The organism is Bradyrhizobium sp. CCGUVB23, from assembly GCF_024199885.1.
GTDB lineage: Bacteria > Pseudomonadota > Alphaproteobacteria > Rhizobiales > Xanthobacteraceae > Bradyrhizobium.
Window position 1 is genome coordinate 2,916,194 of sequence record NZ_JANADQ010000001.1, and the last position, 56,988, is coordinate 2,973,181.

The 56,988-nt window shown below is 63.9% G+C and carries 51 protein-coding genes and 1 pseudogene (2 of these 52 only partly in view); 29 read left to right on the forward strand and 23 right to left on the reverse strand.

The genetic code is table 11. The features are described from left to right. Positions 1-365, reverse strand: the 5' portion of a protein-coding gene (locus tag NLN62_RS13315; protein ID WP_027521843.1) for a cell division protein ZapA. The gene continues 19 nt to the left of window position 1, outside the view; the window shows 365 of its 384 coding nt (coding positions 1-365); its start codon is at positions 363-365; the stop codon falls past the left edge of the window. Next, positions 362-682 (reverse strand): DUF4164 domain-containing protein, encoded by a 321-nt coding sequence (locus tag NLN62_RS13320; RefSeq protein WP_027521842.1) that lies wholly within the window; start codon positions 680-682, stop codon positions 362-364. Before NLN62_RS13320 ends, NLN62_RS13315 begins: the two co-directional genes overlap by 4 nt. Positions 683-1,053: 371 nt before the next feature. Between NLN62_RS13320 and tkt the strand changes: the two genes are divergently transcribed. The 9 genes from tkt (at position 1,054) to NLN62_RS13360 (ending at position 10,741) form a co-directional block, all read left to right on the forward strand. Beyond that, positions 1,054-3,036 (forward strand): transketolase, encoded by a 1,983-nt coding sequence (tkt, locus tag NLN62_RS13325; protein ID WP_027521841.1) that lies wholly within the window; start codon positions 1,054-1,056, stop codon positions 3,034-3,036. A gap of 147 nt (positions 3,037-3,183) precedes the next feature. Next, positions 3,184-4,191, forward strand: coding sequence for a type I glyceraldehyde-3-phosphate dehydrogenase (gap, locus tag NLN62_RS13330; protein ID WP_027521840.1), 1,008 nt, complete (start codon positions 3,184-3,186; stop codon positions 4,189-4,191). A 9-nt stretch (positions 4,192-4,200) separates the two neighbouring features. Next, positions 4,201-4,329 (forward strand): hypothetical protein, encoded by a 129-nt coding sequence (locus tag NLN62_RS52970; protein ID WP_256575917.1) that lies wholly within the window; start codon positions 4,201-4,203, stop codon positions 4,327-4,329. A gap of 28 nt (positions 4,330-4,357) precedes the next feature. Continuing rightward, positions 4,358-5,551, forward strand: a complete 1,194-nt coding sequence (pgk, locus tag NLN62_RS13335; RefSeq protein ID WP_254109087.1) for a phosphoglycerate kinase — start codon at positions 4,358-4,360, stop codon at positions 5,549-5,551. Between the two features lie 39 nt (positions 5,552-5,590). Continuing rightward, positions 5,591-6,658, forward strand: a complete 1,068-nt coding sequence (gene fba / locus NLN62_RS13340; RefSeq protein WP_027521838.1) for a class II fructose-bisphosphate aldolase — start codon at positions 5,591-5,593, stop codon at positions 6,656-6,658. Positions 6,659-6,950: 292 nt separating this feature from the next. Continuing rightward, positions 6,951-7,976 carry a class I fructose-bisphosphate aldolase gene (locus tag NLN62_RS13345; protein WP_254109088.1) on the forward strand — a complete coding sequence of 342 codons (1,026 nt, stop codon included), beginning with the start codon at positions 6,951-6,953 and terminating at the stop codon, positions 7,974-7,976. Positions 7,977-7,978: 2 nt separating this feature from the next. Next, positions 7,979-8,653 carry a thiamine phosphate synthase gene (locus NLN62_RS13350; protein WP_027521836.1) on the forward strand — a complete coding sequence of 225 codons (675 nt, stop codon included), beginning with the start codon at positions 7,979-7,981 and terminating at the stop codon, positions 8,651-8,653. 9 nt (positions 8,654-8,662) lie between these two features. Beyond that, the gene (locus NLN62_RS13355; protein WP_254109089.1) at positions 8,663-9,766 is read left to right on the forward strand and encodes a tetratricopeptide repeat protein; all 1,104 of its coding nucleotides are present in this window, start codon (positions 8,663-8,665) and stop codon (positions 9,764-9,766) included. A 183-nt stretch (positions 9,767-9,949) separates the two neighbouring features. Then, on the forward strand, positions 9,950-10,741 hold the full coding sequence (locus NLN62_RS13360) for an inositol monophosphatase family protein (RefSeq protein WP_027521834.1): 792 nt from the start codon (positions 9,950-9,952) through the stop codon (positions 10,739-10,741). A gap of 436 nt (positions 10,742-11,177) precedes the next feature. On the opposite strand, the gene NLN62_RS13365 is transcribed toward NLN62_RS13360, so the two are convergent. The 6 genes from NLN62_RS13365 to NLN62_RS13390 all read right to left on the reverse strand — a co-directional run bounded on the left by NLN62_RS13365 (position 11,178) and on the right by NLN62_RS13390 (position 19,019). Further along, a complete protein-coding gene (locus NLN62_RS13365; protein WP_254109090.1) occupies positions 11,178-12,305 on the reverse strand; it encodes an AAA family ATPase in 1,128 nt (375 codons plus the stop codon). A gap of 175 nt (positions 12,306-12,480) precedes the next feature. Then, positions 12,481-12,732: a hypothetical protein gene (locus NLN62_RS13370; RefSeq protein WP_254109091.1), complete on the reverse strand. Its 252-nt coding sequence runs from the start codon at positions 12,730-12,732 to the stop codon at positions 12,481-12,483. A gap of 103 nt (positions 12,733-12,835) precedes the next feature. Next, the gene (locus NLN62_RS13375; RefSeq protein ID WP_027521832.1) at positions 12,836-15,988 is read right to left on the reverse strand and encodes a multidrug efflux RND transporter permease subunit; all 3,153 of its coding nucleotides are present in this window, start codon (positions 15,986-15,988) and stop codon (positions 12,836-12,838) included. A 6-nt stretch (positions 15,989-15,994) separates the two neighbouring features. Continuing rightward, positions 15,995-17,185 carry an efflux RND transporter periplasmic adaptor subunit gene (locus NLN62_RS13380; RefSeq protein WP_254109092.1) on the reverse strand — a complete coding sequence of 397 codons (1,191 nt, stop codon included), beginning with the start codon at positions 17,183-17,185 and terminating at the stop codon, positions 15,995-15,997. A 394-nt stretch (positions 17,186-17,579) separates the two neighbouring features. After that, a complete protein-coding gene (locus NLN62_RS13385; protein WP_254109093.1) occupies positions 17,580-17,741 on the reverse strand; it encodes a hypothetical protein in 162 nt (53 codons plus the stop codon). A 396-nt stretch (positions 17,742-18,137) separates the two neighbouring features. Next, entirely contained in the window at positions 18,138-19,019 is an 882-nt protein-coding gene (locus NLN62_RS13390; protein ID WP_254109094.1) for a hypothetical protein, read from the reverse strand. Positions 19,020-19,390: 371 nt separating this feature from the next. On the opposite strand from NLN62_RS13390, the gene NLN62_RS13395 reads away from it, so the two are divergent. From NLN62_RS13395 to NLN62_RS13405, 3 genes are all read left to right on the forward strand, one after another. Further along, positions 19,391-19,759: a hypothetical protein gene (locus NLN62_RS13395; protein ID WP_254109095.1), complete on the forward strand. Its 369-nt coding sequence runs from the start codon at positions 19,391-19,393 to the stop codon at positions 19,757-19,759. Between the two features lie 52 nt (positions 19,760-19,811). After that, complete coding sequence (ftsZ, locus tag NLN62_RS13400) at positions 19,812-21,080, forward strand: cell division protein FtsZ (RefSeq protein ID WP_254109096.1); 1,269 nt, start codon at positions 19,812-19,814, stop codon at positions 21,078-21,080. Between the two features lie 747 nt (positions 21,081-21,827). Beyond that, complete coding sequence (locus NLN62_RS13405) at positions 21,828-22,586, forward strand: class I SAM-dependent methyltransferase (RefSeq protein WP_254109097.1); 759 nt, start codon at positions 21,828-21,830, stop codon at positions 22,584-22,586. A 35-nt stretch (positions 22,587-22,621) separates the two neighbouring features. On the opposite strand, the gene NLN62_RS13410 is transcribed toward NLN62_RS13405, so the two are convergent. Together NLN62_RS13410 and NLN62_RS13415 are read right to left on the reverse strand one after the other, a co-directional pair. After that, on the reverse strand, positions 22,622-23,134 hold the full coding sequence (locus NLN62_RS13410; RefSeq protein WP_254109098.1) for a hypothetical protein: 513 nt from the start codon (positions 23,132-23,134) through the stop codon (positions 22,622-22,624). 314 nt (positions 23,135-23,448) lie between these two features. Continuing rightward, positions 23,449-23,685 carry a hypothetical protein gene (locus tag NLN62_RS13415; protein ID WP_156944151.1) on the reverse strand — a complete coding sequence of 79 codons (237 nt, stop codon included), beginning with the start codon at positions 23,683-23,685 and terminating at the stop codon, positions 23,449-23,451. 127 nt (positions 23,686-23,812) lie between these two features. On the opposite strand from NLN62_RS13415, the gene NLN62_RS13420 reads away from it, so the two are divergent. From NLN62_RS13420 to NLN62_RS13430, 3 genes are all read left to right on the forward strand, one after another. Next, on the forward strand, positions 23,813-24,274 hold the full coding sequence (locus tag NLN62_RS13420; protein WP_035661467.1) for a VOC family protein: 462 nt from the start codon (positions 23,813-23,815) through the stop codon (positions 24,272-24,274). 302 nt (positions 24,275-24,576) lie between these two features. Continuing rightward, a complete protein-coding gene (locus NLN62_RS13425) occupies positions 24,577-24,759 on the forward strand; it encodes a hypothetical protein (protein ID WP_254109099.1) in 183 nt (60 codons plus the stop codon). Between the two features lie 244 nt (positions 24,760-25,003). Next, positions 25,004-25,906, forward strand: a complete 903-nt coding sequence (locus NLN62_RS13430) for a polyphosphate kinase 2 family protein (RefSeq protein WP_027521823.1) — start codon at positions 25,004-25,006, stop codon at positions 25,904-25,906. Positions 25,907-25,916: 10 nt separating this feature from the next. Here NLN62_RS13430 and NLN62_RS13435 read toward each other — a convergent pair whose 3' ends face one another. The 3 genes from NLN62_RS13435 to NLN62_RS13445 all read right to left on the reverse strand — a co-directional run bounded on the left by NLN62_RS13435 (position 25,917) and on the right by NLN62_RS13445 (position 30,892). Next, the gene (locus tag NLN62_RS13435; RefSeq protein ID WP_254109100.1) at positions 25,917-28,682 is read right to left on the reverse strand and encodes an HAD-IC family P-type ATPase; all 2,766 of its coding nucleotides are present in this window, start codon (positions 28,680-28,682) and stop codon (positions 25,917-25,919) included. A 336-nt stretch (positions 28,683-29,018) separates the two neighbouring features. After that, positions 29,019-30,077 carry a cyclopropane-fatty-acyl-phospholipid synthase family protein gene (locus NLN62_RS13440; RefSeq protein WP_254109101.1) on the reverse strand — a complete coding sequence of 353 codons (1,059 nt, stop codon included), beginning with the start codon at positions 30,075-30,077 and terminating at the stop codon, positions 29,019-29,021. Continuing rightward, positions 30,074-30,892, reverse strand: a complete 819-nt coding sequence (locus NLN62_RS13445; RefSeq protein WP_254109102.1) for a DUF1295 domain-containing protein — start codon at positions 30,890-30,892, stop codon at positions 30,074-30,076. The genes NLN62_RS13440 and NLN62_RS13445 overlap by 4 nt, the downstream gene beginning before the upstream one ends. A 185-nt stretch (positions 30,893-31,077) precedes the next feature. On the opposite strand from NLN62_RS13445, the gene NLN62_RS13450 reads away from it, so the two are divergent. From NLN62_RS13450 to NLN62_RS13460, 3 genes are all read left to right on the forward strand, one after another. After that, positions 31,078-32,097, forward strand: a complete 1,020-nt coding sequence (locus tag NLN62_RS13450) for a hypothetical protein (protein ID WP_027521820.1) — start codon at positions 31,078-31,080, stop codon at positions 32,095-32,097. Positions 32,098-32,252: 155 nt separating this feature from the next. Continuing rightward, positions 32,253-33,281: a peptidoglycan -binding protein gene (locus NLN62_RS13455; protein WP_254109103.1), complete on the forward strand. Its 1,029-nt coding sequence runs from the start codon at positions 32,253-32,255 to the stop codon at positions 33,279-33,281. Next, entirely contained in the window at positions 33,281-33,727 is a 447-nt protein-coding gene (locus tag NLN62_RS13460; RefSeq protein ID WP_027521818.1) for a GNAT family N-acetyltransferase, read from the forward strand. The genes NLN62_RS13455 and NLN62_RS13460 overlap by 1 nt, the downstream gene beginning before the upstream one ends. 304 nt (positions 33,728-34,031) lie before the next feature. Here NLN62_RS13460 and NLN62_RS13465 read toward each other — a convergent pair whose 3' ends face one another. Then, entirely contained in the window at positions 34,032-35,882 is a 1,851-nt protein-coding gene (locus NLN62_RS13465) for an ABC transporter ATP-binding protein/permease (RefSeq protein ID WP_254109104.1), read from the reverse strand. A gap of 196 nt (positions 35,883-36,078) precedes the next feature. Here NLN62_RS13465 and rpmE point away from each other — a divergent pair, with 196 nt between their 5' ends. Further along, positions 36,079-36,306 carry a 50S ribosomal protein L31 gene (gene rpmE, locus NLN62_RS13470; RefSeq protein ID WP_254109105.1) on the forward strand — a complete coding sequence of 76 codons (228 nt, stop codon included), beginning with the start codon at positions 36,079-36,081 and terminating at the stop codon, positions 36,304-36,306. Between the two features lie 135 nt (positions 36,307-36,441). Here the strand turns inward: rpmE and NLN62_RS13475 are convergent, their stop codons facing one another. Next, the gene (locus NLN62_RS13475; protein ID WP_254109106.1) at positions 36,442-36,951 is read right to left on the reverse strand and encodes a DUF1465 family protein; all 510 of its coding nucleotides are present in this window, start codon (positions 36,949-36,951) and stop codon (positions 36,442-36,444) included. A gap of 560 nt (positions 36,952-37,511) precedes the next feature. Beyond that, positions 37,512-37,703 (reverse strand): DUF1192 domain-containing protein, encoded by a 192-nt coding sequence (locus NLN62_RS13480; protein WP_027521814.1) that lies wholly within the window; start codon positions 37,701-37,703, stop codon positions 37,512-37,514. Positions 37,704-37,821: 118 nt separating this feature from the next. Between NLN62_RS13480 and NLN62_RS13485 the strand changes: the two genes are divergently transcribed. Continuing rightward, positions 37,822-38,820 (forward strand): NAD(P)H-quinone oxidoreductase, encoded by a 999-nt coding sequence (locus NLN62_RS13485; RefSeq protein WP_254109107.1) that lies wholly within the window; start codon positions 37,822-37,824, stop codon positions 38,818-38,820. 141 nt (positions 38,821-38,961) lie between these two features. Continuing rightward, positions 38,962-41,838, forward strand: a complete 2,877-nt coding sequence (locus tag NLN62_RS13490; protein ID WP_254109108.1) for an EAL domain-containing protein — start codon at positions 38,962-38,964, stop codon at positions 41,836-41,838. Here NLN62_RS13490 and NLN62_RS13495 read toward each other — a convergent pair. Beyond that, entirely contained in the window at positions 41,835-42,101 is a 267-nt protein-coding gene (locus NLN62_RS13495; protein WP_027521811.1) for a hypothetical protein, read from the reverse strand. The genes NLN62_RS13490 and NLN62_RS13495 overlap by 4 nt on opposite strands. Positions 42,102-42,246: 145 nt before the next feature. Here NLN62_RS13495 and NLN62_RS13500 point away from each other — a divergent pair, with 145 nt between their 5' ends. Next, entirely contained in the window at positions 42,247-43,746 is a 1,500-nt protein-coding gene (locus NLN62_RS13500) for a sensor domain-containing diguanylate cyclase (RefSeq protein ID WP_254109109.1), read from the forward strand. A 135-nt stretch (positions 43,747-43,881) separates the two neighbouring features. On the opposite strand, the gene NLN62_RS13505 is transcribed toward NLN62_RS13500, so the two are convergent. Beyond that, the gene (locus tag NLN62_RS13505; RefSeq protein ID WP_254109110.1) at positions 43,882-44,757 is read right to left on the reverse strand and encodes a UTP--glucose-1-phosphate uridylyltransferase; all 876 of its coding nucleotides are present in this window, start codon (positions 44,755-44,757) and stop codon (positions 43,882-43,884) included. Positions 44,758-44,962: 205 nt separating this feature from the next. Here NLN62_RS13505 and NLN62_RS13510 point away from each other — a divergent pair, with 205 nt between their 5' ends. Together NLN62_RS13510 and NLN62_RS13515 are read left to right on the forward strand one after the other, a co-directional pair. Then, complete coding sequence (locus NLN62_RS13510) at positions 44,963-46,348, forward strand: lytic murein transglycosylase (RefSeq protein ID WP_254109111.1); 1,386 nt, start codon at positions 44,963-44,965, stop codon at positions 46,346-46,348. Positions 46,349-46,508: 160 nt separating this feature from the next. Beyond that, positions 46,509-48,224 carry an SGNH family hydrolase gene (locus NLN62_RS13515; RefSeq protein ID WP_254109112.1) on the forward strand — a complete coding sequence of 572 codons (1,716 nt, stop codon included), beginning with the start codon at positions 46,509-46,511 and terminating at the stop codon, positions 48,222-48,224. Positions 48,225-48,238: 14 nt separating this feature from the next. Here the strand turns inward: NLN62_RS13515 and NLN62_RS13520 are convergent, their stop codons facing one another. Further along, a complete protein-coding gene (locus NLN62_RS13520; RefSeq protein WP_027521806.1) occupies positions 48,239-48,613 on the reverse strand; it encodes a CsbD family protein in 375 nt (124 codons plus the stop codon). Positions 48,614-48,676: 63 nt separating this feature from the next. Further along, a complete protein-coding gene (locus tag NLN62_RS13525) occupies positions 48,677-49,411 on the reverse strand; it encodes an SDR family NAD(P)-dependent oxidoreductase (RefSeq protein WP_254109113.1) in 735 nt (244 codons plus the stop codon). A 99-nt stretch (positions 49,412-49,510) separates the two neighbouring features. Here NLN62_RS13525 and NLN62_RS13530 point away from each other — a divergent pair. Both NLN62_RS13530 and NLN62_RS13535 read left to right on the forward strand, forming a co-directional pair. Next, a pseudogene (locus NLN62_RS13530) lies at positions 49,511-50,288 on the forward strand (SDR family NAD(P)-dependent oxidoreductase). A 107-nt stretch (positions 50,289-50,395) separates the two neighbouring features. Continuing rightward, positions 50,396-51,283 (forward strand): TauD/TfdA family dioxygenase, encoded by an 888-nt coding sequence (locus NLN62_RS13535; RefSeq protein ID WP_027521803.1) that lies wholly within the window; start codon positions 50,396-50,398, stop codon positions 51,281-51,283. 168 nt (positions 51,284-51,451) lie between these two features. On the opposite strand, the gene NLN62_RS13540 is transcribed toward NLN62_RS13535, so the two are convergent. Then, the gene (locus NLN62_RS13540; protein WP_027521802.1) at positions 51,452-52,096 is read right to left on the reverse strand and encodes a YqgE/AlgH family protein; all 645 of its coding nucleotides are present in this window, start codon (positions 52,094-52,096) and stop codon (positions 51,452-51,454) included. Positions 52,097-52,277: 181 nt separating this feature from the next. On the opposite strand from NLN62_RS13540, the gene NLN62_RS13545 reads away from it, so the two are divergent. From NLN62_RS13545 to NLN62_RS13555, 3 genes are all read left to right on the forward strand, one after another. Continuing rightward, on the forward strand, positions 52,278-53,111 hold the full coding sequence (locus tag NLN62_RS13545) for a protein-disulfide reductase DsbD domain-containing protein (RefSeq protein WP_027521801.1): 834 nt from the start codon (positions 52,278-52,280) through the stop codon (positions 53,109-53,111). Between the two features lie 236 nt (positions 53,112-53,347). Beyond that, the gene (locus NLN62_RS13550) at positions 53,348-54,715 is read left to right on the forward strand and encodes a lipopolysaccharide biosynthesis protein (RefSeq protein ID WP_371932984.1); all 1,368 of its coding nucleotides are present in this window, start codon (positions 53,348-53,350) and stop codon (positions 54,713-54,715) included. Positions 54,716-54,948: 233 nt separating this feature from the next. Further along, on the forward strand, positions 54,949-55,773 hold the full coding sequence (locus NLN62_RS13555) for a sulfite exporter TauE/SafE family protein (protein ID WP_027521799.1): 825 nt from the start codon (positions 54,949-54,951) through the stop codon (positions 55,771-55,773). Positions 55,774-55,977: 204 nt separating this feature from the next. On the opposite strand, the gene NLN62_RS13560 is transcribed toward NLN62_RS13555, so the two are convergent. Further along, on the reverse strand, positions 55,978-56,766 hold the full coding sequence (locus NLN62_RS13560; protein ID WP_254109114.1) for a 3-hydroxybutyrate dehydrogenase: 789 nt from the start codon (positions 56,764-56,766) through the stop codon (positions 55,978-55,980). A gap of 1 nt (position 56,767) precedes the next feature. Further along, positions 56,768-56,988 carry the end of a patatin-like phospholipase family protein gene (locus tag NLN62_RS13565; RefSeq protein ID WP_254109115.1) on the reverse strand. Its footprint extends 961 nt past the window's final position, so only the last 221 of its 1,182 coding nucleotides appear in the window; its start codon lies beyond the right edge, outside the window; it ends in the stop codon at positions 56,768-56,770.

Here is a 56,988-nt window from a genome sequence, read left to right on the forward strand (position 1 = left end):
TTGCCGACGGTCCGGTTCAGGACCTGGGTCGATTTCTCGATGCGCTCGGCTGCGGCGTTCAGCGCATTGACCACCGCGGTCTGCGTCATCCGGGCGCGCTCGGCGGCGGCATTGCGGAAATCCCGCAGCTCGTTCACCTCGGCTTCCAGCGTCCGGATGCGGTTGCCGGCATCGACCAGCTCGTCGCATGCGGTGAGTGCCGCCATCACGGTGAGCCGCGCGTCACCAATCTCGCCGAATTTTCCGCGCAGGTTCTGGATCCGCGACTCCAGGCCTTCGGCGAGCTTCAACAGCCGCACCTCCTGCCCTTCCTCGCAGGCCATGCGATATTGCCGGCCGTTGATGGTGACGTTGATGTGGCTCATCCGTCCTCTCCGGTATCGAGCACCGAACGTATCGTGACGATCGCGGAATCCAGCCGATCGGAGATTTCGCGATTGGTGCGCTCGAGCTTGCGCGCCTTCATCAGCGCACCGTCGAGCTCGTCGGCGAGTCGCGAGCGGTCCGTGCCCAGCGCCTGGATGCGCGTCGCGAGCTCGTTCTCGTCGCGATCGGCATCGCGCCGTCGTTCGACCGCGCTCTCCAGCGCGTCGAGCGCCGACGTGAGTCTCCGGGTCGCGATCTCGATCTCGACGGCGGCGGACTCCGTCATGGCGGAACTGTTGGCAGCGCGATCGCTCATGCAGTCAGCGGCGGACCCTTGTGTTGGCCTTTTCACCAGGACTTGCCGCTCGGCAAAAGACTCGGTTCGGCAAGCGCTTAGAAGCAGAAATTTACGTGGCAGGGAAGCGAAGCGCAACGCCGCGGCAAAACTATGCACCGATAGATCGGGATCGGGCGTCCCGCCCCGACAGGTTCCTGTCGCGCGCGACCACCGTTGGGGCTTTTCCCGATCGCGCTTGGAGCAACTTTTCGCCCGGGGATGACGTTCGATTGCCTTGGACTCCCGGAACCGAGATGCTATCCAGCCCCCGACCTTCCAGCGGCCGAAAGGCTCCTTCCCGCGCGGGCGTACACCGCCACCAAGCGCCTCATTTCAGACGGATTTCAGACATGACGCAGGTCGATCCCACCCGTATGGCCAATGCGATCCGCGGGCTCTCGATGGACGCGGTCGAGAGGGCCAAGTCGGGCCATCCCGGCCTGCCGATGGGAGCCGCCGACATCGCGACCGTCCTGTTCACGCAGTTCCTGAAATTCGACGCCCAGGCACCCGCCTGGCCCGACCGCGACCGCTTCGTGCTGTCGGCCGGCCACGGCTCGATGCTGCTCTATTCGCTGCTGTTCCTGACCGGCAATCCGGACATGACGGTGGACCAGCTCAGACACTTCCGCCAGCTGGGATCGTTGACCCCCGGCCACCCCGAGAACTTCCACACCAAGGGCATCGAGACCACCACCGGCCCGCTCGGCCAGGGCATTTCCACCGCAGTCGGCATGGCGCTCGCCGAGAAAATGCTCGCGGCGGAGTTCGGCAAGAAGATTGTCGATCACCACACCTACGTGCTCGCCTCCGACGGCGACCTGATGGAAGGCGTGTCGCAGGAAGCCATCGCCATGGCCGGACACTGGAAGCTCAATAAGCTGATCGTGCTCTATGACGACAACGGCATCTCGATCGACGGCCCGACCTCGATCGCAGACTCGGTCGACCAGGTGAAGCGCTTCAAGTCGGCGGGCTGGGCCGCCGAGAAGATCGACGGCCAGGACCAGGCCGCAATCACCGCCGCTATCACGCGCGCAAAAAAATCCAACAAGCCAACGCTGATCGCCTGCCGCACCACCATCGGCTATGGCGCGCCGCATAAGGCCGGTACCGCGAAGGTGCATGGCGAGGCGCTTGGCGCCGACGAGCTGAAGGCCGCCAAGGAAAATCTCGGCATCTCGCTCGAGCCGTTCTCGGTGCCCGACGACGTGCTCAAGGCCTGGCGCGCGGCTGGCAGCCGTGGCGCGGCCGCACGGCAGGAGTGGGAAGCGCGGATTGGTGAACTCGGCAGCCGCAAGCGCGCCGAGTTCGAGCGCCGCCTGCGCCACGAGCGCCCTGCTTCACTCGCGAAGGCGCTGAAGGCGCACAAGAAGAGCCTTCTGGAAAATCCACTCAACGTCGCGACGCGCAAATCCTCGGAAGCCGCGATCGAGGCGATCGCCGCCGCGATGCCGATGGAATTTTTGGCGGGTTCGGCCGACCTCACCGGCTCCAACAACAACAAGGCGAAGTCGGCGATCGCCTTCTCCGCCAAGACACCGAAGGGCCGCTTCATCCATTACGGCATTCGCGAGCACGGCATGTGCGCCGCGATGAACGGCATCTTCCTGCACGGCGGCTTCGCGCCGAACGGCGCGACCTTCCTGGTGTTCACGGATTACGCGCGGCCTGCGATGCGGATTGCCGCGTTGATGGGCGCGGGCGTCGTCTACGTCATGACCCACGATTCCATCGGGCTTGGCGAAGACGGCCCGACCCATCAGCCGGTCGAGCATCTCGCCGCGCTGCGCGCGATTCCGAACATGCGCGTGTTGCGCCCCTGCGACTCCATCGAGGTCGCCGAGTGCTGGGAGCTGGCGCTGAACCGTATCGACGGTCCGACGGTGCTCGCACTGACGCGCCAGAACCTGCCGCAGCTCCGCAGCTCCGCGAACGAGAACCCCTGCCAGTACGGCGCCTACGAGCTGGTCGCCGCCCAAGGCGAGGCCAAGGCGACGCTGTTCGCCTCGGGCTCCGAGGTCGAGATCGCGGTCGCCGCCCAAAAGCAGCTCGCCGAGCGCGGCATCCCGACGCGGGTGGTCTCGGTGCCCTCGCTCGAGCTCTTGTTAGCGCAACCAGAGGCGAAGCGTGCCGCCATCATCGGCAACGCGCCGGTCAAGGTCGCGATCGAGGCCGCGGTCCGCTGGGGCTGGGATGCCGTGATCGGCCAGGATGGCGAATTTATCGGCATGCATTCCTTCGGCGCGAGCGCGCCTGCCAAGGACCTTTTCAAGCACTTTGGAATTACCGCCGAGGCTGCAGTTAACGCTGTCCTGAAGCGCATTTCCTGAGAGTTGAGCTTGCCGGAAAAAAGGACTACCAAGCTCCCCATATGATCAAGTACCGCCCGGCCGAACCGGGCGTCCGCCCTAAAAACCCTCGCAGGCGCGCTAGCTAGCGTTCCGCGGGATGACAACGGTCATTGAAGGAGACGAAAGATGGCAGTCCGCGTTGCAATTAACGGTTTTGGCCGCATCGGCCGCAACATCCTGCGCGCCATCGCGGAGTCCGGCCGCAAGGACGTCGAGGTGGTCGCCATCAACGATCTCGGACCGGTCGAGACCAACGCGCATCTGCTCCGCTTCGACTCCGTGCACGGCCGCTTCCCGGGAACCGTGACCGTCGACGGCGATACGATCAATCTCGGCAACGGCAAGATCAAGGTGACCGCCGAGCGCGATCCTTCGAAGCTGCCCTGGAAAGATCTCGGCGTCGACATCGCGATGGAGTGCACCGGCATCTTCACCTCGAAGGATAAGGCCGCCTTGCATCTGACCGCCGGCGCCAAGCGCGTGCTGGTCTCCGCACCCGCCGACGGCGCCGATGCAACCATCGTCTACGGTGTCAACCACGACACGCTGACGAAGAATCATCTGGTCGTCTCGAACGGCTCCTGCACCACCAACTGCCTGGCCCCGATCGCCAAGGTGCTGAACGACCTCGTCGGCATCGAGACGGGCTTCATGACGACGATCCACGCCTACACCGGCGACCAGCCGACGCTGGACACGCTGCACAAGGATCTCTACCGCGGCCGCGCCGCGGCGATGTCGATGATCCCGACCTCGACCGGCGCTGCGAAGGCGATCGGCCTCGTGCTGCCGGAGCTGAAGGGCAAGCTCGACGGCGTCGCGATCCGCGTGCCGACCCCGAACGTCTCGGTCGTCGACCTCAAGATCGTCGCCAAGCGCGCCACCGACGCCAAGGAAGTCAACGCGGCGATGAAGCGCGCCTCCGAGCAGCAGCTCAAGGGCATCCTCGGCTACACCACGGCACCGAACGTCTCGATCGACTTCAACCACGACCCGCACTCCTCCACGTTCCACGAGGACCAGACCAAGGTGCAGAACGGCACGCTGGTGCGCGTGATGTCCTGGTACGACAACGAGTGGGGTTTCTCGAACCGCATGGCGGACACCGCCGTTGCGATGAGCAAGGTGATCTAAGGGAGCGCGATGCTTCCTGCCTGGATCGGAATTCCTGGCGTCATCCTGCTGTTCGCATTGATCGCGTACGGCATGCGCCAGGGAAGCAAGGTAACGACCAGGCAGGAAGGCAATCCACCTGAGCGCGATGCGCCGTAACGTCGCCAGTTAACGAGTGATCAGAAAAATGGCCAGATTTCGCACCCTCGACGACGTCGACGTGAAGGGCAAGCGCGTGCTGCTGCGCGTCGATCTCAACGTGCCCATGGACAACGGGCGCGTCACCGACGCAACGCGGCTCGAGCGCGTCGCGCCGACCATCACCGAAATCGCCGACAAGGGCGGCAAGGTCATCCTGCTCGCGCATTTCGGCCGGCCGAAGGGACGCGACCCCAAGGACTCGCTCAAGCCGGTGGCCGAAGCGCTGTCGAAGGTCGTGAAGAAGCCGGTTGCATTTGCCGACGATTGCATCGGCGAGCCCGCGGCCAAGGCCGTGGCGGCGCTGAACGATGGCGACATCCTGTGCCTGGAAAACACCCGCTTCCGCAAAGAGGAAGAGAAGAACGATCCCACCTTCGTCGCGGAATTGGCAAAGCTCGGCGACATCTGGGTCAATGACGCCTTCTCCGCCGCGCACCGCGCCCACGCCTCGACCGAGGGCCTCGGCCACAAGCTGCCGGCCTATGCCGGCCGCACCATGCAGGCCGAGTTGGATGCGCTGGAAAAGGCGCTGGAAGCACCGACCAAGCCCGTCATCGCGATCATCGGCGGCGCCAAGGTCTCGACCAAGATCGACCTCCTGGAAAACCTCGTCAGCAAGGTCGATGCGCTCGTGATCGGCGGCGGCATGGCCAATACCTTCCTGCACGCCCAGGGCGTTGCGGTCGGCAAGTCGCTGGCCGAAAAGGATCTCGCCGCAACGGCGGTGCGCATCATGGAGAAGGCCGAGGCCGCGAACTGCGCGATCATCCTCCCGGTCGACGCCACCGTCGCCTATCATTTCGCCGCCAATGCGCCCTCGCATGCCTACGGGCTCGATGCGATCCCGGCTGATGGCATGATCCTCGACGTCGGCCCACAATCGGTTGTGCGCATCCATGCCGCGATCGACGATGCGGCAACGCTGGTCTGGAACGGACCGCTTGGAGCCTTCGAGCTTCAGCCGTTCGACCGCGGCACCGTGGCGGCCGCCAAGCACGCCGCCGAACGCACCAAAACCAAGAAGCTGATCTCGATCGCAGGCGGTGGCGACACCGTCGCGGCGCTCAACCAGGCTGGTGTCGGCTCCGATTTCACCTATGTCTCGACCGCCGGTGGCGCATTTCTTGAATGGATGGAAGGCAAGCCCCTGCCCGGCGTCGAGGTTTTGCGCACAAAGTAAGTTAGTTGGCCGGAAGGCCGAAACGGGAGAAAAACAGAGATGGCTCGGATCACGTTGCGTCAATTGCTCGACCATGCGGCGGAGAACGATTACGGCGTACCGGCCTTCAACATCAACAACATGGAGCAGGCGCTGGCGATCATGGACGCGGCCAACCAGGTCGATGCGCCCGTCATCATCCAGGCCTCGCGCGGCGCGCGCTCCTACGCCAATGACGTCATGCTCAAGCACATGATGGACGCGGTCACCGAGATCTATCCGCACATCCCGGTCTGCGTGCATCTCGACCACGGCAACGAGCCCGCAACCTGCATGACCGCGATCCAGGCCGGCTTCACCTCCGTCATGATGGACGGCTCGCTGAAGGCCGACGGCAAGACCCCGGGCGACTGGGGCTACAATGTCGGCGTCACCAAGACCGTAACGGACATGGCCCATCTCGGCGGCATCTCGGTGGAAGGCGAACTCGGCGTGCTCGGCTCGCTCGAGACCGGCATGGGCGACAAGGAAGACGGCCACGGCGCCGAGGGCAAGCTGTCGCACGACCAGCTCCTGACCAATCCGGATGAGGCCGTGAAGTTCGTCAAGGAGACCCAGGTCGACGCGCTCGCGATCGCGATGGGCACCTCGCACGGCGCCTACAAGTTCACCCGCAAGCCGGATGGCGACATCCTCGCCATGAACGTGATCGAGGAGATCCACCGCAAGCTGCCGAACACGCATCTTGTGATGCACGGCTCCTCCTCGGTGCCGCAGGAGCTTCAGGAGATCATCAACGCCAACGGCGGCAAGATGAAGCCGACCTGGGGCGTGCCGGTCGCCGAGATCCAGCGCGGCATCAAGAACGGCGTGCGCAAGATCAACATCGACACCGACAACCGCATGGCGATGACCGGCCAGATCCGCAAGGTCCTGAAGGACAACCCGGAAGAGTTCGATCCGCGCAAGTATCTGAAGCCGGCCATGGAAGCCATGACCAAGCTGTGCAAGCAGCGGCTCCAGGAGTTCAACACCGCCGGCCAGGCCTCCAAGATCAAGCGCGTCCTGACCACCGCCGAAATGGCCAAGCGCTACGCCAAGGGCGAACTCAACCCGAAGATTGCGTGATCTATCCCTCCCTCTCCCCGCCCCTCGCGGGGAGAGGGTTGGGGTGAGGGGCCGCCTCAGCAAATGCGGTAACAGTCGAATTCGCGGAGAGTCCCGCTCACCCGCATCGCATCTTCGATGCGATGCGACCTCTCCCCGCAAGCGGGGCGAGGTAAGCGGTCGCCCAGACCGGTCAAAAACGCAGACCCTAACGATCTCCCCCCTTTACCCTGCGACCAACGTTAACTCGGCAATTGCCCGAGAACGGTCTATTTTCGCGGGCAAGGCAGAAACGTTTTGGGAGGACCTCTCGATGAATCTGACTGAGCTCAACAAGGTCGCACAGGCCATGGTTACGCCCGGCAAGGGCATCCTCGCCGCCGACGAATCCTCCGGCACCATCAAGAAACGTTTTGACGCAATCGGTGTCGAATCCACCGAAGACAACCGCCGCGACTACCGCGAGATGCTGTTTCGCTCCAAAGACGCCATGAGCCAGCACATCTCCGGCGTCATCCTCTATGACGAGACGATCTGGCAGAATGCCAAGGATGGCACCCCGCTGGTGAAGCTGATCGAAGCGAGCGGCGCCATTCCCGGCATCAAGGTCGATGAGGGCACGCAGGCACTGCCGATGTGCCCGGGCGAGCTGGTTACCGTCGGCCTGGACAAGCTCGCCGAGCGGCTGAAGAAATACTATGAGCGCGGCGCCCGCTTCGCCAAATGGCGCGCGGTGATCGACATCGGCAGCGGCATCCCCTCGATGACGGCCATCAGCGTCAACGCGCATGCGCTGGCGCGCTACGCGGCGCTGTGCCAGGCCGCGCAGATCGTGCCGATCGTCGAGCCGGAGGTACTGATGGACGGCGACCACGACATCGACCGCTGCTATGACGTCACGCAGCGCGTGCTCAACAAGACGTTCCAGGAATTGCGCGTGCAGCGCGTCGCGCTCGAAGGCATGGTGCTGAAGCCCAACATGGCAGTCTCAGGCAAGAAGTGCCCCAAGCAGGCCCCCGTCGCGGAGGTCGCCGAGAAGACCGTGCGTCTGCTGAAGGCGTGCGTGCCGGCCGCAGTGCCCGGCATCGCATTCCTCTCCGGCGGCCAGTCCGACGAGGAGTCAACCGCGCATCTCGATGCCATGAACAGGCTTGGCCCGCTGCCGTGGCGGCTGACCTTCTCCTATGGCCGCGCGCTCCAGGCCGCGCCGCAGAAGGCCTGGTCGGGCAAGGCGGAAAACGTCGCGGCCGGTCAAAGCGCCTTCGCCCATCGCGCGCGGATGAACGCGCTCGCCAGCCGCGGCGAATGGGACAGCGGGCTCGAAAAGAAGGCGGCGTAGACTTGTCGAACAATTCCGCTTCCGCGCGCCCGGCGCCGCGGCTTTATCTCGCGACGCCGCTCGTCGACGACCCCGCTTCGCTTCTCGGCGAGCTGCCCGCTCTGCTCGCCGCCGCCGATGTCGCGGCCGTGCTGGTGCGACTGAAGGAAACAGACCAGCGCACGATGATCACGCGGGTGAAGGCGCTGGCGCCGGTCGTTCAGAAGGCCGGCGCTGCGTTGCTGCTCGACGGCCATGTCGAGCTGGTCGCGCGCGGCGGCGCCGATGGCGCGCATCTGATCGGCATCGCCGCGCTCGAAGAAGCCATGCCGTCGCTGAAGCCGAACCGCATCGCCGGCGTCGGCGGGCTCACGACCAGGCATGATTCCATGAGCGCAGGCGAGATGGGCGCGGATTACGTGCTGTTCGGCGAGCCCGACGCAAACGGCCAGCGCCCCTCGGTGCAGGCGATCGCGGAGCGGCTGGACTGGTGGGCAGAGCTGTTCGAGCCGCCCTGCGTCGGCTTTGCCACCTCATTGGCGGAAGCCTTCGAGTTCGCCGCTGCGGGCGCGGATTTCGTGCTGGTTGGCGATTTCATCTGGGCCGACCCGCGCGGGCCGAAGGCTGCGCTGGTCGACGCGGAAGCCGCGATCAAGAAGGCCTATGCGGAAGCGCCCGCAAGCCGGGAGCATGGCTAGCAGCCGATCATGAAGCCCCCGCTTTCCACATCGTTCCTAGCGCTGTTACTCCTCGCCACGCCTGCGGCCGCGCAGCTCTCGCTGACGCCGCCGGCGGCAACGCCGAGCCCTGCGCCCGAGAAACCCAAAGAAAATCCCAAGGAAAATCCAAAGGAAAAATCTGCGGCCAAGCCGCACGCGATCACCAAGAAGAAGGAGGCCGCGCCGGCGCCAAAACCCTCGGCCTCGCCGAGCCCGCCGCCGGCCGCGACCGTGATCCCGGCGCCGCCGACAGACAATTCCAATGCCGACCTCGTGTACGGCGCCTATCAGCGCGGCCAGTACAAGACCGCCTTCGACCTTGCTACCGCGCGAGCGCAAGCCGGCGATCCCAAGGCGATGACCATGCTGGGCCAGCTCTATTCCAACGCCCTCGGCATCAAGCGCGACTATGTCAAGGCCGCCGAATGGTACAAACGCGCGTCGGATGCCGGCGACCGGGAGGCGATGTTCGAGCTCGCGATGATGCGCGTGGCCGGCCGCGGCGGCCCGATCGACAAGGGCGATGCGGTAAAACTGCTCGCCTCAGCCGCCAAGCTCGGCGAGCCAAAGGCCGCCTACAATCTCGCGCTGCTCTATCTCGACGGGCAGACGCTGCCGCAGGACGTCAGGCGCTCGGCCGAGCTGCTGCGCCAGGCCGCAGATGCAGGGCTACCCGAGGCGCAATACGCGCTCGCGACCTTCTACAAGGAAGGCACCGGCGTGCCGAAGGACATCGACCGGGCGGTGCGGCTGCTTCAGGCCGCCTCGCTCGCCGACAATGTCGATGCCGAGGTCGAATATGCCATCGCGCTATTCAACGGCACCGGCACGCCGAGGAACAAGCCAGCCGCTGTGGCGCTACTGCGCAAGGCGGCCCGCCAGGGTAGCCCAATCGCACAGAGCCGACTGGCTTGGGTGCTGATTTATGGTGACGGTACGCCGGTAGACAAGATCGAGGGTTTCAAATGGCATCTTATCGCCCGAACCGCCGGCAAGGGCGAACCCGATCTCGACAAGCAATTGAGCGATCTGGCCCCCGAGGACCGGGCCAAGGCCGAGGCCGCCGCCAAGAAATGGCTCGGGACCAAATGACTTGACGCCAGCCCGGCCGCAGGGCACCCAGTCCCCAAATCGAGCGGCTAGAGCATGATCCGGAAAAGTGCGTAGCGGTTTTCCGAAAAGATCATGCTCAAACAACAACCTGAAGCGCGATGACGGTTTATCCCAATCTCATCGCGCTTGAGGGCCGAATTCCTGCAAATCAAGACTGATCTCATGCTGTATTCCGCAACTATCAACGTCATGGTCAAAGCCGCGCGCCGCGCCGGACGCAGCCTCAAGCGCGATCTCGGCGAGATCGAGCACTTGCAGGTCTCGCTGAAGGGCCCTGCGAATTTCGTCTCGCTCGCCGACAGGCGCGCCGAAGAGATCCTCTACCAGGACCTCGCCAAGGCCCGCCCCGGCTACGGCTTCATCGGCGAGGAAGGCGGCACGCGTGAAGGCACCGACAAGAGCCACACCTGGATCGTCGATCCCCTCGACGGCACCACCAACTTCCTGCACGGCATTCCGCAATTCGCGATCTCGATCGCGCTGGCGCGCGAAGGTACCGTGATCGCAGGCGTGATCTACAACCCCGCCAATGACGAGCTCTACATCGCCGAGCGCGGCAAGGGCGCCTTCCTCAACGACCAGCGCCTGCGGGTGGCCGGCCGCCGCCAGCTCAACGAATGCGTCATCGCATGCGGCCTGCCGCATATCGGCCGCGGCGACCACGAATCCTTCCGCCGCGAGATGACCGCGATCCAGGACCGCGTGGCGGGCCTGCGCCGTTTCGGCGCCGCCTCCCTCGACCTCGCCTTCGTCGCCGCCGGCCGCCTCGACGGCTACTGGGAGCGCAATTTGCAATCCTGGGACATCGCTGCCGGCCAGATCATGGTCCGCGAAGCGGGTGGCACCGTCAGCGACATCGAAACCCCGGGCGACGCACTGGTGACCGGCCACGTCGTGTGCGGCAACGAGTTCGTGCACGGCGAGTTGGTGAAGATCTTGCGGAAGTCGGCGTAATAAGCCGCCACGTTCTACGCTGTCATCACCCGCGAAAAGCGGGTGATCCAGTATTCCAGAGACGTTCGTTGGATACGGACGGAAGCGGCGGACTCGATGCCCTACCTGCGGGGAATTATATATTCGAGAAGTAAAGCCCGGCGACGGTGAGGGCAGCAAAGATTGCCCATGGAACGGCTTGATCTCGCAAGACACCGCCGCGACATGCCGAAGACAGCGTACCGGGGAGCCAGTAGAGCATGATGAACAGCTTGGGCCGTATCCCGCCCCACCTGACATAGCCGGGTTGGTTATCGATCGGCTTTCGAAAATCACGCCAAACGTAGAGAGCGCCCGTAAGTATTTAAGCGATCGCCATGACGGCCACGATTCTCATCGATCACTTGCCCCTTCCCAAACCGCTGGCGCGGCAGCGCTGCGGCTCGATCTGCCGCGGCTAAGAATCATCATCGCCCGATTCCTCGTCGCGATATTCCCCGCCGAGAGTCAGGCCCTCGATCGTCGTAGCCCCTTTCGACTTGATGACCCGGCGAAGCGGGACAGAGCTCTCGCTTCGCAATGCCTCCATCAGCTGTTCCGAATGGGTGACGATCCAGATGTCGGCGCGGCGTGATGCCTTGGCGATCAGCCGGGCCAAGGGCGCCAGGAGCGAGGGATGCAAGCTAGTCTCGGGTTCGTTCAGCGCGATGAACGGCGGAAGCCGATAACCCATGAACACCGCGAGCAGGCAAATGTATTTCAGCGTCCCGTCGGATAGTTCATGCGCCCTGAACGGCCGCGGCATATCCTCCAGCTGCAGATCAAACTCGCACAAGCCGCTCGCTTCCCAGGCGCGGAGCTCAGCGCCCGGGAATGCATCCTGGATGGCGTCCTGAAGGTCGATGGCGTCTTCCCTGATAGTATAGAGCGTCGCCAGGGCCGCAGCCAGATCGCTTCCATCGGCGCTGAGCGAGGGCGTCGTGATCGCCAGACAGGGCTTTCGTATCGGTGACGCCGGATCGGTACGAAAGTCGTGATAGAATCGCCAACCGAGGATTGCGTTTCTGATCACATCGATTTCGGGGCATTCCTTGCCATCGGAAAAACCCGCAAGCGCCGTCTCGGACGGCAGCACCGCATCCTTGTGGCTGCTCCAGGCGCCGCTCTCGCCGCGCACGCTGACAAGCGCGTTCTTCCGCTCCATCAGCTGAACCGTTCGCTTGCCCTGTGTCGCCTCGATAGTTTCGGCCTTGATCATCGGCTCGCCGGAAAACGCTGCCTCGAGAGGGCCGGGAAATCCGATCTCGATGGAATATTTGAGACGGTCGAACCTGGCCGACAACCGTAGTCGCCCATCCTCGCCACGCTTGCGAATGCCGGACCAGCAGACTGAATTCAATCCACCTTCGTCGGCGATCGTGCGCGTGATCCGCCCGGTCGCCGCGTCGCGCAAAAGCGACAAGGACTTGTAGAGATTGGATTTGCCGACGCCATTCTCGCCCACGAAGACGGACAGGGGATGGATTGGTATCGAGAGCCGCCGAATGGAGCGATAGTTCGAGATCGCAATGTCGGTCGGACGCATCACATGCTCTCAATCGGCAGGCTGTACGTGCTTTCGCGGCGCGAATGCACATGTTCAATCCAGGGATGCACTCTGGATCGACGCTCCTGCGAAAGCAAGCCGAACGCCTGTTTGACGTCGCGCGACTTGGAGGCCGCAAGATCGCGGCCTCCCGTCTCAGGTCACACGGCGGCTGTTACCACGCCACCCATTTGCGGCCGCGCCAGTAACCGCGGCCCTCGTGCTCGCGGAACGCAAACTTTTCGCGCGGGCCCCAGTGCCATTTGTCCTCGTGAACAACGACCCCTGCTTCGTGAGGAAAGTCGTAGGCCTCATGCGTGTGCCAGCAGGTGTGGCCCTGGCACATGATTGCCGCCGATGCGGTGAAGGTCGACATCATCAGCACGCCGGTGCCGACAGCAGCAGCGGAAAGAAGCTTCTTCAACATTTTGACGATTTCTCCGTGGAACCCCTAACCCCGCGGGCAATCAGATTTGCCTACGTCGGGTTCCGTCAGAGAATGTGAAGCTTTGGTAAGGATTCGCGCGGAGCTATCGCTTAACCTCCGCCGGCGGCCCATACGCCTCGCTGTCCTTCGCGGCCTTCGGCTCCCTGTCTCCCGCCAGCACGCGCTGCACGGAGACGAAGAACACCGGCACCATCAGCAGCGCCAGGATCACCACCGCGATCATGCCGCCCATCACGACGGTGCCGAGCGATTGCTGGCTGGCGCCGCCGGCGCCGTGGGCGATCGCCATCGGCAGCACGCCGCAGATGAAGGCAAGGCCGGTCATCAGGATCGGGCGGAAGCGCAGGCGGCAGGCCTCGATGGTGGCTTCCACCAGTGGCTTGCCCTCTTTGCGCAAGTCCTTGGCGAACTCGATGATGAGGATCGCATCCTTCGCCGCAAGGCCGATGATGGTGATGAGGCCGACGGTAAAATAGACGTCGTTCGGAAGCCCGCGCAGCATCGCCGCGATCACGGCGCCGGTGACGCCGAGCGGCACGGTCAAGAGCACCGCGAGCGGAATGGTCCAGCTCTCATAGAGCGCGGCCAGACACAGGAACACCACGAACACCGAGAGCGCGAGCAGGAACGGCGCCTGCGAGCCCGACAGCTTCTCCTGCAGCGACTGCCCGGTCCATTCATAACCGAAGCCGCGCGGCAGTTTGCCGGCAAGCTTCTCCATCTCGGCGATCGCATCGCCCGAGGTGAAGCCGGGCTTTGCCTCGCCCGAGATGCGCACCGCCGGATAATAGTTGAAACCCGCGATCTGCGTCGGCCCGCGCGACCATTCGACCGTCGCGAAGGAGGAGAAAGGCACGAGCTGGCCGCGACTGTTCTTGACATTGTAGTTGAGGATGTCCTCGGTCTTCATGCGGTCGCGCGCGTCGGCCTGCACCACGACGCGCTGCATGCGGCCGCGGTTCGGGAAGTCGTTGATGTAGTTCGAGCCGAGATTGGTCGAGATCGTGTTGTTGATGTCCTCGAAGGTGACGCCAAAGGCGCCGGCTTTTTCGCGGTCGATCACGAGATTGACCACGCCCGCCTCGGGCAGGCCCTCGATATAGACCTTTTGCAGCACGGGACTCGCATTGGCCTCCGCGATGAGCTGGTCGGCGGCGCGCATCAGGGCCGGATAGCCCTTCTGGCCGCGGTCCTGGAGGCGGAACGAAAAGCCCGAGGAGTTACCGAGATTATCGATCGGCGGCGGCTGGAGCGCCGAGATCTTTGCGTCACGGATCGAGGACAGGTCGCGGTTGATGTCGGAGACGATCGCGGCGGCAGACTCCTTCGGGCCGCGCTCCGACCAATCCTTCAGCGTGATGAAGGCCTGCGCGGTATTCATGCCCTGGCCCGAGAAGCTGAAGCCGGTGAGGAAGGTGACGTCCTTCACGCCGGGGCGTTCGGCGAGATATTTCTCGACCTTCTCGATCACCGCCTCGGTGCGGGCATAGGACGAATCCGAAGGCGCCTGCACGTCAGTGGTGACAAAGCCCTGGTCGTCGACGGGCAAGAAGCCGCCGGGCAGGTTGACGAAAGCCCAGGACAGGCCGACCAACAGTGCGGCATAGACCAGCATCAGCCGTCCCGTGCGCTTCAGCGAGAAGCCGACGGTGCGGGAATAGCCCTGCTTGCCGCCCTCGAGCATGCGGTTGAACCAGCCGAACACGCCCTTCTTCGCATGGCCATGGCCGGCCGCGACGGGTTTGAGCAGCGTGGCACACAGCGCCGGCGTCAGCGACAGCGCGAGGAAGGCCGAGAAGCCGATCGCGGCGACCATGGTGACGGAGAACTGGCGGTAGATGATGCCGACCGAGCCCGGGAAGAACGCCATCGGCACGAACACGGCCATCAGCACCAGCGTGATGCCGATGATGGCGCCCGTGATCTGCGACATCGCCTTGCGCGTCGCTTCCTTCGGCGGCAGGCCTTCTTCGGCCATGATGCGCTCGACGTTCTCGACCACGACGATGGCATCGTCGACGAGGATACCGACCGCGAGCACCATGCCGAACATCGAGAGCATGTTGATGGAGTAGCCGGCGAGCAGCAGCGTGGTGCAGGCGCCCAGCAGTGCCACCGGCACCACGATGGTCGGGATGATGGTGTAGCGGATGTTCTGCAGAAATAAGAACATCACCACGAATACCAGCACCACGGCCTCGACCAGCGTCGATAGCACCTTCTTGATCGAGGCCTCGACGACAGGCGTGATGTTGTAGGGAATCTCGTAACTGATGTTGGCCGGGAAGAAGCGCGACAGCTCCTTCATCTTGGCCTCGACCGCGCTCGCGGTCGCGAGCGCATTGCCGGTCGGCGACAGCAGCACTGAGAGGCCCGCGGTCGGCTTGCCGTTCAGGCGGGTGTTGAACTGGTAGCTGAGGCCACCGACCTCGACGCGCGCGACGTCACGCAGGCGCACGGTCGAACCATCGGGATTGGCGCGCAGGATAATGGCGCCGAACTCATCCGGGGAGGAGAGCTGGCCCTTGACCAGCACCAGCGCGGAGATGCGCTGGTCGGCCGTCGACGGCTCGGCGCCGATGCTGCCGGAGGCGACCTGCGCGTTCTGCGCGCTGATCGCCTTGTTGACGTCATCCGCCGTCAGCCCATAGCCGACGAGCTTTGCCGGATCGACCCAGACGCGAAGCGAGCGCTCGGTCGAATAGAGCGTGGCGCGGCCGACGCCGGGGATGCGGCGGATCTCGCCGAGCACGTTGCGGATCATGAAGTCGCCGAGCCCGACCTCATCCAGGCTGCCGTCGGTCGAGTTCAGCGTGATGATCTGCAGCACGGCGCTTGATGCTTCCTCGATCAGGATACCCTGCTGGATCACCGCGCGCGGCAGCCGCGCCTCGACACGCTTGATGCGGTTCTGCACCTCGACCGAGGCCGCGCCGGTGTCGGTGCCAGGAACGAAGTTGGCGATGATCTCGACCTGGCCGAGCGAGTCGCTGGTCGATTCGAAGTTGAGGATGCCGGAGGCGCCGTTGAGCTCCTCTTCGATCAGCCGCGTGACACTGTTGTAGAGGTTTTCCGGTGAGGCGCCGGGGTAGCTGGTCGAGATCGAGATCGAGGGCGGCGCGATGATCGGATATTGCGCGATCGGCAATAGCGGGATCGAGATCGCGCCGATCAAGCAGATGAACAACGCGACCACCCAGGCGAAGATCGGCCTGTCGATGAAGAAGCTCGGCATGGCGCGTTACCGCAAGGCCCTGGCGTGCTGGGCATCCGCCGTCGCATCGGCCTCGGCCCAGGACTGCGGCTTGACCTTGTCGCCGGCGGCGAATTTCTGGAAGCCTTCGACCACGACCTTGTCGCCGGCCCTCAATCCGTCGGTGACGAACCAGATGCCGTCCTGCACCGAGCCGGTGCGCACCGGCTGCACCGCGATGCGGTTGTCGTCCTTGACGACGAACACCTCGCTGCCGCCACCGCCATTGCGCTGGATCGCCTGCTGCGGCACGGCAATCGCATCGGCATCGATGCCCTGGTCGATGCGGACGCGGACGTACATGCCCGGCAGCAATTCGCGCTTGGGATTGCGGAACTCACCGCGCAGCGTCACCTGGCCGGTATGGGCGTCGACCTTGGCGTCGGAGAACAAGAGCTTGCCGTCGAGCGAATAGAGCGTGTTGTCGTCGAGCACGAGGCGGACTTTCGCGGCATCGGCCGCGATGCGGTCGAGATCGCCGTTCTCGAAGGCGCGGCGAAGCTGGTTCAGCTCGGTGACCGACTGGGTGAAGTCGGCATAGATCGGATCGAGCTGCTGGACCGTGGCGAGATTGGTCTCGTTCTGCACCACGAGCGCGCCTTCGCTGACGATCGCCGCACCAACGACGCCGTCGATCGGCGCGCGCACGGTGGCGTAATCGAGGTTGAGTTTGGCGCGCGCGAGCTCCGCTTTGCGGCCCTCGACCTCGGCCTGGGCCTGGCGCTCGGCGGCGATCGCCTTCTCGTTCTCGGCTTCGGGGGCGGCACGCTGGCTGGTGAGCGTGGCGATGCGGCGCGCCTGCTGCTGCGCCTGCATCAACGCGGCCTCGGCCTTGGCGAGCCCTGCCTCGTTCGCCATCACCTCGACCTCGAACGGCCGCGGATCGATGCGATAGAGCGCTTCTCCCGCCTTCACCTCGCTGCCCTGGCGGAACAGACGCTCGACGACGATACCGGAGACGCGCGGCCGCACTTCGGCGACGCGCGTCGGCGCGATGCGGCCGGGCAACTCGCGCACCACGGCGCGCGATTGCGGCTTGACGACGACGATGCTGACATCGGGTTCGGAAGGTTGGACGGCGGAGACCGCGGAGCTGGATTCATCACAGCCCGCAAGCAGCGGCGCAAAGGCCGCGAGCATCATTGCAACGCATGCCGATCGCGCTCGAAGTCCTGACATGAAGTGGGGTGCCCCGGTGTTGTTGAACAAAGCAACACGCACGGAACAATATCGAAGCGATTCCGCGCGGCTGATCCGGTCAAGATAGAATGCGCGTGCTGCGACGCAACGCATGCTACGGGCGGCTCAATGTCACACGCGCTAGGGCGCTGAGTTCGTGGCCGTTTTCAGACCTCACTGGCTTGTGAGTCAGGCTGCAGGTCCCACAACTGCGACAGAACATCGCAAGCGAACGTTACGAGCCCGGGCATGTGCGCACAAAGATGTAGATGATCTCGGCTTCTGACGGCCAAGCGGAAGATTCCGCAATCAATTAGAAACTTTCCGCTTGTGAGCCTGAACGGACACGGCAGGTGCAAAAAAACTGGACGCAATGCGGTCCGACGCGGTCGCCCTAACTCCTGCCGTACTGGTCTTGATCGTAGGCCTGCAGGATGCGAACAAAATCGGCCATGCTGGATCGATCCTGATTTTCGGCCATAGCCGCAACCTGAGCATTGGACGCGGGCTGGCTCCCTTGCCAAAACCACATCAGGAGGTCGGCGATGTTTTTCATGGCGCACTCTCCGCAGCCAATTGTGGCAGTAGACACTGGAGTGGCAACGCGCGGCTCGATCAAGGGGAAGGCCGGCGGGCGCTACGCCGTAGACCTTGTCCTGCAACTGCCTGCTCGCGGGCCGGTTCCGTTGCTTTTCGCTCTGCATTCGTTAGGTAGCACCGAGCACCTGGGCGAGGCCATTGCGCGCAGGTATGAAGTGACCGTACGGAGGTACGCTCGGGCTAATGCATCGGTATAGCTCGACGAGACGTCGGTTTAGTCCCGAGGCCCTAGTTCCAAGGATTCGGCATCGATAGCCGCGCGAGCTTGCTCCGCCGCGCCGACGAGGTGATCGAATAAGGTTGGGGGATAGAGTCAAAGGCAATCGAGGAAACCGTCAGCGTCTAGCCGCGCTCAAGCAACGTCAGCTTGCGGACTGCCCTCCTCCTCGCTGGCAAGCGCATCGAGATCGATGATCTGTAGATCGTCCCAAGGGGTCTCGTCCTGGCCCCCGCCGCTGCCATGAACGTGCATCAGGGTCTGCACGCGCCTCGCATTGAGATAGTCCACATGCTGGTGCCGCAGGGCGATGGGCAGCAGCGTCTTCGGCAGCTCGACCAGCGCGAAGGCAGGCGCTTTGCGCGCCTCGCTGCCCTCCTGCCACTTGAGCGGATTGAGCGTATAGATCAATTGCCGCTCGACCTCCGGACGCTGCGGGCGCGTGGCGGCGGGCGGCGGCGGCGCGATGTTGACGTTACCCACCCGCGTGCGCGCTGCCAGTGTCCTCAGCTCCCAGCAGACCAGATCCGCGGCCGACAGCACCTCGCGACGCACCTCGTCCACGCTGGCGGAGAAGCCCGTCGCCTCCGCGACCGTTACTGCACCCTTGGCGACAGCGCCGACCAGCGCGGCTGCGCCCGAAGCAAATCCCGGGACGGCCAGATCGATCGCCGCTGCAAGCGCCTCGATACGATCCGCAAGCAATTCGCGGTCGCGCTGCGCAATGGCGTCGGCCAGTGCGCGCTCGGTTGCGACGATCTGTTCGTTGGTTTCTCCGAGGGCCGCGCGCGCCGTCTTGACGCGATCCTCAACCGAACGCAGCTCGGCCTCCGCACGCGCGAGCTTGGCATTGCCGGCGCCAGCCATCGCCAGCCGCTCGGCAGCAACACGTGTTTCCGCAAGCACGGATTCGGCAAGGCCCAGCCGGTCGACCAGCTTTTGCCGCTTCGCCTGTCTGCTTTTCAGTGCGCTTTCGAAACGCTCGACTGGGCCGAGCTCACGCTTGAAGAATGCCATGGCAATATCCTCAGGAATCGCGATCCATCACCGAATCAGTTGGCAGATCCAATGCCCGAGCCCTAGTTGGAAATTTGGTTAAGATTGCGGCTCGCCGAAAAGGCGCGAGACTCACCCTGTCCGCGCGAGTTGCCCGTACGCGGAAGAGAGGAGCCAGCGCGTTAACGATCTGTTAACCATCGCGGCCTAGCCTGTCGTCATCAGCGCACACACGACTGCCCGGTTCAGTCCCAGGAGGACAGCCGATGCCTATTGAGACGCTGACATATGCCGCACTTGGTGCTCGCCTGAAGATCTCGCCATTGGCAGCTCGTTCGCTTGCCAAGCGGCGCCGCTTGCCGCGCTCACTTTCGGATACCGGAAAGGCACTGGTGAGCATTGATCTCGCCGATCTACGGCATACGCCACGACGACCAGGAAGTCGGCAAGCAGGCGACGGCGCGCTGCAAGCAGAAAAGATCCTGGCACTGCAGGTGGAGATCGCGCGGCTCGAAGCAACAGCAGCCGGTCATCGGGTGGATTTCGAGCGGGAGCGAGAGCGCGCCGATCGCCTGACAACTGAGCTGCTGCAGGCGACTGCCGAGGCGACGGCCGCCAAGGAGGCAGCGGCGCGGCTTGAAGGCTCTCTGCGAACCGGCGGCCGATCCGGTGGTTCGACCGACGGCCACGGACAAGCCACATCCCGACTGGGGCATCTCCTCGCCGACCTGGTGGAAGCAGACCGCAGAGCATGCAAGTAGCAATCCCAGTTCTCACATTCTCCAACCCGCCGAAGTAAAGCGTGAGGCAAAAATGACTGACATCACCGATCTTCGCGAGCTGAAAGCGCGCATTGTCGTGTTCGGGGTCGGCGGCGCCGGCGGCAATGCGGTCAACAACATGATCGCGGCTGGGTTACAAGGCGTCGACTTCATCGTCGCCAATACGGACGCACAGGCGCTCACCATGTCGAACGCCAAGCACGTCATCCAGATGGGCACCCAGGTGACTAAAGGCCTTGGCGCCGGCTCGCAGCCCGAGGTCGGGCGCGCCGCAGCCGAAGAGGTGATCGACGCGATCCGCGATCATTTGACCGGCGCACATATGGTGTTTGTGACTGCCGGCATGGGCGGCGGCACCGGCACCGGGGCAGCGCCTGTGATAGCCAGGACCGCGCGCGAGCTTGGCATTCTCACCATTGGTGTGGTCACCAAGCCATTTCACTTCGAGGGTCAGCGCCGCATGCGCCTTGCCGAAGCGGGCATCGCGGATCTGCTGAAGGCGGTGGACACCCTGCTGATCATCCCGAACCAGAATCTGTTCCGGGTGGCCAACGAGAAGACCACATTCGCCGCTGCTTTTGCCCTGGCCGATCAAGTGCTCTATTCGGGTGTGGCCTGCATCAGCGACCTCATCGTCAAGGAAGGTCTGATCAATCTCGATTTCGCCGACGTTCTCTCCATCATGCACGAGAAGGGCAAGGCGATGATGGGCAGGGGCGAGGCCTCGGGCGCAAAGCGCGTGCTCAACGCCGCCGTGGCCGCGATTTCCAATCCATTGATCGAGGACCCGTCGATCAAGCGAGCCAGTGGCCTCATCATCTCCATTACCGGCGGCAGGGACCTGACACTGTTCGAGGTCGACGAAGCTGCCAGCCGCATTCGCGAGGAGGCCGACCAGGATGCCAACATCATCGTCGGCGCCACTTTTGACGAGCGCCTCGAGGGCATAGTCCGCGTCTCGGTGGTGGCGACCGGCATCGATAATCTTGGGCCGGCACGCCAGGTGCAACAAGCGCAAGGCTCAATCGCGGAACTCGCCGGCAGGCTGGGCAACGACGGCCGTCGCGTCGCCGACCGGATTGAGCGCAGCGCACCGATGCCGCCGCCATTGGAGAGCCCGCCGCCCGCACCGACGGCCCGCCACCCTGAGGGCAGACCCGCAAAGCCGACTTCGGAATATGCGCGCCATGCGGCTCCGCAGGGCCTCGATCCGTACGGCCGTTCCTCTACGGCACGCAATTGGATCGAGGAAGACGTTCTCGATATCCCGGCCTTCCTGCGCCGCAAGGCCAACTTCTGATATGTTTGGGCGGTCTAACCGCCTCGTCTCACACTGTCGAGAAACTGCTCGCGTTCGCCAGGCGCGTAACCCTGGGAATCTCCCGGATACGGGCCATTGTAATCATCGTACGGTGCCGGCCGGTAGTGGACCGCCGGTCCGGATGGCGCGTAGGCAAAACCCGAAGCGGGGTCGGAGGCGATCGTGCCCTGACCGGGACGAACGATAGCGTGCCCTCGGTGCGTGTGATGCACTGTAGCCGCGTTCGCAGAGCCACACAGGGTGATCAAAAGGCCCAATGCCAAAATAGAACGCATCGCTTTTTCTCCAATCGACAGCCGCGCCTGCTTAGGTAAGGCCCAGGTCGCGCCGTCCCAACAACAGCGGCTTCACGATTAGTCACATCGCTGGCATCACGGGCGCCGGACGTCTTGCGGGGATTTCCCCTCCGGGCTGAACTGGAAGCACCGCGCGGCGGCGCTGGATCGGTCCGCATATGGCCTTCTGCGACATGTGCGCCCGGCAGAACGCCAACTTTGCTGCCGATGCTCGCAATAGAATGCTTCATTGGCGCGAGAAGGGAAGCGGGGCTCACCCGCGTTAGCAGCTTGCACCATCGCACCAGCGGGCTGCAGCCGCTGTTTCGGGAATAAAGGATCGTAGCAAATCGATCGATTGGCTATATTTCCGAAGCCGTTTCTTCCGGCGTTTGGTTGGAGAGAGATGCCCCCGGGGCCACGTCTTTCGCAAAGTGGACGGCCGCGCCTCATGCTTGGCGGCTCGACGATCACGCTCGTCCGCGCAGTGGCGATCGTGATGGCGCTGGGCGCGATTCGCGCGTTCGCCGCTGACATTGGTTATCTGACGCCGCCAAGAATCCCTGCAAAGGAGTTTCCCTCACCTAGGCGTCCGATTGCCCCGATCGGCAGCCTGAGTCGCTCGGCCGAGGAGCACCGCGACTCCTTGAATGAAGCCGGAGAGGTTGCACTTCTCCTTGGGCTAAAACCAGGCATGACGGTCGGCGATATCGGTGCAGGCAGCGGCTACTACACGGTCCGTCTGTCGTACGTCGTTGGCCCCACGGGCGCCATCATCGCCCAGGACGTCATGCGGGACTACCTCATCGAACTCGGCAGGCGCACGGAACGACTGGGGCTGGCAAACGTCATGTTCGCGATGGGCGAACCACACGACCCTCGCCTGCCCGCTTCCTCGCTGGATGCCGCCATCCTCGGGCACATGTACCACGAGATAACCCAGCCCTACGCCTTTCTCTATAATCTCGCGCCCGCCTTGAAGCCGGGCGCGCGGATCGGAATTGTCGATTTCGAGCGTCCGACCTCAAGGCATGGCACGCCGATTGAGCTGTTGCGCTGCGAATTGTCCGCCGTCGGCTATCGCGAGATCGCCACGTATCAGCTCGCAGGCGATGGTGGATATTTGGCGGTGTTTGTCCCACCGCTGGAAGCGGGTCGAAAATCTCCCCGCGATATAGTTGCTTGTACGGATCATGCCGGCTCGCGCTAGGTCGATGGGGACTGCCGTTTAAGCCAGGTCAAGTGCTAAGGCTTCCGACTGGGGGCGACGAACGGGTTACTCTCAACGTCGGCGTGGCTGTTTCTCTCAAAACATGATTCCAGGCGTTCAAGGGCCGCAGTACTTCCGTCGAGTGGTACCTTCAACGTCGCTCCTTCTCCTCTCACCTGGAGGATATTCGCCGTGCGCACTCTCTCGCTGAGCGGGCGGTCCGATAGAGCGATCGTTACGCTCCTGCCTTCAGCCAACGCTTTTGCCTGGACTGATCGCGCACCTGCAACGAGCGTCACATCGTACGCCTTGCCTCTCTCGAGCTTCCATTTCGATGAATCGAGAAACAGGCGCAAGCCGTCATTGGATCTTGCAAACTTTATATCGAGATCATTAGCGGACCGGCTCATCGTGCACCCGTCAAACTTCTCCGCTTTGAATGAAGTTGCAATCGTCCATGGTCCAACGGAGATGGTCTGATCTTGCTCACGCGCAATGACCGATGTGACCTGAATCAGTACGACAGAGACTGCAACTGGCAACCGCATCTTTTCCTCCTGATACCGGGGCAAGGCAGAAACCTAATCAAAAACACTGTATCCTTTGCGCGCGCCGAACGCAGCCGGGACTCATCGCCGGTATTGACCTCAGCGCCCCGACCGCCGTGTTCCATCGCGCCCCATACTCTCCATCGTGCGGCCATGCTTTCGTCAAGACTGCATTCAGAGCTTGGTCGCCGACGTCGCAACTCGCAAAAGTAACAAAGTATAAGGCACCGAATCGGATCGCAGGTCATAACCCAACCCACCTTGGCGGCCGGGGGCGCACGCAGCTGGGGACACAAACCATGGATCGCACTGATTCAGATGAGCGCGCGGGCAACGAGGCCCGAAGGAGCGAGCAGGTCTCTTGTGCGAGATGTGCCGCCAGGCTTCATCTTTTCATCGAGATACTCGATTCCCGCAACGGTAGGACGCTTCGCCTGTTTCGATGCCTGTGCGGAGAATTTGCCTGGGGCGACTGAGGTCGCCTCAGTTGGCGGCTTCTTTTTTCGTTTCGCGATGTCGCCTGTTGCCCCCAAGCCGAACTCATCGGTCAAGGCTAGACCAACTTCTGCGCTGCCCCTGTTGCGCCGCTATCCGAGGGCGTAGCGGACTTCAGCGTACCCAGAGTATTGTTCGTAAAATTGATCATTGCGAGAAATGATATTTGCGGGAGGACCGAGCATGCAAATCAATGGCGTTGCCCACACGTTCATCACGGCTGGAAATTTTTCAGCCGCACGTGCCTTCTACGGACAACTGCTACCGTTTATGGGCCTTACGATCGTGGCCGACACATCGAACACCTTCTATTGCGTCGGCGGCCGTACGGGATTCGGCATTCATGCGCCCGCAGAGGAGTATGTTGGCCAACGATTCCGCCAGGGCTCTGTTGGATTGCATCACCACTGTTTCCGTGCACGAGAACGTGCCGATGTCGACGAGGCGTATGACTTCCTCGTAAAGATCGGCGCACATATCATTCACGGACCACGAGACGACAGTTTTGCCCCCGGCTACTACTCGGTGCTGTTCGAGGATCCAGACGGCACGAGGCTGGAGATTAATCATGTTCCGGGCAAAGGGCTGCTCGCTCCAGGAACACAGATTGGCGGCGGCTACGCGGATGGGACGCAGAATGGGTAACAGCTTCAAATGATCAGGCTCAAGACGCCAAGACGCTCGGCCTGACCCCTTGCGCCGACGCTGCCCCGCCCGGCCACTTCCGGTTATGGCCCCGAGTGGACTGCGCCGCCTAGCTCACAACATGCGCGATAGTCGAAACGGCAAAACCGTTCGCTTTTACGAGCGCCGGCGCGGCGAACGCATCTGGGACGATTGCCCTCTGGGGTCGGTATTTAACGCTCAGCGAAACACTAACCTTTGTTATTTGAGCGGCCACGCCCTCCAAGGTAGAATGTTCCGGTCAGAGGAATGGGCATCCTCAGATGGAAATCTTCAAGCAACCAGAACGTTTGAGCGCACCTATTTGCGCCAAGTGCGGCATCGCGATGACTTGGATTAATTCGGCGTTGATCAAGGCCGAGCGCACCGTCCTGCACAAGTTCACATGCCAGAATTGTGGCAATAGCAGCCAAATCAGAACGCCAGCGAAGCTCGCTAAAGAGTAGGGCCGCCCCAGTTGGCGGCCTCTTTCATTTCGCGAATGTCGCCTGTTGGCCCAACTCGGACCTCTGGTGAGGTCGGCGATTGCGCCGCTCTCGCTTTCGAGCGCGGGAAAATAAACCGGTGCGAGGCGACCTCAGGAAGTTTAACGTCAAAGTTGCGCGCGAACAGAACCCGGCTGTGCGGCTTGGGTCCGTACCGTTCTCACGCAGCGCGAGATTGTCTTTGTCTTAAGACGGAGGACACTCCATGCCGAGAAAAGAGATTCTCGACCAGATTCAGAAGTACATCCACCCCTTCCGTATCTCCAGCGGCAAGGGCTTTCAGCTGAAGGACTTCGACCCCGGCGACACGCGCGGTCTGAACATGGAAAAGGGCGAAGCTGCCGATCTTCTGCAGCGGGGCACTCGATGGCTCGCAGAAGAACAGGACATGCTTTACGCCCAGGACCGTTGGTCGCTGCTGCTCGTGTTCCAGGCCATGGATGCGGCTGGCAAGGACAGCACCATTAAACACGTCATGTCGGGGGTGAATCCGCAGGGCTGCCAGGTCTTTTCGTTCAAGCAGCCCTCACAAGAGGATCTCGCGCATGACTTCATGTGGCGCTACGCATCGCGTCTGCCGGAGCGTGGACGGATCGGAATCTTCAATCGTTCCTATTACGAGGAGGTCCTCATTGTGCGCGTTCACGAGGATATCCTGAAGCAGCAGAGGCTGCCGTCGTCGTTCGTGGGCAGCAGGATCTGGGACGAACGGCTGGCCGACATCGCGCGCTTTGAGGATTACCTCACCCGGCAGGGCACAGTCATCCTCAAGTTCTTTCTGCATGTGTCGCGCGCAGAGCAAAAGAAACGCTTCATGAAGCGCCTCGACAATCCCGAAAAGAACTGGAAGTTCTCCGCGTCGGACGTGCGCGAGCGCAGGTACTGGGCCGATTATATGGGCGCGTACCAAGCGGCGGTCACGGCCACTGCATCGGAGCAGGCGCCGTGGTACGTGGTGCCGGCCGACAACAGATGGTTCACCCGTCTTGTCGTCGCCGCGGCAATCGTGGAGGCCGTGGAGAAACTCGACCTCGCATATCCGAAGGTAAGCCCGGAGCAGAAGAAGGAGCTGGCCACGGCTCGAGCGGAACTTGCGCGCGAAGCCTGACTCCTGAGGCTCAAGACGAGGCGTCTCCTGAACCTGCTTCCGCGGCGACAACGATCTTTCGCAAGGAGCTTGACGAGCGAATGACAAGCTTTTCGGCCTCGACCACGAGGAAGAACAGCAATCCGCCCAGGAGAAGCCAAGGCCACACCCAAAGCGGGACAGATTCGTTGCCAAACATCGCCTGGACCGGTGGTACGTAGGTGAAAATCAGTTGCAGGATCACGACGGCAGCGATGCCGAGCGGCAAGTACGCATTGCCCGAGTGCGCCCTCACGGAGAGCGACGAATCGAGCAGGTAGCGGCTATTCAGCAGATAGAACACCTGGCCGATTGTGATGGCATTGACGGCTACCGTTCGGGCAAGCCCATCCGATGCGCCTTGCCCTGTCATCCAGAAGAACGCCAGCAAGGTGTAAGCAAGGAGCGCCAAGCCGACGAAGATGATCCGCCAAATCCCGAAGCCGGTCACGATGGGGCGGTCTACTGCGCGCGGCGGCCGGTGCATCACATCGATCTCGTGCGGCTCGAAGGAGATGACCAGGCCGAGCGCGACCGACGTGACCATATTGACCCAGAGCACTTGCGGGGCCGTGATCGGCATGGTGAACCCGACAAAGATCGCCACCGCAATGACCAGCGCCTGCGCGACGTTGGTCGGCAGCATAAATAGCATGGCCTTCTCGATATTGTTGTAGACGGTGCGGCCTTCCTTCACCGCCGCCGAGATCGAGGCGAAGTTATCGTCGGCGAGGATCATTTCGGCAGCTCCCTTCGTGACCTCGGTGCCTTTGATCCCCATCGCGACTCCGATGTCGGCTTTCTTGAGAGAGGGCGCGTCGTTCACACCGTCACCTGTCATCGCCACGATTTGATTGTTGGCCTGGATCGCTTTCACCAGGCGCAGCTTGTGTTCGGGGCTGGCGCGCGCGAAGACGTCGACGGCGCGAACGCGTTCCTGCAGCGTCGCGGTGTCCATGTCCTCGATTTCGGCGCCCGTGATCGCGGTCTTTCCGTCGCCGAGCCCAAGCATCTTGGCGATGGCCGCGGCGGTGATCTTGTGATCGCCGGTGATCATGGTGACGCGGATGCCGCCACCTTGGCACTCCTTCACGGCTTCGATGGCCTCCTTGCGCGGCGGGTCCAGGAGGCCGATCAGGCCGAGCAGGACGAGCGTCCTTGGCAGATCGGCCGCGGTGAGACCGCCAGCCTTCACATTCGGGTTCTGGAGCCACGCGAACGCCAGCACACGTTCGCCTTGGGCCGCAAGCCTGTCCGATTGTTTCGAGAAGTGATTGCGGTCGAGCGGGCTCGGCTGGCCATCGTCGGTCTGCTGGCGATCGCAATGTTCAAGAATGACTTCCGGGGCGCCCTTGACGAGCAGGACTTGCTCGCCCTTCGCATCTCTCTGGAGTGTCGCCATAAACTTGTGCTCGGATTCAAACGGAATGGCGTCGATACGCGGAGATGCAGCCTGCTCGAGCTGCCGATCCATGCCGAGCTTTGCCGCGAACGGATAAAGTGCCCCCTCGGTCGGATCGCCCTCCACCTTCCAGGTGCCCTCCTCCTGGAACAGCTCCGCGTCGTTGCAGAGCAGGGACACTCGCCCCATCAGCGCGAGGACCGGATCCTTGCCAGCGGGCTGTCCGTCCTTCTTGATTTCGCCCACTGGAGAATAGCCATCGCCGGTGACCTGATACGCCGACTCGGCCGTGACGGCGGACACCACCATCATCTCCATGAGCGTCAGCGTACCCGTCTTGTCCGAGCAGATCCGCGACACGGAGCCGAGCGTCTCGACTGCGGGCAACCGCCGGATAATCGCGTTGCGCTGGGCCATGCGCTGGACGCCGATGGCCAGGGTGATCGTGATAAGTGCAGGTAGTCCTTCCGGGATGAGTGATACGGCGATGCCGACGACTGCCTGGAAGAGCTCCACAAAGTCGATCCCTTTCACCCACTTGCCGTAGGCGAAGATCAGGACGCTGATCACCCCGATTGCCGCGCTGATGGCGTAGCCAAATTTCTTGATCTGGCGCAGCAGCGGAGTCTCGAGCGGGCTGACGTCGGCGAGCAACTGGTTGATACGGCCGAGTTCGGTCTGAGGGCCGGTCGCGACGACCAATCCGGTTGCGCGACCGGATACGACCATGGTGCCGGAAAATGCCATGTTCTCGCGATCACCTACCGTCGCGTTGGCAGGCACCGCGTCGACGCTCTTTTCCGCCGGCACCGATTCACCAGTGAGGGCCGCCTCTTCGGTCCGCAGGTTCTTTGTCTCGAACAGTCGCAGATCCGCAGGAATCTTGTCGCCCGACTCCAGGAGCACGATGTCCCCCGGGACAAGCTGCTCCGCGGGGATCATGCGGGTTTCCCCACCGCGTACCGCCCTGGCCTCGGCGGTCAGCATGTTGCGGATGGAATCCAATGCCTTCTCGGCCTTGCCCTCCTGAATGAAACCGAGGAGCGCGTTGAGAACGACCACGCCAAAGATGATCGCCGCGTCGACCCACAGGTTCAGCATCAACTTGGTGAACCCTGCGGCGAGCAGCACGTAGACCAGGATGTTGTTGAACTGTGCGAGAAGCCTCGCAAACGAGCCGCGTTTCCTCCCTTCGGGCAAGCGGTTCTGACCGTATTTCTGAAGTCGGACAGCGGCCTCAGCCGGAGCAAGCCCTTTCTCGCAGCTGGTAGCAAGTCGCTCCACGACCTCATGCTGAGGTATCGCGTGCCAGGGCGCCACCTCGTCGGTTGTGTTCGCATTCGCTGCTGCGCTCATGCCATTCTGCCTATCGGCCGACGTCTAGAACTGGTTTAGTTCGCTTACGGAGTCGACATCTGACATTTCTTTCGAAGTCCCAATGACATGGGTCGTGATCCGCAAGGCCCTTGACCTGAATCAAGGGACTGAGACCCGTTGGAAGACCGGTTTCAATCCGGAGAATCCCTCACTCAACCTGGGGCTTCGCAGTATGGTTTGGCGGGGCCCCTCCGATAGCCCCACCGGTTCCTCGTTTAATTTGTCGCGCAGGCTTCCCGTATCGGCCCAACTCAGACCTGGTCTAAGCTCCGCTATCGCGCCGCGATCAGAGGCACAGCGGATCTCGTGCACACTCTACGGCGTGCGGGGTCGCGAGCACGCCCCCTGTGCCGCCGCCTTCATCCGGTAATGACTGACGCCCCATTCGCTGCCGTTGGCGTAACCGAACAGACCTGCGGTGGCGAGGAAGAACCAGCGCCAGCGCCGCATCCAGAGCACGGTCTCGTCGCCATAGACCTTGCGCAAGATCGCTTCGATGGCCTCCCGGTTGGAATCGAAATTGACCAGCCAGTCGTTCGCGGTGCGCTGATAATGCGTGCCGCTCCAGCACCATTCCTTCTCGACCTCGAACAGGTCGGGATATTGCCTGACGAGGTGATGGCTCGGCATCACGCCGCCGGTGAAGAAATGCTGCGCGATCCAATCGTCGCGGTCGGTGCGGTCGAAGAGATACGAGCCGGAGCGATGGGTGAAGATGTGCATGAAGAAGCGTCCGTCGACATCGAGCCAGGAGCGGACGTTCGTCAAGAGCTTGCGCCAGTTCATCATGTGCTCGAACATTTCCACCGAGACGACGCGGTCGAACCGGCGGTCGGACGCGAACACATTCATATCAGACGTGACGACGCGAAGATTTTTGAGACCGCGCAGCCGCGCCTCCTCCTCGATATGGTCGCGCTGCGAATGCGAGTTCGACACTGCCGTCACCTCGGCATGGGGGAACTGCCGCGCCATCCACAGCGACAGCGAGCCCCAGCCGCAGCCGAGCTCGAGGATGGTCTGCCCGTCGGCAAGGTCGGCATGGGCGACGGTCTGGCGCAGGGCTTCCTCTTCCGCCTCCTGCAACGTGGTCGCAGCAGTCTTGTAGAAGCAGGACGAATATTTGCGGTTGGGGCCGAGCACCGCCGCGAAGAAGGCAGACGGCACCTCGTAGTGCTGGGTGTTGGCGGCATCGGCATACCCGGCGATCGGCCGCAGCATCATTTGACCGGCAAACACCGTGTCATCCGCCGCGGTGCGGTCGGCAAGGCGTGTCGCGGTGCGCGAGCATAGCCGCTGGATCGCGGCGCGGACGACGACGTCGGGCAGAGGCACGCGCTCGGCGGTGCCGATGATGGCGGAGACGAAGCTCACGCGGTCGCTCCCCGGACAATCGCTTTGGGCGGCAAGGGAAAGAAGGCGCTGGTTCGCGCCTGGTAGGCACGGTAGCGCTCGCCGCGCGAGCGCAGCATCTGTTCCTCCAGTGGCGGGATGCCGGTGACGTGGACCAGGATCCAGTACATCAAGATCGGCGCAAGCAGGCTGGCCCAGCCCCATGCGTAGCCGGACGCAAGGCCGATCACGGGATAGGCGAGCCAGCACAGCCATTCGAAGAAGTAGTTGGGATGCCGCGACCAGCGCCACAGGCCGACATCGCAGACCTGGACGGCGTTGGCCGGGTCCTGCCTGAACCGCCGCAACTGCGCGTCCGCCAGCCCTTCGCCGAGGATGCCGGCGAGCAGGATCGCCGCGCCCAGGAAATCCTGGACGCGCAGGGCGGGTTCTGGGACATGCGCGGCGACGAAGATCGCGAACACCAGCGGCACCGAGCCCAGCGCCTGGTTCTGGAGGAAGATGAACATCCGCCGCCGCGCGTTAAGGCCCCAGTCCTTCGCAAACGCGGCATAGCGCGGATCGTCGGAGATGCGAGCGGTGCGGATCGCAATATGCATCCCGAGCCGGCCTGACCACAGTGCCACCAGGCCCGCGACCAGCCACTGCCGTGCGTTGGGCGCATGGCCGAAAGCCGGCCAGAGCGCACTGGAGGCGCCGACCAGCCCGACGGAAAAGGTCCAGATGGTATCGACCCAGCCGGAATTGCCGGTCAGCTCGCGCACCACCCAGGCGAGCGCCATCAAGATCGCAAGCGACAACGCGATGACGGCAAGCGCCCCGAGATAGGTCGTCATGCAAAAAATCCGACTTGAGCCTGTGAAACGCCGAAGTTTTGCAAAATACGTAACCTTCAAAGCCCGGTTTCAGGTTTGAGTTCCCCCACCCAGCCCCGAAATCGACCCCGCCCAGCTTTTTTTGCGCTCGCGCTGTGCCATAGTGCGGGCCGCAATTTGAGGTTTCGCAACGGATGACATCGGCCATGAAGCCTGGCACTTCGCCCCGCTCCCCCATGGACATCGACTACATCAAACTGTCCTCGCCCAGCGTGTTCCTGGTGCGGATGCTGGTGTTTCTGGTGCTCTGCTCGCTGGTCGGGGTCGTGCTCTACAAGCAGATCATCACCGCCTTCTTCGCCAATCCCGGGCTGAACGCCCTGATCGGCGGCGTGCTGTTCATCGGCATTATCCTGGCCTTCCGCCAGGTCATCCGGCTCTATCCCGAGGTCTCCTGGGTCAACAATTTCCGCATCGCCGATCCCGGCCTTGCGCAGTCGCGCCATCCGAGACTGCTGGCCCCGATGGCGGCGATCCTCGGGGGCGAGCGGTCCGGGCGCATGAGCATCACCCAGCAGACCATGCGGCACCTGCTTGATTCGATCGCGACCCGCCTGGACGAGGCTCGCGACATCTCCCGCTATATGACCGGATTGCTGGTGTTCCTCGGCCTGCTCGGCACCTTCTGGGGTCTGATCGAGACCGTCGGCTCGGTCGGCAAGGTGATCGACGGGCTGAAGGTTGGCGGCGACGCCGGTGCTCTGTTCGACACCCTGAAGGAAGGCCTCGCCGCGCCGCTCGGCGGCATGGGTATCTCGTTCTCCAGCTCGCTGTTCGGCCTTGCCGGCTCGCTCATCCTCGGCTTCCTCGACCTGCAATCGAGCCAGGCCCAGAACCGTTTCTACACCGACCTCGAAGACTGGCTTGCCACCACCGTGCGCGAATATGGCAGCGGCGAAGTGGCGGCCGTCGCCAGTGGCGGCGGTGTGGCCTCGGGCGAGCTTCAGGCTGCCGTCGAACGGCTGCGCTCGGTACTCGAGGAAGGCAACGCCAGCCGCGGCACGACAGCCGCGATGGCGAGCCTTGCCGAGGCCATCCAGGCACTGGTCTCGCATATGCGAACTGAACAGCAGATGATCCGCGAATGGGCTGACGGCCAGGGCGAGCAGAATCGCGAGATCCGTCGCCTGCTCGAGCGCCTCGCGCGCCAGCCGGAGAAGAGTTGAGTACTCGTTGGGCTACCCTGCCCCGGACGCAGCGCAGCACGCAGTGGTGCGCTGCTGAGCCGGGGCCCAGCGTTACTTGAGATGTGGGTCCCGGCTCTGCGGAGCAGCGTTGCACGCTGCACCGCGTCCGGGACACGGAAGTGGAGACAAACGAGATGGCACTTGCCCGCGCCCGCCGCAGCGAAGGCCCCTTCAACTACTGGCCCGGTTTCGTCGACGCGCTGTCGACGCTGGTGCTGTCGATCGTGTTCCTGCTCTCGGTCTTCCTGGTCGTGCAGTTCTTCCTGTCGCAGGAGGTCACCGGCAAGGACAAGGCGCTGGAGCAGCTCAACGCCAAGATCGCGCAGCTCAACGAGCTATTGTCGCTGGAAAAGCTCGGCAAGCTCAGCCTCGACGACCAGGTCTCGCAGCTCAAGGCTGGCCTTGCCTCGGCCGAGACCGAGCGCGACCGCCTCAAGGGCCTCTATGAAGGCCTTGCGAACGCCGGCAACGATGCCCAGGGCAAGACGACCGAGCTCAGCAAGGCGCTGGACTCCGAGAAGCAGGTGTCCGCACGGGCGCTGGCACAGATCGAGGTTCTGAACCAGCAGATCAGTGCGCTGCGGCGGCAATTGGCGGCGCTCGAGGAAGCCCTCGACGCCTCCGAGAAGCGCGACAAGGAATCGCAGACGCGGATCGCCGATCTGGGTTCTCGCCTCAACGTGGCTTTGGCCCAGCGCGTGCAGGAATTGTCGCGCTACCGCTCGGAATTCTTCGGCCGCCTGCGCGCCATCCTCGGCAACCGTCCCGACATCCGGATCGTCGGCGACCGCTTCGTGTTCCAGTCCGAAGTGTTCTTCGATACCGGCCAGGCAACGCTGCTGCCCGAGGGCCGCACCGAGCTCGACACGGTCGCAAGCGCGCTCAATGAGCTCAACGGCAAGATCCCGAGCGACATTCCCTGGGTGCTCCGCGTCGACGGCCACACCGACGTGCGGCCGGTCACCGGCGCCAACTTCAAATCCAACTGGGAATTGTCATCGGCCCGCGCGATTTCGGTGGTGCAGTACCTGATCTCGCTCGGCGTCCCCGCCGAGCGGCTGGTCGCGGCCGGCTTTGCCGAATTCCAGCCACTCGATACCGGCAACACCGAAGAAGCCTTCAAGCGCAACCGCCGCATCGAGCTGAAGCTGACGGAGCGGTAGTGAGCTTCCACCTCCGCCCCTATCGCGCCGAGGACGAGGCGGCGGCGATCGCGCTGTGGCATCGCACCTGGCAGCAGGCCTATCCGCAGATCGACTTCGCGGCGCGGCTGGAGTGGTGGCGCGAGCGCTGGCGCAAGGACCTCGTGCCGAAGGCGGCGATCGTCGTCGCCGAGCAGGATGATGGCGCGCCGATCGGCTTCGTCACCATCGACGGCGAAGGCTATCTCGACCAGCTCGTGGTCGATCCCGGGCAATGGGGCTCGGATGCCGCGCGCTTGCTGGTGGATGAAGCCAAGCGCCTCTCGCCAACGGGCGTCACCCTGCTCGTCAACAAGGACAACACCCGCGCCATCCGCTTCTACGAGCGCAACGGCTTTGCCCATGCGGGGGATGATGTGAACCCGACCTCGGGGCGTCCGGTGCTGCGGATGGAATGGAAGCCGTAGGCGCTGCAGCCAGCCCCACACTCAGCCGTCATTGCCAGGGAACGAAGCATCCCCAATGTCGTCCTGGCGCAGGCCAGGACCCATACCGCGGAATCTATCGTTGTGCACGGTGCCAATCCCGAACGACCGGCTTTCGCCAAACCGCTCCCTGGGGTTATGGGTCCTGGCCTGCGCCAGGACGACACCGAGTTTTTTGGCTACTTGCTCACAAATGACGGAGCTTGAGGGACTTCGGCCCCCGCCTCCGGCGAACGCTCGGCTACTTTGCATGGGGTTGTTTTCGAGGTTCTGGTTTGAAGACGCCTCACGCCCCCTCGAACTGCAGCCTTGCCAGCCGCGCATAAAGCCCGTTGGCTGCGACCAGCTCGGCATGCGTGCCCTGTTCGACGATCCGGCCCTGGTCCATCACCAGAATGCGATCGCATGACAGCACCGTTGCGAGGCGATGGGCGATCACGATCGTGGTGCGATGGCTCATCAGCTCTTCCAGCGCGGTCTGAACCAGCGTCTCGCTTTCTGCGTCCAGCGAGGACGTCGCCTCGTCGAGCAAGAGCAGCGGTGCATCGCGCAGGATCGCACGCGCGATCGCGATGCGTTGGCGCTGGCCGCCGGAGAGCGTCACGCCGCGCTCGCCGAGCGGGGTCTCAAACCCCTCCGGAAGGCGGCGAATGAACTCGGCGGCATGCGCAAGTTCGGCGGCGCGCTCGACCTCGGCGTCGGTCGCATCGGGCCGGCCGAAGCGGATGTTTTCGCGGGCGGTTGCTGCGAACACTACCGATTCCTGCGGCACCAGCGCGATGCGCGCGCGCAGCTCGCGCGGATCGACTGATCTGACCGGCACGCCGTCGAGCGCAATCGCGCCCGACCGCGGATCGTAGAACCGCAGCAACAGATGAAACAGCGTGCTCTTGCCGGCACCGGACGGACCGACGATCGCGACCTTCTCGCCGGGGCGCACGTTGAGCGAGACGCTGTCGAGCACCTTGACGTCGGGCCGCGCCGGATAGGCGAAGCTCACCCTGTCGAAGCCGACCTCGCCGCGCGCGGGCGACGGCAGCGCACGCGGCATTGCCGGCGCGGTGATCTCTGGCTGCACATGCAGGATCTCGAACAGGCGCTCGGCGGCACCGGAGGCGGCGGCGACCTCGCCCCAGACCTCGCTGAGCTGGCCAAGGCCGGCGGCGGCAAATGCCGTGTAGAGCACGAACTGGCCGAGACGGCCGGGCGTGATCGAGCCGATCAGGACGTCATGCGAGCCGATCCAGAGGATCGCGACCACGCTGGTGAATACGATGAAGATGATGATGGCGGTGAGCACCGCGCGCGCCTGGGTCGAGGTGCGCGCTGCCTCATAGGCCTGCTCGACCTCGCCGCCGAAGCGCTTTCCGGCGAGCTGCTCGCTGGTATAGGCCTGCACGGTGCGGATGGCGCCGACCAGCTCGGAGGCGTAGGCGGAGGCGTCCGCAAGCGTATCCTGCGCGTTGCGCGACAGCCGCCGCACCCAGCGCCCGAAGGCGACAAGCGGCAGCACGATCAGGGGAATGGCGAGCAGCACGAAACCGGAGAGCCGTGGGCTCGTGATCACCATCATCGCGACCGCGCCCAGAAACATCATCATGTTGCGCAGCGCGATCGATACGGAGGCGCCGACCGCGGACTTGATCTGGGTGGTGTCGGCGGTGAGCCGCGAGACCAGCTCGCCGCTGCGCGCAGAGTCGAAGAAGGTCGGCGAGAGCGAAAGCAGGTGGCCGAACACGTCGCGGCGAAGATCGGCGACGATGCGCTCGCCGATCGTCATCACGAGGTAGTAGCGCGCAGCGCTGGCGAGGGCGAGCACAGCGACGACCGCGATCATCACCGCAAAGTAGCTGTTGATCAGCGCGATGCCTTCCGGCGTGAAGCCGAAATCGATCATCCGCCGCACCGCGACGGGCACCAGAAGCGTGGTCAGCGCGGCAATCGTCAGCGCGACGAAGGCAAGCGCGGCGCGTCCGCGATAGCGGCCCACATAGGGCGCAAGCGCCATCAGCGGCCGCAGCTTTGCGCGGCTTTTGGCCGGCTGCTCGATCAGCTCGGCCTCGATCGAAGGGGTGTCCGCGGCGTTCATCTCGCCCTGATCGACGTACCGGTCATCAAGCCGTTCCAGTGCGCTCATGAGATCCGACCCATTGGATTAGTCCGCTCCCAATAGGCTGGTGCAAGGGTAGTGGCAAATCCGGGATGTCCCTTAGGGGCAAGCCCGGTTCACCCCCCGCAATGGCTTGTTTTGCGAGGTTTCGTGGGGTATAGAGCCGCCCAAATCCGTCATTCGCTAGCCACTCAATGAGGCGCCGGGGCGCCGAGGAATTGCCATGAAAGCCGAGATTCACCCGAATTATCATACGATTACCGTCGTGATGACCGACGGTACCGAGTTCCAGACCCGCTCCACCTGGGGCAAGGAAGGCGACAAGCTCCAGCTCGACATCGACCCGAAGTCGCACCCGGCCTGGACCGGTGGCTCCGCCCAGATCATGGACCGCGGCGGCCGCGTCTCCCGGTTCCAGAAGAAGTTCTCGGGCTTCCTCAAGAAGGATTGATCCGGCCGATCAGGCCGCGACGAAAAACGCCCCTGGGAGACCAGGGGCGTTTCTGTTTTTTGGGCCGCAGCAGTCGGGCCGTCGCTCTTCGAGGCCCGCTTCGCGGGCACCTCAGGGTGACGGTTAGAGTTGAGCTTACCCCTCGAACGCGGCCTTGAGCGCGTTGAGCTGGGGCACCAGGGGATTGCCGATCGGCATGCGGTCAGTCTGCGGGGTGTGGATGCTGGTGTCGAGGCGGCGCACGCGCGTTTGCAGGCTCATCGAGCGGGTGATCAGGTCCTGCAATTGCTGCGGCAGCTTCTCGATCGTGTCGGTGGGGCCGGGATCGGCCGCGGTCAGCTTGACCTTGGTCTTTTCGCGGTTGGCCTGGACCAGCGTCATCTCGCCTTCCTTCACCGCGCGGTGCAGCAGCAGCCAGGAGGCAAGCTGCATCAGGCGGGTGGTGAGGCGCATGCTTTCGGTTGCGTAGGTCAGGCTGACGGCGCGGTCGAGCGCCTTGGCCTCGGTACGGCCCGCGCCGTCGAGATAGGCCGCGGTCTCCTCCACCAGGTCCATGCCTTCGCGGAACAACGCGCTGAACGCCGCCGAATTGGTGAACCGTTCGCTAAGTTGAACGAGAGCGCCGTCGGCTTGCAAACGTTCCATGGTTAACGCCCCTTACGCAACTGTTTACCATCCGGCTTTGGCGCCGGCTTATGATGAACAAATCATTGCGCGGGCGCCTCGCGAAGTCCAGCGGCAACCGCGTTTATGGTTTCCGCGCCTCATTGCACCAGGGCGGGACACGTGAGGCGCAAAAAAAGAGCCGCCGGAGACCGGCGGCTTTGAAAGTTGATAACAGGGAGGCGTCAAACAGAGTGGACAGGAGCCACTCGGTGTCCAAACGAGGACGGTTCCAGTCATAATCGCGAAAGCTTAATCGACCGTAAACGAGCGAATTTTTTGAGGGTTCGTTAGCCATGTCGGCCATTGGCCGAGCGGTCTCATGGAACGTTTTTCCACCCGTCACTCCGGGACGAAGTCGCGAGCTATGATGCGCAATTGCGCGTCTGAGAATCCATAACCCCAAGCAGATGGAATAACCCGGGTCTGTCAGCCGGCCCGCTTCAACGGCCTGTGGTTATGGATTCCGGGCTCGGCGCTGACGCGCCGACCCGGAATGACGCGGGGGAATTCAGTCCGACGCGTCCAAGACGCGCGCGTTGCTACGACTTGAAAATGCTGTTCGCGGCGTCGCGCGAGGCGCGTTTCTTGGTTGCGGCTTCCTCGAGCCTTGCGATCTCGGATTTCAGCAGCGCGATGCGCTCGGTCAATTCCTCGACCGACAACAGTGAGAGGTCCTGTCCGATCTCGTGGCTGATCTTCTTGCGCGGCCGGTCGTCGTCGTCCATCGCCATCGTTTGCTCCTCCATCACAACCGAAGCCGAAGCGGTTGCCAGCGCGTGGCCCGCTGGCTAATCCATTGCCTCGTTCATCCTGCACCCTTAAGGCCCAAGGGATAATCGAGGACAAATCATGGAAAAGCTGCCTGCGCAAATGACCGTGGTCGCCATCTCCAAGCCCGGCGGTCCGGAAGTGCTGGTGCCGGAGCAGCGTGCGCTGCCGCAGCCGGGCCCCGACGAGATCCTGATCAAGGTGATGGCCGCCGGCGTGAACCGGCCCGACGTCGCGCAACGTTCCGGTTCCTACCCGCCGCCGCCCGGCGCCAGCGATCTGCCGGGGCTGGAGGTTGCAGGCGAAGTGGTCGCGGTCGGCAGCAACGCCAAGCGGCACAAAATTGGCGACAAGGTGATGTCGCTCGTCGCCGGCGGGGGTTACGCGCAATACTGCATCGCCCAGGACGCCCAGGCGATGAGCGTGCCGCCGGCGCTGTCGATCAAGGAAGCCGGCGCGCTGCCGGAAACCCTGATGACGGTCTGGCACAACGTGTTCGAGCGCGGCGGCCTGAAGGCCGGCGAGACGCTGCTGATCCATGGCGGCTCTTCCGGCATCGGCACCATGGCGATCCAGCTTGCGAAAGCGTTCGGCGCAAAGGTGATCGTCACCGTCGGCTCGCAGGACAAGATCGATGCCTGCCTCAAGCTCGGCGCCGACCGCGCGATCAACTATAAGACCGAAGACTTTGTCGCCGTGGTCAAGGCGGAGACCGGCAATGCCGGCGCCAATCTGATCCTCGACATGGTCGCCGGCGACTATGTCGACCGCAACTATGATGCCGCCGCGGTCGACGGCCGCATCGTGCAGATCGCAACCCTCAATGGCCCCAAGGTCAACGTCAACATCGCCAAGGTCATGGTGAAGCGCCTCACCCATACCGGCTCGACGCTGCGCCCCCGTAGTAATGCGGACAAGGCGGCGATGGTGGCCGCGATCGAGGCCAAGGTGATGCCGCTCTTGCGCGAAGGGCGCATCAAACCGCTGATGGACAGCACTTTCCCGCTGGAAAAGGCGGCGGACGCGCACCGGCGGATGGAGACAAGTGCACATATTGGCAAAATTGTGTTGGAAGTCTAGCCCGCACGCCCCGCAAGCGAGGCGGAAACCCTTTGATTTTCCTCGCTTTCGTGGCATCTATCGTGAAGCGCCGAACCATCTCGTTCCGTTCGGAAATTCGCTTAGCACTGAAGAGTTTGCGTCGAACGCGGAGAACTGACCTTGCGTCTGATCAGGTGCCTCGCGCCCATTGCGCTGGGCCTCATGATTCTTGTCGCCGCGTCGCCTGCACGCGCGCTCGATGCCGTCAGCGTCCGCAGCGACGCGCCCGCGATCGACCTCACCGCCGTTCTCGAACACCAGCGCAGCGACGCTGACCGCATCCAGGTGTCCACCGCGCCCGGCACCGACGGCATCGTCCGCCGCATCGAGGTGCGCGCCCGCGAGGGCGGCCAGAACTGGGTGGTATTCGCGCTCGCCAACAACACCGACGACCAGCTCGACCGTTTGATCGTCGCGCCGCATTACCGCATCGTCTCGTCCGGCCTCTTGTGGCCCGACCTCGGGCTGTCGCGCATCGCGACCATCACGCCCTCGATCGGCGACCGGCCCGAGCGCCAGGAGAGCGCGACCGCGGATGTCTTCCGCATCACGCTCGACCCCGGCTCCGTCGTCACCTTCGTCGCGGAGTTGCGTACCGACAAGCTGCCGCAGCTCTATCTGTGGGAGCCGGAGGCCTACAAGGACAAGGTCAACTCGTTCACGCTCTACCAGGGCATCGTGATCGGCATCTCGGGCCTGCTTGCGCTCGTGCTCACCATCCTGTTCGTGGTGAAGGGCAGCATCATGTTCCCGGCGGCCGCCGCGCTCGCCTGGGCGGTGCTGGTCTATATCGGCGTCGATTTCGGCTTCTGGGGCAAGGTGCTCGACATGTCGAACAACGCCGAGCGCATCTGGCGCGCGGCGGGCGAAGCAATTCTGGCCGCGACGCTGCTGGTGTTCCTGTTCGCCTATCTCAACCTCAGCCGCTGGCACGTGCGCTATTCGCACATCACCGTGGGTTGGCTCGCCTTCCTGGGCTCGCTCGTCGCGCTCGCCCTGTTCGATCCGGCGGTCGCCTCCGGCATTGCGCGCATGTCGCTGGTGCTCATCGCCTTCGCCGGCTTCGCGCTGATCGTCTATCTCTCGACCCACGGCTTCGACCGCGCGGTGCTGCTGATCCCGACCTGGTTCCTGCTCGTGATCTGGGTGGTCGCTGCCGGCATGACGGTCGCGGGCTCCGTGACCAACGACATCGTCGGCCCCGCGCTGCTCGGCGGCCTCGTGCTGATCGTGATGCTGATCGGCTTCACGGTCATGCAGCACGCCTTCTCCGGTGGCGGCGCGACCACCGGCGTCGTGTCCGACATCGAGCGGCGGGCGCTCGCGCTCGCCGGCTCCGGCGATCTGATCTGGGACTGGGACGTTTCCGCCGACAAGGTGTTCACCAGCCCCGAGACCGAGGCACTGCTCGGCCTGAAACGCGGGACGCTGGAAGGGCCGGCTGCGACCTGGCTCGAGGTGCTGCATCCGCTCGATCAGGATCGCTTCCGCGCCGCGCTCGACAGCGTGCTCGACCAGCGCCGCGGCCGCCTGGTGCAGGATTTCCGCCTGCGCACTCCGGATGGCCATTTCATGTGGTTCGCGCTGAAGGCACGGCCCGTGGTCGGCTCCGACGGCGAGGTCTCGCGCGTCGTCGGCACGCTCACCGACGTCACCGAGCTGCGCAATGCCGAAGAGCGCCTGCTGCACGATTCCGTGCACGACAATCTGACCGGCCTGCCCAACCGCAAGCTGTTCATGGACCGCCTCGGCGCCGTCGCCAATTTCGCCAAGACCATGCCGACGCTGCGGCCGACGCTGATGGTGATCGATCTCGACCGCTTCAAGCAGGTCAACGATTCCGTCGGCATCGCGGTCGGCGATTCCATCCTGCTCACGCTCGCCCGCCGCCTCACCCGCATCCTGAAGCCGCAGGATACGCTGGCGCGGCTCGCCGGCGACCAGTTCGGCCTGATCCTCTTGTCGGAACAGGATCCGGCCCGCATCACCGCCTTTGCCGAGACCATCCGCAAGACCATCCGCGCGCCGATCGCCTTCAACGACCGCGAGATCTTCCTCACCGCCTCGATCGGCCTCGCGCTCTCCGATCCGCAGACCCAATTGACGGATGAGATCATCAAGGACGCCGAGCTTGCGATGTATCATTCCAAGCGCATCGGCGGCGACCGCATCGATGTGTATAAGCCCGCGATGCGCGCGCGAAAAACGGACCGCCTGACGCTGGAGAGCGAGCTGCGCCGCGCCATCGAGCGGCAAGAGTTGACGATCCTCTACCAGCCGATCGTGCGGCTGGAAGATCGCTCGATCGCCGGCTTCGAGGCGCTGTCGCGCTGGGATCATCCAAAACTCGGACGGATGTCGCCGTCGGAATTCATCACGATTGCGGAAGAGACCGGCCTGATCGTCGACCTCGGCCTGTTCGTGCTCGACCAGACCGCAAAGCAGCTCTCGGTCTGGCAGCGCGCGATGCGCTCACGCGAACCGATCTTCGCATCCGTCAACGTCTCCTCGCGGCAACTGCTGCGCCACGACCTCATCCACGACATCCGCACCGTGCTGTCGCGCTCCTCGGTCGCACGCGGCACGCTGAAGCTCGAATTGACGGAATCGCTAGTGATGGAGAATCCGGAGCACGCAGCCCAGATGCTGACGCGGATCCGCGAGCTCGGCACCGGGCTGTCGCTCGACGATTTCGGCACCGGCCATTCCTCGCTCGCCTATCTCCAGCGCTTCCCGTTCGACACCATCAAGATCGACCAGTCGTTCGTCCGCACCACCAGCCGCGGCACCCGCCCGGTGATCCTGAAATCGATCATCGCGCTGGCGCACGATCTTGGCATGGACGTAGTGGCGGAAGGCGCGGAGACCGACTCGGATGCGGTCGAGCTCTACCAGCTCGGCTGCGAATACGCCCAAGGCTTCGCCTTCGGCGAGCCGATGGACGCCGACGCCGCGATGCGCCTGCTCACGGAAGTGCGGCTGGAAGCGGCGAGCTAGTAGCGCCGCTTCTCGCTCGGCATCTTCCTGAACCGCACGCTCTTGCCGTCCGGCATCCGCGTCGCGGTGAAGCCCGCGGCGAGGCAGGCTTCGCGCTGCGGCATCTGGATGTCGGGGCTGCGCAGGCTGTCCCACCAGGACGCGCGCTGCGCCGCACGCGGCAGGGCTGCGCCGATGATCTCCTCGATCTGGTCAAAGCTCAGCACGAGCTCCATCTGCTTCTGCCGCTTCAGGTAATCGCGCAACGCGTCGTAGTCGTTCACCGTCGTCCTCGATCGTTCATCGGGGGCCGCCCTTGCCGAAAAGCGTTAGCCCCGGAAACCGTTTCTTAACTGATTGCGACGCCGGCGTCCTAGCTTAAAGACTACTCAAGATTTCAGGTGCATCCACTAGTGTCGGGAGCAAGTGATGCTGGCTGGATGGCGCGAAGGCACGGCCCGGCGGCCGTGGCGGATCTCGGCGAAGCTGCTGATCATCTCGTCGGTCGTGACGGTGATCGGCTTTTCCGCCATTTGCGTCAACGTGATGCTCGACATGCGACGCGGCGAGGAGGCGCTCGCCCGCCAGACCCTGGAAAACCTGGCCACGACCATCGAGGCCGACATCAGCCGCAACATCGAGATCTACGACCTGTCCCTGAAGGCTGTGGCCAGCAACATGCTGCTGCCCGAGATCGGGACGGTCAGCAAATCGATCCGGCAGCTCATCCTGTTCGACCACGCCACGACCGCCAAGCATTTTGGCGCCATTCAGGTGTTCGACGCCGACGGCAAGCTGACCATCGACGCATCCACGCTCGACCCGGTCCCGGAGAACCGCGCCGACGAGGAGTATTTCAGGGTTCATCGCGACAACCCCAATGCAGGGCTGTTCATCAGCCGCCCGATGCTGTTTCGCGGCGCCTACGCCATTGTGCTGAGCCGGCGGGTCAACGATCAGGACGGCGGCTTCATGGGGGTCGTCGCCGGCTCGATCCGCTTCAGCTATTTCCACGAGCTGTTCGAGCGGCTGAGCCTCGATCCGCAGGACACCATCACCGTGCTCAAGCGCGACCGCACCATCATGATGCGGCGGCCGTTCGATCTCGACGTGATCGGCAAAAATCTGGCAGACCGGCAGAACTGGAAGGCGGACAATCTGAAAGAAGGCGGTTCGTTCGCGGGACAGGGTCCGGTGGATACGACGCCGCGCCTCTATGTCCGCAGCAGCAGTACCACGCCCCCCCTGTTCGTCGTCGCCGGCAAGCCGCTCAACGCCGTGTTCGAGCTCTGGCAGAAGGAGGCCTTGCGCATCGGGGGCGTGGTGCTGGTGCTCGCATTGTTCGTGCTGGGCTCGACGGCGGTGCTGGCGCGCGAGATCGGCCGGCGCGCCAAGGCGGAGAACAAGCTCGAGGAGATGGCGACCACCGACGCGCTCACGGGCCTGCGCAACCGCCGCAAGTTCGATTCCGTGATCGACGTCGAATGGCGGCGCGCGATGCGGCAGAAGACGCCAGTCGCGCTCTTGATGATCGATGCCGATCACTTCAAGGCTTACAACGACACGTTCGGCCACCAGGCCGGCGACCAGGTGCTGGTCGGCATCGCCATCTGCATCTCCGATTCCGTGCGCCGCGCCGGCGATTGCCCCGCACGCTATGGCGGCGAGGAATTTGCGGTGCTGCTGCCCGACACCTCTGAAGCCGCCGCGTTCAAGATCGCCGAGACGATCCGCTGCAAGGTGCAGGGCTGGTCCGACGACCAGGCGAGTACGACGGTCTCCTGCGGCATCGCGAGCCTCGTCCCCGCGGCCGGCATGGACTGGTCCATCCTGGTGACCGCCGCCGACAAGGCGCTCTACGCTGCCAAGGCCGGCGGCCGCAATCAGTCCGTGGTCGCGAACATTCCGAAACTGTCGCTGGTGGCGTGAGTTCAAGCCGTCATTCCGGGGCGATGCGAAGCATCGGACCCGGAATCTCGAGATCCCACAATGCGCAATTGCGCATTGTGGTTCGGTCCTGCGGACCGCCCCGGGATGATATCGAATGCGTATACGCCTTCGATATCACTTCTCCAGATAGTTCTTCATCTCCGCGAGCAGGCCGTCGCGCAACTCGGGGCGCTTCAGGGCGTAGGCGATGTTGGCGCGCAGGAAGCCCGCCTTAGAGCCGCAATCATGGCGCTCGCCTTCGAACTCGACGCCATAGAACTTCTGCGATTTGGCGAGCCCGATCATGGCGTCGGTGAGCTGGATTTCACCGCCGGCGCCACGCTCCTGGCTCTCCAGGATCTTGAAGATCTCCGGCTGGAGAATGTAGCGGCCGGTGATCGACAGGTTGGAGGGCGCAGTGCCCTTCGGCGGCTTCTCCACCATGCCGTCGACCTCGAAGATCCTGCCGATGCGTTTTCCAACGCCACAGACGCCGTATTGGTGCGTGAGATGGTCCGGCACGGCCTCGACCGCGAGCACGTTGGACTTCTCGCCGAGCTGGCTTGCGGCCTCGATCATCTGCTTAAGGCAGCCCGGCGTGTTGAGCACGAGCTCATCGGGCAGCACGACGGCGAACGGCTCGTTGCCGACGATGTCGCGCGCGCACCAGACCGCATGTCCGAGGCCGAGCGGCGCCTGCTGGCGGGTGAAACTTACGGCACCGGCCTCGGGCTGGTTCTGCGCCAAAACCTCTTGCTCGGCCTTCTTGCCGCGCGCGGCGAGCGTAGAGTCGAGCTCGAACATGCGATCGAAATGGTCTTCTATGACGTTCTTGTTGCGCCCGGTGACGAAGACGAAATGCTCGATGCCGGCCTCTCTCGCCTCGTCATAGACGTACTGGATCAGCGGCTTGTCGACGATGGTGAGCATTTCCTTGGGCATCGCCTTGGTGGCGGGCAGCACTCGGGTGCCGAGGCCGGCGACGGGGAATACGGCTTTGCGGATTTTCATGGGATTGATCGAATACCTTGGGACATGCGGGCGTGGAGCAATGACATCTTGCTAGCCGGTTTGCAGCCGGTAACAAAGGCGGATGTTGGGCCCCTGCCCCGGGATTCCAAAGGAAAGGGCCGCCTACAAAATTTCACCTTTGTTAAGGTATTGGCAACCGTAACAAGGGCCTCCTGCAGCCGGATTTTGGCCGCACAGGTGGGACATGACGCGATCGATGGCAGGACTTGCAGGACTGACCGGCGCAACCCTGGTTGCGGCCGCCCTCCTGTGCCCGCTTCAGGCGCGCGCGCAGGGATCAAACGGCCTGTCCAACCTGTTCGGCGGCATTTTTTCCGGCCAAACCCCGTCGTCTACGCAGCCCGCGCCGGCCCAAGGCGGCGCGCAGGCGGGAAGTCAATCTTGGAGCGGCGAGGACGGCGCTTCCGGCCATCCCCTGATGACTGCAGCCGCGATCCGCGAGGCCGCCGCCAATTTTGACAATTGCGTTGCATCGATGTGGCCTGATGCCGCACGTCGCAACATCACGCAGGAGAATTTTCAGCGCTTCACCGCCGGGCTCACGCCCGACCTGCGCATCATGGATCTGCTGGATTCGCAGCCGGAGTTCACCAAGTCGATCTGGGACTATCTCGACATCCTCGTGAACGACAACCGCCTCGCCAAGGGCAAGGAGATCCTCGCCAAGTACAAGGCGCAGTTCGACGCCACCGAGAAAGCCTACGGCGTCGACCGCTATATCATCGCGGCGATCTGGGGCATCGAATCCAACTACTCGACCCAGATGGGCGACCGCAGCGTGCTGCAATCCACTGCGACGCTGGCCTGCATCGGCCGCCGCCAGGCCTATTTCAGGGACGAATTCCTCTCCGCGCTGGAGATCCTCAACCGTGGCGATCTGAACCCTGATCAGATGCGCGGCTCCTGGGCCGGCGCGTTCGGCCCGACGCAATTCATGCCGACCGCGTTCAAGCGCTTTGCAGTGGATGCCGATGGCGACGGAAGGCGCGACGTGGTCGACAATCCGGCCGACCTGATCGCCTCCACCGCCAACAATCTGAAGAAGGACGGCTGGCAGAGCGGCGCGAGCTGGGGCTACGAGGTCGTGGTGCCGCAGGGCTTCAACTACATGCTGGCGGATCGGGCCAAGGCAATGACGATCGCGCAGTGGGAGAAGCTTGGGATCAAGCGCGCGACCAGCCAGCCCTTCCCGCAGGCGGCCGACAAAGCCTATCTGCTGACGCCCGCCGGGGCACAAGGGCCGGGCTTCCTGATGCTCCAGAATTTCCGCGTGATCATGAAGTACAACCCGGCCGAGGCCTATGCGCTGGCGATCGGCCATTTCGCCGACCGGCTGCGGGGCGGCCAGCCCTTCGTGCAGCCCTGGCCGCGGCAGGAGCGGGAACTGTCCCGCGCCGAGCGGCTGGAATTGCAGCAACTCCTGGCCCAGCGTGGCTTCTACAAGGGCACACCTGACGGCCAGTTCGGCGGCCAGACCCGGGACGCCCTGCGCAACTTCCAGGCCTCGATCGGGGCTCCCGCGGACGGATTTGCCTCCTCCGACATGCTGGAACGGCTGCGCGGGCGATAAATCCGTCCCGAAAGTAACCCTGAACACGAAATCCGGCCTCCGCCCTTGACGAGGGCGGCAGTTCCCCGGTGTATGGCGCAATCAAATCTGCCCGTTTGCGGCCCGATTCCGTTATTATATCGAGCCTATTCCGAAACCGTGGCGCGCGCCTCAGAACCGCATGTCGAAGCCGAAATCATTTTTCAAGGCCCTGACCGAGACCGGCCCGTTGATCGCGCTGGGGACGGCGCTTGCGATCATGGTGTCGGTGGCCGGCCCTGCGTCAGCGCAGTTCTTCAACTTCCCCGGCTTCGGCGGACCGTCGCGGCCCGCGCCGCCGCGCAGCGGAGGCGGCGGCTGGTTCGGCGGCGACTTCTTCGCGCCCTTCCAGCAGCCACAGCAGCAAGCACCTCGCCAGGATTTTTCTCGCGCGCCGGCACCGGCCAAGCGCGATACGGTCGCCGAGCGCAATGTGCTGGTGATCGGCGACGCCATGGCGGACTGGCTCGCCTATGGTTTGGAAGACGCCTACACCGAGCAGCCCGACATGGGCGTGATCCGCAAGCACAAGACCTCGTCCGGCCTGATCAAGTACCAGCCAAAGGGTGAGCCCTCGGACTGGGCCGCCGCAGCCAAGGGCATTCTCGAAACCGAGAAGCCCGACGTCATCGTTATCATGCTCGGCCTTAACGACCGTCTGGCGATCCGCGAGCCGGCGGCGGACAAATCCGACAAGCCTGCCGACAAGAAGAACGACAAGGGTGCGCGCGCCAAGCCGCAAGGCAAGCCGGGCGACGCCAAGACCGACACCAAGCCCGGCCCGGATGCGGCCGCCAAACCCGACGACAAGCCGGCAGACACCGACCTGCCGCAGGACGACGCCGACAATGCCGATGCGCCGCAGACCGCGGCGCCGGAAAAGACCGCGCGCTCGCCGAACGGGCTCTATGAATTCCGCGACGACCGCTGGGTCGAGCTCTACGGCAAGAAAATCGAGGAGCTGATCGGCGTGCTCAAAGCCAAGGGCGTGCCGGTGCTCTGGGTCGGCCTGCCCGCAATTCGCGGTCCGAAGGGTACGGCGGACATGCTGTTCCTGGACTCGCTCTATCGCGAAGGCGCGGCCAAGGCCGGCATCACCTATGTCGACGTCTGGGACGGCTTTGTCGATGAAGCAGGCCGCTTCCTCCAGAAGGGCCCCGACTTCGAAGGCCAGATCCGTCAGCTCCGTACCTCTGATGGCGTCTATTTCACCAAGGCCGGCGCACGCAAGCTCGCGCACTATGTCGAGCGCGAGATTACGCGTCTGCTGGCGGGGCGCTCAGGCCCGATCGCACTGCCGAGCGAGCCGGCAACGCCGGACACCAGCGCCGAGCCCGGCAAGCCCGCGCCGCGGCCGCTTGCCGGGCCGATCGTGCCGCTGGTTGCGGCCTCGATCTCCGCCGATCAATTGTTGGGCGGACCGGGATCGCGTCCGGCCGCCGTCGATGCACTCGCGGCCAAGACGCTGGTGAAGGGCGAGCCGCTGACGCCTCCGGCAGGCCGCGCCGACGACTATGCCTGGCCACGGCGCGAGGTCGGTCGCGAGCAGGCCAAGGGCGATACGCCGGTCGCGGCGACGACGCCTGAGGGCGGCGCTGCCAATCCAACCGCGGGGACTGCGCCGAATGCTGCTGCTGCCGCGATCGCCCCGCCAAAGCTCGCGCCGAAGAAGCCGCCGGTGCAGCAACCGGCACAGGCAACGCCGTCACCGTCGTTGCGCGATTTCTTCGGCTTCGGTTCGCCATCGCCGCCGCGTCAACTGGCGCCGCAGCCGCCGCGCAATCCGAATCCCAATCCGGCGATCCCGCGTCCGCCGGGCAACGTTGGGCGATCGGCGGAATTCTATGCGCCGCGATAGTCGGCTCGTGTAGGCTAGCTGTAGTAGCGCCAGCGCGGCGGCGGGCGGCGGGCTGGCCGCGACATCAACAGCGCGAGCGCAAAGCCAATGCCGCCGGCGACCAGCAGCGCGCCGATCGGGTTCGCCTGCACTCTCTTTGCAAGTGCCTGCGTCCCGTCGCGGAATGTATCCTGGCCAGCTTCATAGGCGCCCTTCGCGTAACCGGCAGCGCTATCCGTGGCATCACGCGCGGCATCCTTCGCCTGGCCGTACAGGTTCTGCACGGTGCCGGCCGCTTCGCGCGCCTTGGCCGAGGCCTGCGTCTTCGCGTCTCCCGTCATCTCACCGACCGCACCTTCGACGCGTCCGGCAAACTCCTTGGCTGATCCGGCAATCCGATCGTTGTCCATGTTGGTCCTCCTCGAGGGTCAGCCCAAGTAACCGATCAGCCGCAGCGCGGTTCCGCATTCGCTTTAGAGAATGAGCCCGCCGTCGACGACGATGGTCTGGCCGATGATGTAGGACGACAACGGCGAAGCCAGGAACAAGGCCGCACCCGCCATGTCAGCCGGCGTGCCCAATCGCCGCAGCGGAATGCGTGACAGCGCGCCCTCGAGCCGCTGCGGATTGGAGGTCGTGACTTTGGTCATCTTGGTATCGACGAGCCCCGGCGCGATGCCGTTGACGCGGATGCCGTCCTCGGCCCAGGCCTCGCCCAGCGTCCGCGTCAATCCGACCGCGCCGGTCTTCGAGGCATTGTAGGCCGGATTGCCCATGGTGGAGTGATAGGCCGCAGTCGAGGAGACGATGATCAGCGATCCCCCCGAATCCCGCAGCATGGGATGAAAGCGCGTGGCACAGGCCATCAGGCTCATGAGATTGACTTCGAGCACCCTACGGAAGCCGGCCATCTCGAATTCGCCGCGGCGATAGATCACTGCGCCTTGTGCCAGCACCAGCACGTCGAGACGTTCGAACGACGGCTTGAACGCGTCGATCGCCCTGGCATCGCTGACATCGAGCTGGGCGTAAACGAGACCGGTGAGATCCGAGCCTTCTTCCGCTGAATAGTCCTTCGCATGTGCGCGGGTGCCGCAGACCGCGACTTGTGCGCCCTTTGCACGAAACGCCTGTGCGATGCCGTTACCGATGCCGCTGGAACCGCCGACGACCAGCACCTGCTTACCTGAGAAATCGAGCTCGTTCATCGCGGCCTCCCTTTGCTTTTGCTTTGTTTGACGTGTGTGCGGATCGATGCCAGCCTTGTCAATGAGACAACAATAAGCGAGCAGGCGCGGGGAAGCAGCATGCCAGAGTTCAAGCAGCTCAGCCGGTCCGTCAGGGGACTGACCGTTCTCATTACGGGCGCGGCAAGCGGCATGGGGCGCGCGACTACGCGTGTTCGGCGCGGAAGGCGCCAATGTCGCCGTGACCGACTACGAGCCGGATGGCGCGCAAGCCGTCGCCAGGGAGATCACCGCGAGCGGCGGCTCTGCCGAGGCGTGGAAGCTCGATGTTGCCAACGCCAAGGAGATCAGCCGCGTGGTGGGCGACGTCGCCGCGCATTTCGGCGGGCTCGACATCGTCGTCAACAATGCCGGCATTTCCGTGCGCGTCGCGATCGACGACGAAAGTTACGAAGACGCCTGGGCCAAGGGTATCGCGGTGATGCTGACGGCGCATCCGCGCATCGTCCGCGCCGCCCTGCCCTACCTGCGCAAATCGAAGAGCCCGCGCATCGTCAACATCGCCTCCACCGAGGCGCTCGGCGCTACCGCGCTGCACAGCCCCTATTCAGCCGCCAAGGGCGGCGTTGCGAGCCTGACGCGCTCACTCGCCGTCGAGCTCGGCCGCGAGGGCATCACCGTGAACTGCATCTGTCCGGGGCCGATCCGCACCGCGATCACCGACCGGATTCCGGAAGAGCACAAGACGATCTACGCCAAGCGCCGCACCGCACTCGGGCGTTACGGCGATCCCGAGGAGGTCGCGCACATGACCCTGAGCCTGTGCCTGCCGGCAGCCTCGTTCCTGACCGGCGCGGTGATCCCGGTCGACGGCGGCTTGATGGCACGGAACGCGTGAGAGCCATGCGCGCACAGCGTTGACATCGGCAGGCGCGGGGATAGCCTTTTCGCCAACAGAGCGGGCAAACCGCTCGCACGCCCCGGGAGAACGCCAGGAGAATCGCAATGACGATCGCCATCCGGCAGCTTCAGAAGCATTTTGTCGGCGAGGTTTCGGGCCTCGATCTGCGCCAGCCGCTCACGACGGATGAGGCGCGCCAGATCGAGGCTGCGATGGACAAATACGCGGTGCTGGTTTTTCACGACCAGGACATCACCGATGAGCAGCAGATGGCTTTTGCGCTGAACTTCGGCCAGCGCGAGGACGCGCGCGGCGGCACCGTCACCAAGGAGAAGGACTATCGTCTCAGCTCTGGCCTGAACGATGTCAGCAATCTCGGCAAGGACGGCAAACCGCTGGCGAAAGACAGCCGCACGCATCTGTTCAATCTCGGCAATTGCCTCTGGCATTCCGACAGCTCGTTTCGCCCAATCCCTGCAAAGTTCTCGCTGCTGTCGGCGCGCGTGGTGAACCCGAAGGGCGGCAACACCGAATTCGCCGACATGCGTGCGGCCTATGACGCGCTCGATGACGAAACCAAGGCGGAGATCGAGGATATGATCTGCGAGCATTCGCTGATGTATTCGCGCGGCTCGCTCGGCTTCACCGAATATAGCGACGAGGAGAAGGCGATGTTCAAACCGGTATTGCAGCGCCTGGTGCGCACGCACCCGGTGCATCGCCGCAAGTCGCTGTACCTGTCCTCACATGCCGGCAAGATCGTGCGCATGAGCGTGCCCGAAGGCCGGCTGCTGCTGCGCGATCTCAACGAGCACGCGACGCAAGGAGAATTCGTCTACGTGCACAAATGGAAGCTGCATGATCTCGTGATGTGGGACAACCGCCAGACCATGCACCGCGTGCGGCGCTACGACCAGTCGCAGCCCCGCGACATGCGCCGCGCGACGGTCGCGGGCACCGAGCCGACGGTGCAGCAGCAGGCGGCGGAGTAGGTTTTTCTGATGAACAGCGTCATCGCCCGGCTTGACCGGGCGATCCAGTACTCCGAGACGGTCGTGTTAGAATCGATAAGCCACGGCGTACTGGATGCCCCGCCGGAGCCTGTCATCGGGCTCGCCGAAGGCGAGACCCGGTGGCGGGGCATGACAGCGAGCGCGCACCTACGCGTGCCCCGCCTCGTTCGAGAGCATGCCGGGATCGATGCCGATCTTGCGCAAGGCGCGCGCGTACTTGTCTTCGACGTCATCACCGAAGATCAGATCCGCATCCGCGTCGCAATGCAGCCAGCCATTGCTCTGGATCTCGGTCTCGAGCTGACCCGGCGCCCAGCCGGCATAGCCGAGCGCAAGGATGGCACGCTTCGGGCCGGAGCCGTTGGCGATCGCGCGCAGGATGTCGACGGTCGCGGTGAGGCAGACACCGTCATCGATTCGCAGCGTCGCGTTCTCGATGTAGAAGTCGCTGGAATGCAGCACGAAGCCGCGCCCCGTATCGACCGGGCCGCCGCGCAATACCTTCATGCTCTCGGCGTTCTCCGGCAGCTCGATCTGCGCGCCCTTCTTGATGATACCGAGTTGCTCCAGCAGCTCCGGAAAATCGATGCTGCCAGCGGGATGATTGACGATGATGCCCATCGCGCCCTCGGCCGAATGGGCGCAGAGATAGATCACCGAGCGCTCGAAGCGCGGGTCGCCCATGACCGGCATGGCGATCAAGAGCCGCCCGTCGAGATAGCCCGCCGAATTGGGGACGGCGGGGCCGGTCGCCGGGGTGCTGTCGCCAGTTCTCTTGCCTGCAGAACCCATCGGTGAAGCACTCCCCTCTCGGTTCATATCCTGATGTCGGGCTTGCCCGCTGTCAAATCAAGGCTTGCATGGACCGAATTCCCCACGCCTAACTCCCAAGCCAAATTCCAAAGCCAATTCCGATGCGTCCATCACAAGCAATTCAATGGTTTGCGCCGGACCGACCCTGTAAAGACGTGCTATGCTCACCATGGTTCCCAAGCACGCCGCGACCATCGTCGCCGTAACCTTGCTCGTGTCCGCGCAGCCCTCGCGCGCCGACGACGCCTCGCCCTGGCAGCGCGACGGCCATTCCGCCGTGCGCCTTTTGGCGGGATCGCGCAGCGGCCCGGTGCTGCTCGGCGGCATCGCATTCCAGCTTCAGCACGGCTGGAAGACTTATTGGCGCACGCCTGGCGATTCCGGCGTTCCGCCGCGTTTCGACTTCTCCAAGTCCGAAAATGTCGAAGCTGTGACCGTGCTGTGGCCGGCGCCGCTGAAATTCGACGATGGCGCCGGTGGCCATTCGATCGGCTATCACGACCAGATCGTGCTGCCGCTGCGCATCGTCGCCAAGGTCCCGGACAAGCCCGTGACCCTGCGCGCCGAAATCAATTACGCGGTCTGCGAAAAGCTCTGTATCCCCGTCGAGGCCAGCGCCGAGCTCGGCTTCAACAGCGTCGCCTCGACCGAGGACGGCGCGCTGTTCGCGGCGCTCGACACGGTGCCGAAGCCCGCCAATGTCGGCGATCCCGTTCCGCTGACCATCCGCGACGTCAAGCGCGAGGGCGCGACGAAGGTGCTGGTCGACGTGGCCACGCCCGATGGGCGCGACGTCAACCTGTTCGTGGAGGGGCCGACGCCCGACTGGGCGCTGCCGGTCCCCTCACCCGTTGAGCATAGCCCGGCGGGCGTCAAGCGCTTCGCCTTCGAACTCGACGGCCTGCCGCCCGGCGCCAAGCCCGACGGTGCCGCGTTGAAGTTCACGCTGGTGGGGCCGGAGAAGTCGTACGAGTTCAATATCAACCTCGATTGACCCGTCGCGTCGTCCTGGACAAGCGCAGCGAAGCGGAGCGCAGATCCAGGACCCATTACCACCGGCGGCAGCTTGACGGCACGGTGGCTGTTATCTCCCTTCCAATAACTTCTGCCTGGGGTAATGGGTCCTGGTTTGCGCCAGGACGACCACGCGGGGGCCACCCAACCAAATCTTAACGAATGGTTGCTAGTCGGAAGGCTGCCGCAGCATGCGGGACGCCTGGGGATCTCGACGTGACCGTGATGGATGCAGAACCCGCAAGGACCGGGCCGGCCGGCCTGATTGCGCGGCTGCGCGGCAAGTTGACCGGCGGCACCAGCGAGGCGTCGCTGACGCGCCGGCTCGCAGGTACCATCTTCCTCATCCGCGTGATCAGCGCAGGTCTTGCCTATCTCTCGCAGATCCTGCTGGCGCGCTGGATGGGCACGTCCGACTACGGCGTCTATGTCTATGTCTGGACCTGGGTGCTGCTGCTCGGCAGCATGATGGATTTCGGCATCTCGGCTTCCGCACAGAAAATCATTCCGGAATACCGCACCAGCGGCGAACACGCGCTGCTGCGCGGCTTCCTCTCCGGCAGCCGCTGGCTGACCTTCGTGGTCTCGGCCCTGGTCTCGCTTGCGCTCGCCGGCGTCGTCCTCCTGCTCTCGCCATGGATCGATCCGGCCGCACGGCTGCCGCTCTATATCGGTTGCATGACGCTGCCGGCCTTCGTGGTCGCCAACACCCAGGACGGCATTGCGCGCGCGCATGACTGGATGCAGCTCGGCCTGATGCCGCAATTCATCATTCGTCAGGCGCTGATCATTGGCATCACCGCGTCCGCCTTCCTGCTCGGCTTTCATCTCGGCGCGATCGCCGCGATGGTGGCGAGTGCGGCTGCGGTGTGGATCGCCATGACCAGCCAGATGGTGGTGCTCAACCGCAAGCTCGCCGATCATGTCGAGGACGGCCCCAAGGCCTACGACGTTGGCGGCTGGCTTGCGATCTCGCTGCCGATCCTGCTGGTCGAGAGTTTTTACCTGCTGTTGTCCTACACCGACGTGCTGGTGCTCCAGCAATTCCGTCCCTCCGACGAGGTCGGCGTCTATTTCGCCGTGGTGAAGACGCTGGCGCTGGTGTCCTTCATCCACTACGCTATGTCGGCAACGACGGCGCATCGCTTTGCCGAATACAACGCGCTCGGCGACAAGACGCGCCTGTCGGCCTATGTCACGCACGCCATCAATTGGACCTTCTGGCCCTCGCTCGCCGCGACCGCCGTGCTTCTGGCGCTCGGCAAGCCGCTGCTCTGGCTGTTCGGACCGCAATTCGTGATCGGCTACGACATCATGTTCATCGCCGCGATCGGGCTCGTGGTACGCGCCGCGATCGGGCCGGTCGAGCGTCTCCTCAACATGCTCGGTCACCAGAAGATCTGCGCGCTCGCCTACGCGCTCGCCTTCGTGATGAACGTCATCCTCTGCATCGCAATGGTGCGGCGCTTCGGCGGCCACGGCGCGGCCGCCGCGACCTCGATCTCCCTCACCTTCGAGACCGTGCTGTTGTTTTGGATCGTGCGGCAGCGGCTCGGCCTGCACGTGCTGGCGTTCGGCCGATAGACGGCAAAAAACGCCTCTCCCGAGCGGAACCTTTTCAGCCCCTTCTTCGTTTGACTTGGCCCTGCACCGCAAAACGGTCATTTCGTGGGGAGGGGACATTTGGGCAAAAATCACCACCAATCTCCAATCCACGCATGGTTTCTTCTTATTTTTCCGCGGTGCATTGCCGTCAGCAGCAACTTTATTCTACGCGTATTGCTTGACCAACGAGATAAACCTAGACTCGCCAAGACATGATTGACCCGCTCTACGTCGCTTCAGGATTCGGCGTCGGCCTGCTTGTCGGTATGACCGGCGTTGGCGGCGGCTCGCTGATGACCCCGCTGCTGATCCTGTTGTTCGGTGTCCACCCGTCGACCGCGGTCGGGACCGACCTGCTCTACGCCGCCGGCACCAAGACGGGCGGCAGCGTGGTGCATGGCTGGTCGCGCAGCGTGCATTGGCCCGCGGTGCTGCGGCTAGCGTGCGGCAGCATTCCGGCGAGTGCGCTGACGTTGTTCGTGCTTTGGAAGCTCGATCTCAAGAGCGACACCGAGCGCAGCCTGGTCAATCTGGTGCTGTGCTTCGCGCTGCTGCTCACCGCAACCTCGCTGATCTTCCGCAAGACGATCATGGATCGCTGGCGCCACTCGCTCGAGCGCGTCGAGGACCGCGCCACCGCGATCGCGACCGTGGTCACCGGTGCCGTGCTGGGCGTGCTGGTCTCGATTTCGTCGGTCGGTGCCGGCGCGGTCGGCGTGACCGTGCTGCTCCTGCTCTATCCGCGCCTGCCGATGGCGACCATCGTCGGCTCCGACATCGCACACGCCGTCCCGCTGACGCTGGTGGCCGGCACCGGACACTGGGCGCTTGGTGACGTGGATTGGGCGCTGATGGGCGTGCTGCTGATGGGCTCGCTGCCCGGCATCGTGCTCGGCAGCTTCAGCGCGACGCGCGTGCCGGAGACGGTGCTTCGCCTGACGCTTGCCAGCGTCCTCTTCGTGGTCTCAGGCAAGATCATGTTTGCCGAGCTGAACCTGTCGTCCGCGATCGTGACCGCGCTGGCCTGGACGCATTGAACACAGAACGGCCGCACAACTCTCGCTGTCATCGCCCGGCTTGCCGCCTTCGCTGAAGCTTCGGCGCGCCTGCATCGCGAGCCTCGTCGGAGCCTTGGCGGAGACGGGACCGGGCGATCCAGTACTCCGAGACGGCTGTGATTGAATCGATAGGCCGCGGCGTACTGGATGCCCCGCCTTCGCGGGGCATGACAGAGAGTGGATTTACTCCGCCGTCCAGCCGCCGTCGATCGAGAGGTTGGTGCCGGTGATCTGCGCGGCATCGTCGCTGCACAGGAACAGCGCCAGCGCCGCCACCTGCTCGGAGGTGACGAACTCTTTCGTCGGCTGCGCGTCGAGCAGAACGTCATGGATGACCTGCTCGCGCGTCAGATTGCGCGCTTTCATCGTGTCCGGAATCTGCTTCTCGACCAGCGGCGTCCAGACATAGCCGGGGCTGATGCAGTTGCAGGTGATCTTGTGGGTCGCAACTTCGAGCGCCACGGTCTTGGTGAGGCCGGCGATGCCGTGCTTGGCCGAGACGTAGGCCGACTTGAAGGGCGAGGCGACCAGCGAATGCGCCGACGCCGTGTTGATGATACGGCCCCAGCCCTTCTTCTTCATGCCGGGCACCGCGGCGCGGATGGCATGGAAAGCCGAAGACAGGTTGATCGAGATGATCTGGTCCCACTTCTCGAGCGGGAATTCCTCGATCGGCGAGACGAACTGGATGCCGGCATTGTTGACGAGGACGTCGACCGAGCCGAAGGTCTTGTCGCCGAGCGCGATCATCTCGGCGATCTCGGCAGGCTTGGTCATGTCGGCGGGCGAATAGATCGCCTTCACCTTGAAATCGGACTCGATCTTGGCACGCTCCTTCTCGATATCCTCGGGCGAGCCGAAACCATTGATGACGACGTTGGCGCCGGCGCCAGCAAAGGCACGCGCATAAGCGAGCCCGATGCCGCTGGTCGATCCGGTCACGACAGCGTTCTTGCCTGACAAGCTACCCATATCATTCACTCCTGGTTGAGGCCGGGGGCACGGGTACGTCCCCTGTGAGATCGTAAGTCACCATGGTCTCGCCGGATTGCGGCTTTTCGAGCCAATCCTTGTGGCGCATCGACAGATGCACGTCGCGCACACCGGCTTCCCAATGCTCGACCATGGCGACATGCGAGAAGTCGTAGTCCTTGGACGAGGACTCGTAGTTCTTGCTGCGGTAGATCAGGTGCA

What these genes read in the sequence shown, in the direction of transcription:
- NLN62_RS13555 (WP_027521799.1), top strand. Translation starts at nt 54,949, where the DNA reads ATGATTGACCCGCTCTACGTCGCTTCAGGATTCGGCGTCGGCCTGCTT.
- NLN62_RS13410 (WP_254109098.1), bottom strand. Translation starts at nt 23,134, where the DNA reads ATGCGGTTGCCAGTTGCAGTCTCTGTCGTACTGATTCAGGTCACATCG.
- NLN62_RS13320 (WP_027521842.1), bottom strand. Translation starts at nt 682, where the DNA reads ATGAGCGATCGCGCTGCCAACAGTTCCGCCATGACGGAGTCCGCCGCC.
- NLN62_RS13345 (WP_254109088.1), top strand. Translation starts at nt 6,951, where the DNA reads ATGAATCTGACTGAGCTCAACAAGGTCGCACAGGCCATGGTTACGCCC.
- NLN62_RS13500 (WP_254109109.1), top strand. Translation starts at nt 42,247, where the DNA reads ATGCTGGCTGGATGGCGCGAAGGCACGGCCCGGCGGCCGTGGCGGATC.
- NLN62_RS13445 (WP_254109102.1), bottom strand. Translation starts at nt 30,892, where the DNA reads ATGACGACCTATCTCGGGGCGCTTGCCGTCATCGCGTTGTCGCTTGCG.
- NLN62_RS13480 (WP_027521814.1), bottom strand. Translation starts at nt 37,703, where the DNA reads ATGGCGATGGACGACGACGACCGGCCGCGCAAGAAGATCAGCCACGAG.
- NLN62_RS13505 (WP_254109110.1), bottom strand. Translation starts at nt 44,757, where the DNA reads ATGAAAATCCGCAAAGCCGTATTCCCCGTCGCCGGCCTCGGCACCCGA.
- NLN62_RS13535 (WP_027521803.1), top strand. Translation starts at nt 50,396, where the DNA reads ATGACGATCGCCATCCGGCAGCTTCAGAAGCATTTTGTCGGCGAGGTT.
- NLN62_RS13360 (WP_027521834.1), top strand. Translation starts at nt 9,950, where the DNA reads ATGCTGTATTCCGCAACTATCAACGTCATGGTCAAAGCCGCGCGCCGC.
- NLN62_RS13420 (WP_035661467.1), top strand. Translation starts at nt 23,813, where the DNA reads ATGCAAATCAATGGCGTTGCCCACACGTTCATCACGGCTGGAAATTTT.
- ftsZ (WP_254109096.1), top strand. Translation starts at nt 19,812, where the DNA reads ATGACTGACATCACCGATCTTCGCGAGCTGAAAGCGCGCATTGTCGTG.
- NLN62_RS13560 (WP_254109114.1), bottom strand. Translation starts at nt 56,766, where the DNA reads ATGGGTAGCTTGTCAGGCAAGAACGCTGTCGTGACCGGATCGACCAGC.
- fba (WP_027521838.1), top strand. Translation starts at nt 5,591, where the DNA reads ATGGCTCGGATCACGTTGCGTCAATTGCTCGACCATGCGGCGGAGAAC.
- pgk (WP_254109087.1), top strand. Translation starts at nt 4,358, where the DNA reads ATGGCCAGATTTCGCACCCTCGACGACGTCGACGTGAAGGGCAAGCGC.
- NLN62_RS13435 (WP_254109100.1), bottom strand. Translation starts at nt 28,682, where the DNA reads ATGAGCGCAGCAGCGAATGCGAACACAACCGACGAGGTGGCGCCCTGG.
- NLN62_RS13520 (WP_027521806.1), bottom strand. Translation starts at nt 48,613, where the DNA reads ATGGACAACGATCGGATTGCCGGATCAGCCAAGGAGTTTGCCGGACGC.
- tkt (WP_027521841.1), top strand. Translation starts at nt 1,054, where the DNA reads ATGACGCAGGTCGATCCCACCCGTATGGCCAATGCGATCCGCGGGCTC.
- NLN62_RS13390 (WP_254109094.1), bottom strand. Translation starts at nt 19,019, where the DNA reads ATGGCATTCTTCAAGCGTGAGCTCGGCCCAGTCGAGCGTTTCGAAAGC.
- NLN62_RS13355 (WP_254109089.1), top strand. Translation starts at nt 8,663, where the DNA reads ATGAAGCCCCCGCTTTCCACATCGTTCCTAGCGCTGTTACTCCTCGCC.
- NLN62_RS13515 (WP_254109112.1), top strand. Translation starts at nt 46,509, where the DNA reads ATGTCGAAGCCGAAATCATTTTTCAAGGCCCTGACCGAGACCGGCCCG.
- NLN62_RS13365 (WP_254109090.1), bottom strand. Translation starts at nt 12,305, where the DNA reads ATGCGTCCGACCGACATTGCGATCTCGAACTATCGCTCCATTCGGCGG.
- NLN62_RS13425 (WP_254109099.1), top strand. Translation starts at nt 24,577, where the DNA reads ATGGAAATCTTCAAGCAACCAGAACGTTTGAGCGCACCTATTTGCGCC.
- NLN62_RS13380 (WP_254109092.1), bottom strand. Translation starts at nt 17,185, where the DNA reads ATGTCAGGACTTCGAGCGCGATCGGCATGCGTTGCAATGATGCTCGCG.
- NLN62_RS13475 (WP_254109106.1), bottom strand. Translation starts at nt 36,951, where the DNA reads ATGGAACGTTTGCAAGCCGACGGCGCTCTCGTTCAACTTAGCGAACGG.
- rpmE (WP_254109105.1), top strand. Translation starts at nt 36,079, where the DNA reads ATGAAAGCCGAGATTCACCCGAATTATCATACGATTACCGTCGTGATG.
- NLN62_RS13450 (WP_027521820.1), top strand. Translation starts at nt 31,078, where the DNA reads ATGAAGCCTGGCACTTCGCCCCGCTCCCCCATGGACATCGACTACATC.
- NLN62_RS13430 (WP_027521823.1), top strand. Translation starts at nt 25,004, where the DNA reads ATGCCGAGAAAAGAGATTCTCGACCAGATTCAGAAGTACATCCACCCC.
- gap (WP_027521840.1), top strand. Translation starts at nt 3,184, where the DNA reads ATGGCAGTCCGCGTTGCAATTAACGGTTTTGGCCGCATCGGCCGCAAC.
- NLN62_RS13485 (WP_254109107.1), top strand. Translation starts at nt 37,822, where the DNA reads ATGGAAAAGCTGCCTGCGCAAATGACCGTGGTCGCCATCTCCAAGCCC.
- NLN62_RS13370 (WP_254109091.1), bottom strand. Translation starts at nt 12,732, where the DNA reads ATGTTGAAGAAGCTTCTTTCCGCTGCTGCTGTCGGCACCGGCGTGCTG.
- NLN62_RS13385 (WP_254109093.1), bottom strand. Translation starts at nt 17,741, where the DNA reads ATGAAAAACATCGCCGACCTCCTGATGTGGTTTTGGCAAGGGAGCCAG.
- NLN62_RS13405 (WP_254109097.1), top strand. Translation starts at nt 21,828, where the DNA reads ATGCTTGGCGGCTCGACGATCACGCTCGTCCGCGCAGTGGCGATCGTG.
- NLN62_RS13375 (WP_027521832.1), bottom strand. Translation starts at nt 15,988, where the DNA reads ATGCCGAGCTTCTTCATCGACAGGCCGATCTTCGCCTGGGTGGTCGCG.
- NLN62_RS13540 (WP_027521802.1), bottom strand. Translation starts at nt 52,096, where the DNA reads ATGGGTTCTGCAGGCAAGAGAACTGGCGACAGCACCCCGGCGACCGGC.
- NLN62_RS13510 (WP_254109111.1), top strand. Translation starts at nt 44,963, where the DNA reads ATGACGCGATCGATGGCAGGACTTGCAGGACTGACCGGCGCAACCCTG.
- NLN62_RS13465 (WP_254109104.1), bottom strand. Translation starts at nt 35,882, where the DNA reads ATGAGCGCACTGGAACGGCTTGATGACCGGTACGTCGATCAGGGCGAG.
- NLN62_RS13455 (WP_254109103.1), top strand. Translation starts at nt 32,253, where the DNA reads ATGGCACTTGCCCGCGCCCGCCGCAGCGAAGGCCCCTTCAACTACTGG.
- NLN62_RS13545 (WP_027521801.1), top strand. Translation starts at nt 52,278, where the DNA reads ATGCTCACCATGGTTCCCAAGCACGCCGCGACCATCGTCGCCGTAACC.
- NLN62_RS13525 (WP_254109113.1), bottom strand. Translation starts at nt 49,411, where the DNA reads ATGAACGAGCTCGATTTCTCAGGTAAGCAGGTGCTGGTCGTCGGCGGT.
- NLN62_RS52970 (WP_256575917.1), top strand. Translation starts at nt 4,201, where the DNA reads ATGCTTCCTGCCTGGATCGGAATTCCTGGCGTCATCCTGCTGTTCGCA.